59 protein-coding genes and 1 pseudogene (1 of these 60 running past the window's edge) are annotated in these 57671 nt (G+C 38.3%); 19 read left to right on the forward strand and 41 right to left on the reverse strand.

Features of this window, described 5'->3' with window-relative positions; all coding sequences use genetic code 11:
* Window positions 1-279 precede the first annotated feature (279 nt).
* A complete protein-coding gene (locus ACIQZI_RS14120; protein ID WP_403074068.1) occupies window positions 280-1146 on the reverse strand; it encodes a nucleotidyltransferase-like protein in 867 nt (288 codons plus the stop codon).
* A gap of 179 nt (window positions 1147-1325) precedes the next feature.
* Here ACIQZI_RS14120 and ACIQZI_RS14125 point away from each other — a divergent pair, with 179 nt between their 5' ends.
* Window positions 1326-1685, forward strand: a complete 360-nt coding sequence (locus ACIQZI_RS14125; protein ID WP_062183417.1) for a YgzB family protein — start codon at window positions 1326-1328, stop codon at window positions 1683-1685.
* A gap of 146 nt (window positions 1686-1831) precedes the next feature.
* Here the strand turns inward: ACIQZI_RS14125 and perR are convergent, their stop codons facing one another.
* The 5 genes from perR to ACIQZI_RS14150 form a co-directional block, all read right to left on the reverse strand.
* Complete coding sequence (gene perR, locus ACIQZI_RS14130; protein WP_403074070.1) at window positions 1832-2269, reverse strand: peroxide-responsive transcriptional repressor PerR; 438 nt, start codon at window positions 2267-2269, stop codon at window positions 1832-1834.
* A 168-nt stretch (window positions 2270-2437) separates the two neighbouring features.
* A complete protein-coding gene (locus tag ACIQZI_RS14135; protein WP_403074072.1) occupies window positions 2438-3382 on the reverse strand; it encodes a D-2-hydroxyacid dehydrogenase in 945 nt (314 codons plus the stop codon).
* A 188-nt stretch (window positions 3383-3570) separates the two neighbouring features.
* Window positions 3571-4680 (reverse strand): aminopeptidase, encoded by a 1110-nt coding sequence (locus ACIQZI_RS14140; protein WP_403075146.1) that lies wholly within the window; start codon window positions 4678-4680, stop codon window positions 3571-3573.
* Between the two features lie 12 nt (window positions 4681-4692).
* Window positions 4693-5163 carry a thioredoxin-dependent thiol peroxidase gene (gene bcp / locus ACIQZI_RS14145; RefSeq protein WP_403074074.1) on the reverse strand — a complete coding sequence of 157 codons (471 nt, stop codon included), beginning with the start codon at window positions 5161-5163 and terminating at the stop codon, window positions 4693-4695.
* 73 nt (window positions 5164-5236) lie between these two features.
* Window positions 5237-5656: an ion channel gene (locus tag ACIQZI_RS14150; RefSeq protein ID WP_403074076.1), complete on the reverse strand. Its 420-nt coding sequence runs from the start codon at window positions 5654-5656 to the stop codon at window positions 5237-5239.
* Between the two features lie 861 nt (window positions 5657-6517).
* On the opposite strand from ACIQZI_RS14150, the gene ACIQZI_RS14155 reads away from it, so the two are divergent.
* Complete coding sequence (locus ACIQZI_RS14155) at window positions 6518-6670, forward strand: YfhD family protein (protein ID WP_157279614.1); 153 nt, start codon at window positions 6518-6520, stop codon at window positions 6668-6670.
* A gap of 185 nt (window positions 6671-6855) precedes the next feature.
* Here the strand turns inward: ACIQZI_RS14155 and ACIQZI_RS14160 are convergent, their stop codons facing one another.
* The 3 genes from ACIQZI_RS14160 to ACIQZI_RS14170 all read right to left on the reverse strand — a co-directional run bounded on the left by ACIQZI_RS14160 (window position 6856) and on the right by ACIQZI_RS14170 (window position 11000).
* Window positions 6856-8274, reverse strand: a complete 1419-nt coding sequence (locus ACIQZI_RS14160) for an MFS transporter (RefSeq protein WP_403075149.1) — start codon at window positions 8272-8274, stop codon at window positions 6856-6858.
* A gap of 241 nt (window positions 8275-8515) precedes the next feature.
* Window positions 8516-9505, reverse strand: a complete 990-nt coding sequence (gene speB, locus ACIQZI_RS14165) for an agmatinase (RefSeq protein ID WP_062183436.1) — start codon at window positions 9503-9505, stop codon at window positions 8516-8518.
* Window positions 9506-9650: 145 nt separating this feature from the next.
* A complete protein-coding gene (locus tag ACIQZI_RS14170; protein WP_403074079.1) occupies window positions 9651-11000 on the reverse strand; it encodes a sigma-54 interaction domain-containing protein in 1350 nt (449 codons plus the stop codon).
* Between the two features lie 298 nt (window positions 11001-11298).
* Here ACIQZI_RS14170 and ACIQZI_RS14175 point away from each other — a divergent pair.
* A pseudogene (locus ACIQZI_RS14175) lies at window positions 11299-11518 on the forward strand (IS4 family transposase); the annotation flags it as partial.
* Between the two features lie 94 nt (window positions 11519-11612).
* Here the strand turns inward: ACIQZI_RS14175 and ACIQZI_RS14180 are convergent.
* The 3 genes from ACIQZI_RS14180 to ACIQZI_RS14190 are packed head-to-tail and all read right to left on the reverse strand — an operon-like array spanning window position 11613 to window position 14250.
* Window positions 11613-12398: an ABC transporter permease gene (locus ACIQZI_RS14180; protein WP_403074081.1), complete on the reverse strand. Its 786-nt coding sequence runs from the start codon at window positions 12396-12398 to the stop codon at window positions 11613-11615.
* A gap of 4 nt (window positions 12399-12402) precedes the next feature.
* Window positions 12403-13194, reverse strand: a complete 792-nt coding sequence (locus ACIQZI_RS14185) for an ABC transporter permease (protein WP_062183444.1) — start codon at window positions 13192-13194, stop codon at window positions 12403-12405.
* Between the two features lie 48 nt (window positions 13195-13242).
* Complete coding sequence (locus ACIQZI_RS14190; RefSeq protein WP_403074084.1) at window positions 13243-14250, reverse strand: ABC transporter ATP-binding protein; 1008 nt, start codon at window positions 14248-14250, stop codon at window positions 13243-13245.
* A gap of 115 nt (window positions 14251-14365) precedes the next feature.
* On the opposite strand from ACIQZI_RS14190, the gene ACIQZI_RS14195 reads away from it, so the two are divergent.
* The 3 genes from ACIQZI_RS14195 to ACIQZI_RS14205 all read left to right on the forward strand — a co-directional run bounded on the left by ACIQZI_RS14195 (window position 14366) and on the right by ACIQZI_RS14205 (window position 17872).
* Complete coding sequence (locus ACIQZI_RS14195) at window positions 14366-14671, forward strand: hypothetical protein (RefSeq protein ID WP_403074086.1); 306 nt, start codon at window positions 14366-14368, stop codon at window positions 14669-14671.
* Between the two features lie 146 nt (window positions 14672-14817).
* Entirely contained in the window at window positions 14818-16116 is a 1299-nt protein-coding gene (locus ACIQZI_RS14200) for a glutamate-1-semialdehyde 2,1-aminomutase (RefSeq protein WP_062183453.1), read from the forward strand.
* 679 nt (window positions 16117-16795) lie between these two features.
* Window positions 16796-17872 (forward strand): FUSC family protein, encoded by a 1077-nt coding sequence (locus ACIQZI_RS14205; protein ID WP_403074088.1) that lies wholly within the window; start codon window positions 16796-16798, stop codon window positions 17870-17872.
* 114 nt (window positions 17873-17986) lie between these two features.
* On the opposite strand, the gene ACIQZI_RS14210 is transcribed toward ACIQZI_RS14205, so the two are convergent.
* From ACIQZI_RS14210 to fabL, 5 genes are all read right to left on the reverse strand, one after another.
* Entirely contained in the window at window positions 17987-19750 is a 1764-nt protein-coding gene (locus tag ACIQZI_RS14210; RefSeq protein ID WP_403074090.1) for an ABC transporter ATP-binding protein, read from the reverse strand.
* Window positions 19751-19972: 222 nt separating this feature from the next.
* The gene (gene ntdP, locus ACIQZI_RS14215; RefSeq protein ID WP_403074092.1) at window positions 19973-20500 is read right to left on the reverse strand and encodes a nucleoside tri-diphosphate phosphatase; all 528 of its coding nucleotides are present in this window, start codon (window positions 20498-20500) and stop codon (window positions 19973-19975) included.
* 250 nt (window positions 20501-20750) lie between these two features.
* Window positions 20751-21005, reverse strand: a complete 255-nt coding sequence (locus ACIQZI_RS14220; protein ID WP_062183465.1) for a YgaB family protein — start codon at window positions 21003-21005, stop codon at window positions 20751-20753.
* Between the two features lie 445 nt (window positions 21006-21450).
* Entirely contained in the window at window positions 21451-21726 is a 276-nt protein-coding gene (locus ACIQZI_RS14225; RefSeq protein ID WP_403074095.1) for a gamma-type small acid-soluble spore protein, read from the reverse strand.
* Between the two features lie 87 nt (window positions 21727-21813).
* On the reverse strand, window positions 21814-22563 hold the full coding sequence (gene fabL, locus ACIQZI_RS14230; RefSeq protein WP_062183471.1) for an enoyl-[acyl-carrier-protein] reductase FabL: 750 nt from the start codon (window positions 22561-22563) through the stop codon (window positions 21814-21816).
* Window positions 22564-22648: 85 nt separating this feature from the next.
* Between fabL and ACIQZI_RS14235 the strand changes: the two genes are divergently transcribed.
* Window positions 22649-22861, forward strand: a complete 213-nt coding sequence (locus tag ACIQZI_RS14235) for a hypothetical protein (protein ID WP_062183474.1) — start codon at window positions 22649-22651, stop codon at window positions 22859-22861.
* Window positions 22862-23075: 214 nt separating this feature from the next.
* Here the strand turns inward: ACIQZI_RS14235 and mutY are convergent, their stop codons facing one another.
* Window positions 23076-24182, reverse strand: a complete 1107-nt coding sequence (mutY, locus tag ACIQZI_RS14240; protein ID WP_403074097.1) for an A/G-specific adenine glycosylase — start codon at window positions 24180-24182, stop codon at window positions 23076-23078.
* Between the two features lie 538 nt (window positions 24183-24720).
* On the opposite strand from mutY, the gene ACIQZI_RS14245 reads away from it, so the two are divergent.
* Window positions 24721-25701 (forward strand): metal-dependent hydrolase, encoded by a 981-nt coding sequence (locus ACIQZI_RS14245; protein ID WP_403074100.1) that lies wholly within the window; start codon window positions 24721-24723, stop codon window positions 25699-25701.
* Window positions 25702-25833: 132 nt separating this feature from the next.
* Here ACIQZI_RS14245 and ACIQZI_RS14250 read toward each other — a convergent pair whose 3' ends face one another.
* Window positions 25834-26097: a YfhJ family protein gene (locus ACIQZI_RS14250; RefSeq protein WP_403074102.1), complete on the reverse strand. Its 264-nt coding sequence runs from the start codon at window positions 26095-26097 to the stop codon at window positions 25834-25836.
* 125 nt (window positions 26098-26222) lie between these two features.
* On the opposite strand from ACIQZI_RS14250, the gene ACIQZI_RS14255 reads away from it, so the two are divergent.
* Window positions 26223-26387, forward strand: a complete 165-nt coding sequence (locus ACIQZI_RS14255) for a small, acid-soluble spore protein K (RefSeq protein ID WP_062183486.1) — start codon at window positions 26223-26225, stop codon at window positions 26385-26387.
* 54 nt (window positions 26388-26441) lie between these two features.
* On the opposite strand, the gene ACIQZI_RS14260 is transcribed toward ACIQZI_RS14255, so the two are convergent.
* A complete protein-coding gene (locus ACIQZI_RS14260; protein ID WP_062183489.1) occupies window positions 26442-26762 on the reverse strand; it encodes a YfhH family protein in 321 nt (106 codons plus the stop codon).
* A 115-nt stretch (window positions 26763-26877) separates the two neighbouring features.
* Window positions 26878-27702, reverse strand: a complete 825-nt coding sequence (gene recX / locus ACIQZI_RS14265) for a recombination regulator RecX (RefSeq protein WP_403075151.1) — start codon at window positions 27700-27702, stop codon at window positions 26878-26880.
* A 145-nt stretch (window positions 27703-27847) separates the two neighbouring features.
* On the opposite strand from recX, the gene ACIQZI_RS14270 reads away from it, so the two are divergent.
* The gene (locus ACIQZI_RS14270; protein WP_403075154.1) at window positions 27848-28753 is read left to right on the forward strand and encodes a TIGR01777 family oxidoreductase; all 906 of its coding nucleotides are present in this window, start codon (window positions 27848-27850) and stop codon (window positions 28751-28753) included.
* 65 nt (window positions 28754-28818) lie between these two features.
* Here ACIQZI_RS14270 and ACIQZI_RS14275 read toward each other — a convergent pair whose 3' ends face one another.
* Window positions 28819-29253, reverse strand: coding sequence for a DMT family transporter (locus ACIQZI_RS14275; RefSeq protein ID WP_049680179.1), 435 nt, complete (start codon window positions 29251-29253; stop codon window positions 28819-28821).
* 615 nt (window positions 29254-29868) lie between these two features.
* Here ACIQZI_RS14275 and ACIQZI_RS14280 point away from each other — a divergent pair.
* Together ACIQZI_RS14280 and ACIQZI_RS14285 are read left to right on the forward strand one after the other, a co-directional pair.
* Window positions 29869-29997, forward strand: a complete 129-nt coding sequence (locus ACIQZI_RS14280; protein ID WP_082190940.1) for a YfhE family protein — start codon at window positions 29869-29871, stop codon at window positions 29995-29997.
* Between the two features lie 195 nt (window positions 29998-30192).
* On the forward strand, window positions 30193-30360 hold the full coding sequence (locus ACIQZI_RS14285) for a YfhD family protein (RefSeq protein ID WP_082190939.1): 168 nt from the start codon (window positions 30193-30195) through the stop codon (window positions 30358-30360).
* A 37-nt stretch (window positions 30361-30397) separates the two neighbouring features.
* Here ACIQZI_RS14285 and ACIQZI_RS14290 read toward each other — a convergent pair whose 3' ends face one another.
* From ACIQZI_RS14290 to ACIQZI_RS14310, 5 genes are all read right to left on the reverse strand, one after another.
* A complete protein-coding gene (locus tag ACIQZI_RS14290) occupies window positions 30398-30919 on the reverse strand; it encodes a DoxX family protein (RefSeq protein WP_049680178.1) in 522 nt (173 codons plus the stop codon).
* A gap of 596 nt (window positions 30920-31515) precedes the next feature.
* The gene (locus tag ACIQZI_RS14295) at window positions 31516-32616 is read right to left on the reverse strand and encodes a GerAB/ArcD/ProY family transporter (RefSeq protein WP_403074106.1); all 1101 of its coding nucleotides are present in this window, start codon (window positions 32614-32616) and stop codon (window positions 31516-31518) included.
* A gap of 56 nt (window positions 32617-32672) precedes the next feature.
* Window positions 32673-32894 carry a hypothetical protein gene (locus ACIQZI_RS14300; RefSeq protein WP_049680176.1) on the reverse strand — a complete coding sequence of 74 codons (222 nt, stop codon included), beginning with the start codon at window positions 32892-32894 and terminating at the stop codon, window positions 32673-32675.
* Window positions 32891-34078 (reverse strand): Ger(x)C family spore germination protein, encoded by a 1188-nt coding sequence (locus ACIQZI_RS14305; protein ID WP_403074109.1) that lies wholly within the window; start codon window positions 34076-34078, stop codon window positions 32891-32893. The genes ACIQZI_RS14300 and ACIQZI_RS14305 overlap by 4 nt, the downstream gene beginning before the upstream one ends.
* Window positions 34079-34128: 50 nt before the next feature.
* Entirely contained in the window at window positions 34129-35706 is a 1578-nt protein-coding gene (locus ACIQZI_RS14310; RefSeq protein WP_403074111.1) for a spore germination protein, read from the reverse strand.
* Between the two features lie 397 nt (window positions 35707-36103).
* On the opposite strand from ACIQZI_RS14310, the gene ACIQZI_RS14315 reads away from it, so the two are divergent.
* From ACIQZI_RS14315 to cdaS, 3 genes are all read left to right on the forward strand, one after another.
* On the forward strand, window positions 36104-37516 hold the full coding sequence (locus tag ACIQZI_RS14315) for an FMN-binding glutamate synthase family protein (RefSeq protein WP_403074113.1): 1413 nt from the start codon (window positions 36104-36106) through the stop codon (window positions 37514-37516).
* A 339-nt stretch (window positions 37517-37855) separates the two neighbouring features.
* On the forward strand, window positions 37856-38362 hold the full coding sequence (locus ACIQZI_RS14320) for a DUF3189 family protein (protein ID WP_062183510.1): 507 nt from the start codon (window positions 37856-37858) through the stop codon (window positions 38360-38362).
* A 364-nt stretch (window positions 38363-38726) separates the two neighbouring features.
* Window positions 38727-39338 (forward strand): sporulation-specific diadenylate cyclase CdaS, encoded by a 612-nt coding sequence (gene cdaS / locus ACIQZI_RS14325; protein ID WP_403074115.1) that lies wholly within the window; start codon window positions 38727-38729, stop codon window positions 39336-39338.
* Window positions 39339-39560: 222 nt separating this feature from the next.
* On the opposite strand, the gene ACIQZI_RS14330 is transcribed toward cdaS, so the two are convergent.
* The 5 genes from ACIQZI_RS14330 to ACIQZI_RS24300 all read right to left on the reverse strand — a co-directional run bounded on the left by ACIQZI_RS14330 (window position 39561) and on the right by ACIQZI_RS24300 (window position 42453).
* Complete coding sequence (locus tag ACIQZI_RS14330) at window positions 39561-40607, reverse strand: AI-2E family transporter (RefSeq protein ID WP_403074117.1); 1047 nt, start codon at window positions 40605-40607, stop codon at window positions 39561-39563.
* 88 nt (window positions 40608-40695) lie between these two features.
* A complete protein-coding gene (locus tag ACIQZI_RS14335; protein ID WP_062183535.1) occupies window positions 40696-41319 on the reverse strand; it encodes an exonuclease domain-containing protein in 624 nt (207 codons plus the stop codon).
* 18 nt (window positions 41320-41337) lie between these two features.
* The gene (locus ACIQZI_RS14340; protein ID WP_062183538.1) at window positions 41338-41568 is read right to left on the reverse strand and encodes an excisionase family DNA-binding protein; all 231 of its coding nucleotides are present in this window, start codon (window positions 41566-41568) and stop codon (window positions 41338-41340) included.
* 309 nt (window positions 41569-41877) lie between these two features.
* The gene (locus ACIQZI_RS14345; RefSeq protein WP_172796870.1) at window positions 41878-42114 is read right to left on the reverse strand and encodes a hypothetical protein; all 237 of its coding nucleotides are present in this window, start codon (window positions 42112-42114) and stop codon (window positions 41878-41880) included.
* A gap of 99 nt (window positions 42115-42213) precedes the next feature.
* On the reverse strand, window positions 42214-42453 hold the full coding sequence (locus ACIQZI_RS24300) for a YczF family membrane protein (RefSeq protein WP_483878420.1): 240 nt from the start codon (window positions 42451-42453) through the stop codon (window positions 42214-42216).
* A gap of 173 nt (window positions 42454-42626) precedes the next feature.
* On the opposite strand from ACIQZI_RS24300, the gene ACIQZI_RS14350 reads away from it, so the two are divergent.
* The 4 genes from ACIQZI_RS14350 to ACIQZI_RS14365 all read left to right on the forward strand — a co-directional run bounded on the left by ACIQZI_RS14350 (window position 42627) and on the right by ACIQZI_RS14365 (window position 47764).
* Window positions 42627-44264 carry a spore germination protein gene (locus ACIQZI_RS14350; RefSeq protein WP_403074120.1) on the forward strand — a complete coding sequence of 546 codons (1638 nt, stop codon included), beginning with the start codon at window positions 42627-42629 and terminating at the stop codon, window positions 44262-44264.
* On the forward strand, window positions 44254-45480 hold the full coding sequence (locus ACIQZI_RS14355; protein ID WP_403074122.1) for a Ger(x)C family spore germination protein: 1227 nt from the start codon (window positions 44254-44256) through the stop codon (window positions 45478-45480). Before ACIQZI_RS14350 ends, ACIQZI_RS14355 begins: the two co-directional genes overlap by 11 nt.
* 21 nt (window positions 45481-45501) lie before the next feature.
* Complete coding sequence (locus ACIQZI_RS14360; protein ID WP_403074124.1) at window positions 45502-46602, forward strand: GerAB/ArcD/ProY family transporter; 1101 nt, start codon at window positions 45502-45504, stop codon at window positions 46600-46602.
* A gap of 64 nt (window positions 46603-46666) precedes the next feature.
* Entirely contained in the window at window positions 46667-47764 is a 1098-nt protein-coding gene (locus ACIQZI_RS14365) for a GerAB/ArcD/ProY family transporter (RefSeq protein WP_403074126.1), read from the forward strand.
* 237 nt (window positions 47765-48001) lie between these two features.
* Here the strand turns inward: ACIQZI_RS14365 and ACIQZI_RS14370 are convergent, their stop codons facing one another.
* The 9 genes from ACIQZI_RS14370 to ACIQZI_RS14410 all read right to left on the reverse strand — a co-directional run.
* Complete coding sequence (locus ACIQZI_RS14370) at window positions 48002-50041, reverse strand: class I SAM-dependent methyltransferase (protein WP_403074128.1); 2040 nt, start codon at window positions 50039-50041, stop codon at window positions 48002-48004.
* 31 nt (window positions 50042-50072) lie between these two features.
* A complete protein-coding gene (locus tag ACIQZI_RS14375) occupies window positions 50073-50780 on the reverse strand; it encodes a pseudouridine synthase (RefSeq protein ID WP_403074130.1) in 708 nt (235 codons plus the stop codon).
* Window positions 50781-50870: 90 nt separating this feature from the next.
* A complete protein-coding gene (locus ACIQZI_RS14380; protein WP_403074132.1) occupies window positions 50871-51275 on the reverse strand; it encodes a hypothetical protein in 405 nt (134 codons plus the stop codon).
* A 303-nt stretch (window positions 51276-51578) separates the two neighbouring features.
* Window positions 51579-52622 (reverse strand): Gfo/Idh/MocA family protein, encoded by a 1044-nt coding sequence (locus ACIQZI_RS14385; protein ID WP_403074134.1) that lies wholly within the window; start codon window positions 52620-52622, stop codon window positions 51579-51581.
* Between the two features lie 66 nt (window positions 52623-52688).
* Window positions 52689-53507, reverse strand: coding sequence for a carbohydrate ABC transporter permease (locus ACIQZI_RS14390; protein ID WP_062183563.1), 819 nt, complete (start codon window positions 53505-53507; stop codon window positions 52689-52691).
* Window positions 53507-54451, reverse strand: a complete 945-nt coding sequence (locus tag ACIQZI_RS14395; RefSeq protein ID WP_403074137.1) for a carbohydrate ABC transporter permease — start codon at window positions 54449-54451, stop codon at window positions 53507-53509. The genes ACIQZI_RS14390 and ACIQZI_RS14395 overlap by 1 nt, the downstream gene beginning before the upstream one ends.
* A gap of 137 nt (window positions 54452-54588) precedes the next feature.
* Window positions 54589-55872, reverse strand: a complete 1284-nt coding sequence (locus tag ACIQZI_RS14400; protein ID WP_062183569.1) for an ABC transporter substrate-binding protein — start codon at window positions 55870-55872, stop codon at window positions 54589-54591.
* 34 nt (window positions 55873-55906) lie between these two features.
* The gene (locus ACIQZI_RS14405) at window positions 55907-56677 is read right to left on the reverse strand and encodes a sugar phosphate isomerase/epimerase family protein (protein ID WP_403074139.1); all 771 of its coding nucleotides are present in this window, start codon (window positions 56675-56677) and stop codon (window positions 55907-55909) included.
* A gap of 79 nt (window positions 56678-56756) precedes the next feature.
* On the reverse strand, window positions 56757-57671 hold the 3' portion of the coding sequence (locus ACIQZI_RS14410) for a LacI family DNA-binding transcriptional regulator (protein ID WP_062183576.1). It continues 93 nt past the right edge of the window; 915 of the gene's 1008 nt are visible here — the last part of the coding sequence; its start codon lies off the right edge, out of view; its stop codon occupies window positions 56757-56759.

The raw sequence follows: 57671 nt of genomic DNA on the forward strand, positions 1-57671 counted from the left end.
CTCCAAAAAGTGTTTGACTTGCTCATTGTTTTTATAGTGTGTACTCACTTCAATTAAAACGTTGGCGCTTTGTTTTGTTCAGTTTTCAAAGAGCAATTTGTTATCGTTTATCTCGTAAGCGACTTTATCAATTTAACACGTTAACTTATGTACTGTCAACATATTTTTCAAAAAAGTATTTCGAGATGTTTCTCCGCCGCTGTGAAAGCTTGTGCCCCTCAGCGACGTATATAAATATAACATCATACAAACATAAGGTCAACATCTTTTTTAAAATAATTATCGAACTTGATAATTACGATGATAAATTTCATGCCCCTTGGTCTCAATTTCAACGACTTCAACTATCGTCTTATGTATTAAGTATTCTAACAACACACTTAAATCAACTGCATAATGGGCGATTTCAGGATGTTCCATTAATTCTGATATGCTCCAGTAACCTTGTCTTTCTTTCATTATTTCTAATAAATGCTGTGAACCTGTATTAGTTCTGGAATAGATAAGAAATTCACTAGCGAGAAACAAAAGTTCAAGCCTCTTCTCGATAGTTTCCTCACTGTTGACAAGCTCCTCATACAGTTTAAAAATTTCTGGTTCTATATATTTCACTTGATTCCAGACCGTTACTTCTGGATAAAATCCTTGTTCAATCACTTCTAATCTAGCGAGATGGTGCAAAGAATGGACCACGTGATTATAAGCGTCTAGATAGTGTCCATCTTCAAAAAATGCTTTTCCATCCATATACCTTCTTATTAATTTCGCAAATTCGATACCGATCTTAATTTTACGTCCATAGAAAGGGAACTCACGAAGCTCCGTTTTAAGATTGTAGAGATATTCATTACGATCATATAAAACCTTTCCATTTTGAAGCCAATCGACTACTTTTCGATTCGTGCCAAGCAATAACCATTCTTTTAATTGATTTTCGTGGACAATGTGCAGAGCTGCTTTTTGATCTTTATATGTATAATGTTTTAAGAAAACTGGTTCTTCCGCTTCATTTACTATTACAAATAAAATATAATCGAAAGTGTCTGTATTAGAGCTTGTGTTTTTTCTTTTTTCTATTAATAATATACCTAGCGTTGACTTTAAGCTTGCTCGCTCTTGATAAATCGGACGAAGAATATCTTCCATTTCTTAATTCCCCCAAAAAATTGTGGTATGTTTACTTGTTCGACATTCCACCTGTAATCCCTGCATTAGAACAATCTTTTATAGATACTTTCCCGTTTCTTGATTTGCTATATTTTTACTGCATGTTGTTCTTCTTTTCCAATAAAATATGATATAGTAAAATTTCAGGAGGGACAACTATGGCGAAATATTCTAGTAAGATAAATAAAATCAGGACATTTGCTCTCAGTCTGATCTTCATCGGTTTTATTGTGATGTACGGAGGGATCTTTTTCAAATCCCATCCAATTGTTATGACGATTTTTATGTTACTCGGTCTTCTATTCATCGTAGCTAGCACGGTCGTCTATTTCTGGATTGGTATGCTCTCGACAAAAACGGTGCAGGTGATTTGCCCAAACTGCAGTAAGCCTACAAAAATATTAGGCAGAGTAGATATTTGCATGCACTGTGATGAATCTTTAACTCTTGATAAAAGTCTCGAAGGTAAAGAGTTTGATCAAAAATATAATCGTAAACAAACTCAACACGAACAATGAGAGGCAGCATCACTGTCTCTTTTCTTCCTACTAGTAATCTACTTCACCTTGTTCTACCCATAATTCCAACATGTAATGTCATTATGCAGATAGCTTACTGATTTCTAAACATAAAAAAGTTCCAGCCTTGGTAGGCGGAACCTTTTTTAGTGCAAGCTTTTCCCTTGGCAATCTGGACAGTCTCCGTAAACCTCTAAACGGTGGGTATTCACTTTGAATCCAGTGACCTGTGAAGCAAAGTGCTCGACTTCATCTAACGCTGGATAGTGGAAATCAACAATTGTGCCGCACTTTTCACAAATCACATGGTAATGGTTTGTTGTGACAAAATCGAATCGCGCAGAAGAATCCCCATAAGTTAATTCTTTAACCAGACCAACTTCACGAAATACTCGCAGATTATTATAAACTGTTGCCACACTCATATTTGGAAATTTACCTTCCAAAGCTTTATAAATATCGTCTGCCGTTGGGTGAGACATCGAGTTTATTAAATACTCAAGTATTGCATGACGTTGAGGGGTGATACGTACTCCGGTATCTTTCAATGAATCCAATGCTTCTTTTAATAGCTCTTGGGACACCGTAATGCACCTCTTTTTCTTATCAAGTAGATATTCTTACATTATAATATTTATAATTAGTGTACCTTTGATTGACTCACTTTGTCAATGCTTCTCCTATGAAGTCTTGACAATGCCTTGGAAATTCATTTAATTTTACCATATCGAGCACTTGTCTTTAAAACCAAATTAATATCCTTTTTCTGGATCAACCTTATTAACAAAATTAGATTTGCCATCGAGATAACTAGAAAGATTTTGTTCAAAAATCCGGAACGCCCGTGGTAGATATTCATAGGATCTGCTTGATAAATGAGAAGTTACGGTCACATTATCCATTTTCCAGAATGGATGACCCTTTGCTAATGGCTCAGGATCGAATACGTCGAGAATCGCGTGGGCAATCTCTTGGTTAGCAAGTGCCGAAAGCAAGATATTCTCGTCTACTACGTCTCCTCGTCCGATATTTACAAACACAGCCGAATTCTTCATCACCTTAAAGTGTTCTTCTTGAAGGAGCCCCTTTGTTTCATAAGTGGACGGTAAAATGGATATAAGATAATCCGCTTGTGGAAGCGCAGGAATGAGAGCATTCTTCTGAATGATTCTGTCGATATATTCAGTCGGGCTACCACTTCGATTCACGCCTACCGTCTTCATGTTAAATGCTTTAGCCATGCGGGCAATTTCGCCACCGATTGCACCTGTACCAAGGATTAGCATCGTCTTCCCATTTAGTTCCCCTACTTTAATGTCACGGTCCCATTTTTCATTCCTTTCATTTTCAAGCAGCAACCGCCCTTGTTTTTCGTGAAGTAGAACCATAGCGAATGTATATTCAGCCATTGGGGTTTTATGTATACCCCGGGCATTTGTTACGAGAATACCTCGTTCAATAATTGCGTCAAAGGGCATTTTTTCAAGACCTGCAGACATGACCATAATCCATTTAAGCTTGGAAGCTTTTCGAATATGCTGATTTTCTAAATCTTCACCGTATGTAATTATAACTTCAGCTTGGGATAATTCACCTACCGCAAGTTCCTCTTGATAGTGAAATTCAATATTTGGGAAGTTTGCTGCGATATCAGTTTGAATCTTTTTGGATGGTACAATCGTTGATAATACAAGCATATGAATTCCTCCAATAGGCAATTGTTTTCTCTTTATATTATTTACGCATAGTCGATTATTTTTTTCATAAAAAACCGCGAGCAATTGGCCCGCGTAAGTTATTCTGAGGAGGTATTCCCATACTTTAATATATTCAATGATAGAAAAGTTGAGTTGGACAATAGCCTTTCCCAAGAAAAATAGGCAGGCTATTTTAGTTGATCAGGGTTCAATCCTACTAGCTCTGGCAATGTAAATAGACCGTCCTTGCGGATACAAACATCATCAAAATAGATTTCTCCTCCACCATATTCAGGTCGTTGAATTAACACCATATCCCAATGAATACTTGAACGATTTCCGTTGTCCGCTTCTTCATAAGCCTCACCTGGCGTGAAGTGTAGACTACCGCAAATTTTTTCATCAAAAAGAATGTCACCCATTGGTTCTGTAATAAATGGGTTTACGCCAATAGCAAATTCACCAATATAACGGGCACCTGCATCTGTATCAAAAATTTCATTCATTTTTTCCGTTTGATCAGAATTCGCTTCAATCAGCTTACCTTCTTTAAAGGTTAATGAGACGTTTCGAAAAGTCATGCCTTGATATGGACATGGAGTATTAAAAGTAATCGTTCCATTGACACTATCCTTGATTGGAGCCGTAAATACTTCCCCATCCGGAATATTATTTTCACCTGCACAAACAATGGCTGGAATACCTTTTATTGAAAAGGATAAATCCGTTCCTGGTGATACGAGACGAACTCGATCAGTACGTTCCATTAATTGCTTCAGCGGCTGCATGGCACTGTCCATTTTTTCATAATCAGCTGTACTTACATCCAATAAAAAATCCTCAAAGCGGCTTAAGCTCATGCCAGCTTTTTGTGCTAAACCCATTGTTGGGTAGTTAAGTAGCACCCAACGACGATTATTGACATAAAAGAATGTCGGCTTCTTCATCGCTTCACCGCGAATTCGATGCTTCTCTGCTGGCACTTCTGAAAGCTCAGCATCATTTTCTTCCCCATAAGCAATGATGACTGCATCTGTATCTTCATATTTTTTCATCATCCAAGAAGCAAGTGTTTTAAGTTGTTCTTTTTCGTAGCCCATCGCTAAATGACGGTTCAATTCGTCATCCATAATATCGATGTATGGATAGGCTCCTAATTTATACGTTTCATCAATTAATTCTTTCATTAACGGTTTTGCATTGTAGTGCCCTCTTATTAATACACGCTCTCCCGCTTTTAGTTTTATCGAATGGGTTAGCAGGACATTCGCCAGTTTATTCAGTCGTTCGTCTCTCATCATATCCCTCGCTTATTCTGCTTTGTTTCGCAAGTATTCGAGTGCTTCTGCAACATGGCCTTCTACCTTAACTTTACGCCATTCTTTGACTAGTGTTCCTTTTTCGTCGATTAAAAAAGTCGAGCGCTCTATTCCCATATATTCTTTGCCGAAGTTTTTCTTCAACTTCCATACTTCATATGTTTCAGAAACTTCATGATGTTCATCCGCTAATAATGTAAACGGCAGACCGTGTTTGTCGATAAATTTCTTATGGCTTGCTATTGGATCTGGACTGATTCCAAAGATAACCGCATTAAGCTCATCAAACTGAGCGTGCTGATCCCTAAAATCACATGCTTCCGTTGTACATCCTGGTGTCATATCCTTCGGGTAGAAAAATAGTACGATATTTTTTCCTAGATAGTCAGATAATGAAACTTCCCCGCCTTCGCTTGCATGAAGTGTGAAATCTGGTGCTTTTTCTCCTACTTGTAATGTCAATTTGATACCCTCCAGTTTCTATTCTATAGGTTCTATAAATTAGGGTACCTAATTTTTTCAGCAAAGACAACTTTCATTTCTTATTTCGCTCATACTGGTCCAACTCGCTCACCGTTCGAATTACAAAGGCTACCGGCAGTGCATAGCCGATGAACGCTTGAATCGTCGCTACCATTCTTCCCACTCCAATTGGACTGATATCCCCGTAACCGACAGAAAACATCGTCATTGCACTGAAATAAAACGAGGTATGTAATTGTTGGAAGAAATCCCCTTCCACTCTCTTGCCATTATCAAGGATCACGGAATGATTTTGCAGTTCAAACAAGAGATATATTAAAGCAAAACCAATTAAGATTGTCGCATATAGATTAACCGCCCACCCAAGTGTTTCCAACGAAAATCGTTTCTTATCTCCAGTAGTCAAGAATAATGTACGGATACTCATGACCATACAAAAAATACTAGCAATGAACAATGCATAAAAAGTCATCCCCATTCCTCTTTTCACGATAAGGTGAAACTTCCTTCGGCTAAACTAGGATAAAACTCCCTCATACTATACCTACTCCTTGTCCAGCTCATATATGCGAAAATGAACGAAATTGAGGTCAGACCCCATCCCCATCAAGCTAACACTGAAGAATAGTTAGATAAGAGCTATTTTTATAAGACAATCGTCCATACTAATAAAGAAAAACACGCTAAATATTCCTGAAATAGGTCATTTTTCTGTGTTATGCTGTTTTTGTAAATCTAGATTTGAGCCACTTGATTTTCAAATTTACCACCCACCCTTATGATATAAAGTGACGAAACGATCTTCATAGGGAGTTGCAAATGTAGCTTACATAAAGTTTGATTAAAAACCCTCGTTCTACGGAAAAAAAGACCCCATTTTGAAAGATGTAGATCAAAATGGAGTCTTCTCTTCTTTGAACATAGGTGGACATTAGTCAAGTAGTCCCAGGGGATTTAACTCAAAGCAACTCAGCTAAAGCATCCTGCCCGTCTTTCTCCAACGCACGCCTCCATTTCGTTCCAGCCCGGTATTATCCGAAGCCCAGCCTTCTATTCGAGGGAGCAGATCTTGGAGGCTGATTCAGGGAGTTATGCTCAAGGAAGCATTCATGCGGGAAGATTCATTCTGCAGCCATGACCGCAGCTGATTCGGGGAAGGAAAGCTAATCATCGCTGCATGGAAGCAAAAGCAAAGAAGCGAACTCATAGAAGTCGATCACTCAGTAAACTCAAAGCAGCCGATCCGTCCTTCTCTATGAACAAATCTAATGATATAAAAATGTGATTCATAGCCATACTAATAAAGATTAAAATTTCATTAGGAGGCAATATTATGGGAAGATCAAACAATCAAAAATCATCTAGCAGTAAAAATTCATTACCTCAAACTCCAAAAAACTTAAAAATAGAACCGGATCGTGTGGATCAAGAGTTTTCTCGTGAGCTAGGTGAAAGTGGGAAAATAAGAGCTACAAGACCTAAATGAAACTTTTTTTTAAAAAGGAAGTATTTATGCGAGCAGATTCATTCTGCAGTCATGATCGAAGCCGATTCGGTGAAATACAGTTGCCCATCGCTGCCTTGAGAAAATAATGTGTATTTTATCAACATATAGAAAACAAAAAGAAGTTAATCATCTATATATAGTAGGTGATTAGCTTCTTTTTCTCATTATATGGACTTTTTCAGTGTCGTCGATGAAAGCTCGGGTACCTTTTTCCCCTCGTTGTCCGAAATTGTTAACATTATAAAGATTAATGATGGGATAGCAAAAGCTAGGTTTACCATGATCCCTGCAGATGCTGCCAATTCTGTGTTTCCAGTTGCTACGATTGCACCATAAACTGCTGTTGAAATCGCTATACCAAATGAAAAACCAAGTGAGCTGGACATTTTATAAATTCCTGAAGCAACACCAACTTTATCTTCTGGAATATTTACTACGGCAGTATCAGTAGATGGAGTTGCGTATAATCCAAGTCCAATACCCGAAAGCATGAAACCAATAAAGACGGTGATTACATATGCTAAGTCCGGTAAGAATGTTAGCGCTGTTAGACTAATCCCAAGAGGAGTTATTATTGAAGCTGCAATCATTGGTTTTCTTGCACCTACTTTTTGCAACATTTTCTCACCTACACGAATCATCACGAGCACAGCGACTAAGTTACCTATTGTTAATAAACCTGTTTGAAAGGCTGTAAACCCTCTCGCTACTTGCACATACGTATTCGCAACCACAACTGTTCCAGCAATTGCATTTTGTAAAAAATTAGAGGTTACTGCTCCCGTATATGCTTTAGTTTTAAATAAGGAAAATTCAATAAATTTATTTGATTTTTTTATTTCAACCATAAAGAATATAGCACTTCCAATGATAATTACACTCATTAAAGCAACAGTAAGCGGACTCATCCAGCCAAACTCGTGTCCACGTGTAACTACTAAATTTAATGCCAGCATAATGATAATAAAGATGAAGAGACCAGTAAAATTAAATTTAGATGTGTTTGATTGTTCAGCTTTACTTTCTGGTGTATCTTTCAATAAGTACATCGCAACTAAAGAAATAACAATGGACAAGACAAAAATCCATCTCCAGCCCATATACGTAGCAATCGCACCACCTATTAAAGCACAACAACCGGCTCCTCCCCATGAGCCAAATGACCAATAACTAAGAGCACGCTGTCTATTTTCTCCCTCGAAATTCGCTTTAACTAAAGCAATAGTTGACGGCATAATACATGCTGCAGAAATCCCCTGGATGATACGCCCAGTGATTAAAAGTGTAGCATTTTGTGCTAAAACAAGGCATAGGGATCCAATAATGCTTAAAATCAGTCCTAAATAAGTCAGTCTCTTACGGCCAGCTTTATCTGAAATTCCACCAGCTGCAACAATAAACATACCTGAAAATAAGGAAGTTAAACTGATGGCAATATTTAGAGTTCCTAAAGATATACCTAAATCTGCTTGAATTGCTGGAATAATATTTACCATTGACTGAGCAAACAGCCAAAATGTAAGTACAGCAAATACAATGCCGATAATCATTTTATTTGAACCGTGGGCGCTTGTTTCCATTATGTTCCCCCCTATAGTCTAGTCTAAAATCTTTATCTCATTTTTATCTGATACCCCGAAGTAAAGCGCTTTCATATTTGTTAACTAAAAAAAGATTATGAATTAAATATCTACTTAATATGTCTCACTTGTTCATAATAGAGATTTTTAATGGGGACTACCCAATAATGTAACATACTTATTAATGGACTTGATGAAATAGAGAAAGGAATTTATATCTTTCTCTATTTCATCAAACTTACTTTTATCTATTTACTTGTATAGTTGAAGCTAGTTGCAATTTATTTTCTTTTTCCTTTAATATAAAACTAATAAAGTCAAGAATAAGCCTTGCCCCTACCTGACTCGTAATACCGGTAGGGTCGTACGGAGGAGATACTTCTACTAAATCGAAGCCAATTACATTTCCTCTTTTCGATATTCCTTCCAACAGCTCATTCACTTCATCATAGTACAAACCACCAGGAGAAGGCGTGCCTGTTCCTGGTGCCAAAGAAGGGTCTAGTCCATCGATATCGATTGTTACATAATAATTTTCCCCTTCAGGGATTAGATCTAATACCGAATCGATTCCCATTTTTCTCATTTGTCTTGGTGACAAGATTTCGCTGCCATAATCTTTAGCGGCATCTACATCTTCCTTTTTACTACTACTAATACCACGAATGCCAAATTGGAACATTTTATCGACATGATCCATTTCTGCTAAACGACGAAGTGAGCTTCCATGCCCGAATCTTTGCCCCGAGCGGTGATCCGCCCAATCCAAGTGGGCATCTATTTGGATAACGTGGAACGGACCAATGGAATCTAACGCTCTTCCGACTGGAATGGTAATGGAATGATCTCCGCCCATTACGACAGGCATCACTCCTTTGGAAATGATTTTTCTAATCGATTCTTCAACATTGTCGAAGCTCTGCTCCAAATCACCATGTACCATATCTACATCTCCACAATCGACTACTTTGCAGTCAGGCCCTAAATACATAATATCTTTTTCAATATCATAGGCTCCATCTAAACCGAAACTATATAAAGTGGAACCTTCTCGTATTCCACGTGGTCCCATCCTTGTACCTGATTTCCACTGCGTACCCATATCATAGGGCACTCCAATAACAGCCACATCTGCATCTAGTTCATCAAGGCTTGTACAGATTGGATACTTGCCAAATGAGCAAATTCCCGTAAACGGAAGGTTAAGAACTTGTTTTTCATTTTGATTAGTCATTATAAATCCCCCTCATAATATAAAAGTTTTCATTTCAAGAAAAAAGGACTTTGTAAGCACTGTCTTTCTTGTTATCTTTATTTAATGCAAGTTCCATGCCAACAGCAGAGATAAGGATTTCACCAAAAAACCTAGTCAACTTTGACTAGGTTTTCTTAACATATTGATTGATTTTTCGATTGGCTGTGGATTGACTAATCCCTAACTTCTTTGCCAGCTTAATACTGCTTGGATATTTTTCATACATCCGAACAATATAATCTCCTTCAATTATCTCGATATATTGATCTAATGTCAGATCCCCTTCTTTTGAAGGAGAGATACCAACTTGGTCAACGTCAATAAAGTTTTCATTTGAAGTAATTAATATGCGCTCTATGAAATTTCTAAGTTCCCTTATGTTCCCCAGCCACTCCTGTCTGTTTAGCCAAGAAATCATATTTGCGGAGAATTCTTTATTCATATTGTGTTTATCGTTAAACTCATCTAACAGGTCAGAGACTAATAGATTTATTTCTTCCCTTCTTTCACGTAAAGGGGGAATTGCAATCTTTATGACATTAATTCTGTAATATAGATCTTCTCGAAATCTTTTTTCAGCAATTAATTTTTGTAAGTCTTGGTTTGTGGCGCATATTATTCTACAATTTAAATGAATGATTGAATGGCCACCCACTCGCTGAATCGTTCGATTTTGGAGAACGGACAATAGATTAACTTGGAGTTTGAGCGGCAGCTCAGAAATTTCGTCAAGAAAAATGGTTCCTTTTCCTGCAGCTTCAAAATATCCTTTCTTTCCACCTTTTCTTGCGCCAGTGAACGCTCCTTCCTCATATCCGAACAGCTCTGATTCAATTAATGATTCAGGAATGGCTCCACAGTTTACTTCGATAAAAGGCTCATTCTTCCGATTGGATTTTTGATGAATTTTCTGAGCAATGTAGTTTTTTCCAACTCCCGATTCCCCTTCCAATAATACTGTGACATCTAAGCTGGAGACTTTTTCAACAATACTAAATACTTGTCCCATTTTTCCTTTATTAATAGGGGAAGCGTACATTTGTTTATTTTTCATCTTTTCAATTTCTTTTTCATATAAAAGCATCGTTTTAGCCACTTGATCATTTGTTTTTTTGAGATAATCAAGTTCTGTAATATCCCTTGAAAAGCTAAGGGCCCCCCAAAGCTTTTGATTTTCATCAAAAATTGGATAGCCAGACACAACTAGTTTTCTCCCCATTGCAGTTTCTTGAATGATTGTTTCAATTTTTCTTGTTTGCAACACTTTTCCAGTAACCGAAGGAGACAGTATACCATTCTTCTCTAATGTAAATACATTTTGATTAATAATTTTCTCGGTATCGATTCCAAACAAATCCTTAAATTTTTCACTTAAAAATATAATGTTGCCGTATGCATCTGTTACAAAGATTTCGTCAAATGAATGTTTAATAATTTTTTCTAAAAGTAGATGATTTTGCTGTGATGAAAGCATTCATTATCCCCCTAGTCAGTTATGACTACATATTATTCTAAATTGACTATATATTCAATCATATACTGGCGACATTATAAAAAAATATTTATTTCAACCATCTTTTAATGCAATTAATTTCATTTGTGAAGTTTTTAGCTTATTAAATTAAAAAAATAGCGAGAGCAATGAAATAAATGTCATTGTTCTCGCTATAGGGGTGCCGTCACATAGCCATCAAGCTAACAAAACGAATTCCCCCCAAATGAAAAAAACGTTATTCTTTCAGAAAAATACTCGAAAAGGATGACGTTTTTTTATGAACCTCTCGCTTTCTGAAGAATTACAACGCTTTCTATCTCCAATAGTCCTACAAGATATCGCCAAACAAGTTGGCTTTGTACAGCGATCTAGTAAGTATCAAGCCAACGAACTCATTGCCCTTTGGTTATGGCTCAGTCAGGAAACGCTAGCCATCACTTACACAATTGTGCAGTCGGTTAGAAGCTTCTACTGTTAGCTTGATGGGTATGTGGGGTCAGACCCTATTTCCCAATTTCCTAAATACACAAAAACCCCTGTTATACCAAGGGTTTTGTGGTCTTATGTAGGGGTCAGACCCCATTTCCCAGGTTAATTCCCGGCACCTCGGTATTTACGAATTCCTCTGTTCCAGATGAAGATGGATAGTGTAAAGAAGATAATTCCGATTAGCGGTGTTGCGAAAGAAAAGGCGTACCATTCTTTTTTACCAAGGAAGTAGGCGGCTGGGTATACGCCGACAAAGGCAAATGGTAGAACCCATGTTAACAGAAAGCGAATGACTTTATTGTATATATCAACCGGATAGCGACCATAGTTACCGATATTGTACATCATCGGCATAATGGAGGTTTTGGCATCCGACCAAAAACCAATACTCGCAATGGCAATGAAAATCGCCGCATATGCTAGTGCCCCGCCAATCGCAAATAAGATAAATAAGAACGGATCATACCAATTAATGGCTAGGTCTAAAGAAGAACCAGCATAGATGACTATTACAAGTCCTGTCACAACACCAAAAAGCGATTCAAGCTCCATCCTCTCAAGAATAACTTGAAACAAACTATGTATCGGCCTTGTTAATATCCGGTCCATCTCCCCTTTCACAATATACCGTTCATTAAAGTCCCATATGTTAAAGAAAGAACTGAATAAAGCAAACGGAATAAGAAAAAAACCATAAATAAAGATAATTTCGTCACGGCTCCAACCGCTTAAAAATTGCGTATGTCCAAATACAACAAGAATAAAAACTAAGTTCACCGCCTGATTCAGAAAATCAGAAATCATTTCTACAATTAGATCGGCTCTGTATTCCAACCGAGTTTTCATATATTGGCTCATATATTGAAAAAACATCGTTACGTAAAACATCACTTCAACCTCCCTGTATGATTAGCTGTTTTTTCGCGGCTGTCCAAAGTAGTCGAATAGGTATCAACAAAATAAGTACCCAAACTGATTGTTGAAGTAATGCATAAACGATTTCACTACCACTAAAACCATTGGTGAAAATCATACTCGGGACATAACTAATTCCTTGAAACGGCAAATACTTCATAATATCTTGAGCCCAAAATGGATAAAAGCTAATCGGTAAAATCAAGCCCGAAAAAAGGTCAATGATTACCCTTTTGGCCCGAATTAATCCTGCGTTATTATAAAAGAAGAACGCTGTAATTCCTGTAAGTAGATTAATCTGTGTGTTAATAACAAAACTTAACAACAATGATATACCGAAATATCCCCAACTTACCGGGTTATAAGGGAGTTGAATCGGAAAAATGAGCGCAACCAAAATCATTCCTGGTATTGAAAAGAAAAAGAATCGGAAAATTCCTTCTCCCAACCCTTGCATCGTTTTCATCCCTAAGTAGTTATAAGGTCGAATCAGTTCAATCGCTACTTTCCCTTCTTTTATTTCAGCTGCGATTTCACGATCAATGTTGTTAAAATAAAATGCACGCGCCATCCATGCAATTGCTACATATGTTGTCATTTGGATGCTCGTTAATCCTTCAATAGAGGATTTTTCTCCGTAAATCGCATTCCATAAAAAATAGTAAGCACCAATATTAATACTATATATTAATATCCCCGTATAATAATCTGTACGATACGCCAGCATCATCAAAAAGCGCATTCGTATCATCTCTACATACTTATCCAAGATTCGAGCTCCTTTCTATTGAGCATTTGAACGAGAAATTCCATACAATCAATTCATGCCTTTTTCATAAATATTACGGACAATCTCCTCGATCGATGTTTCATGAATTTTCACGTCTTTAATTTTAAACTGAGAAACTACAACTGAAATCAGTTGAGAGATATTTTCATCTTCTTCTTTTAAATAAGCAATATAGGTTTGGTTTTTCTCGTCATATTCCCATTCGGCAGAAAACGTGAGTGGTAGAGACTTCAGCTCAGATAGGTTTACATGATTCATAAACTGAAAGTGGATTTCTTTTTGTTCAGCCCAGTTATTTTTCAAAGAATCCAGCTCACCATCATACACAATTTTCCCTTCATCAAGCATAACCACTCGGTTACATAGGGCTTCAATATCCCCAAGGTCGTGGGTTGTTAATAAAATGGTCGTATTGTACTTCTCATTAATTTCTTTAAGAAATTCACGGATTTTCAATTTAACGAGTACATCAAGTCCGATCGTCGGTTCGTCCAAAAACAATAGCGGTGGATTATGTATCAATGCTGCAGCTAATTCACAGCGCATGCGTTGACCAAGCGAGAGCTTCCGAACAGGTTTATCTAGTAAAGGACCGATGTCGAGCGTTTTGATGACATGACCCATATGCTCGTCATATTGCTGGTCCGATACTTTATACACTTTTTTCAGTAATCTGAATGACTCCTGAACGGCAATATCCCACCATAATTGAGAGCGTTGTCCAAATACAACGCCGATCGTCCGTGTAAACTTTTCTCGTTCACGATGTGGATTCATCCCATTCACGCGTAGTTTTCCTGAGGTGGGCTCTAGAATTCCAGTCAACATTTTAATCGTTGTCGATTTTCCTGCTCCATTTTCGCCAATATAAGCTACCATCTCGCCTTGTTTTACAGTAAAATTAATATCGTTTACTGCTGGGACAATTTTATAGTTCCGTGTCAACAAATCACGAAATGCACCTCTTAATCCTGTACGGCTGGAATACGATTTGAATTCCTTCCGCAGTTGAGTTACTTCAATTGCATTGTTCATGTACTATTCCTCCAATTGCCTTAGTTACCCAATGAATTAGTCTATCCAAAGCTAAGTTGTAAAACAATAAAAATGCCTAAAAGGGTTTAAAACCCGTGAAAGCGAGTTGAGTAGAATGAATAAAATCGGTTCTGTACAACAATTAATCTTATCACAAGTTGAAAAACTAGCTCAAAATAGCGGATACGATTTTCTTTTTGAATCAGATTATGGAGAACTGCTAGGACAAATTATTGAGAGAGATGATTCTGGTTCCATTACCGAAACACCTTTTAGCTTCAAATTATTTATTAATGAAGAAAAAGGTACTGGAAAAATTATACCCTACAATCCCAAAGGAGAACTACGCCATCAGGAATTTAACATCCAAAATCCCCAAACCATTATCGCACTTCTCACCTTCATTCAGACGCATCTTTAGGGGGCAGACCCTATTTCCCGAACTTTCTTCCCCCTCGTAAATACACTTGTAGCAAGGGGGTTGGAATGTAAAGGCAGGGGGCAGACCCCATTTCCCGGATTAATGGTATGATAGGGAATGACGTTATTTTAGGAGGTTGATTTTGAATGAATTTTACGAATTCGGAGCGTTTACATAAGGAAGCGTTAGAGCATATTGTTGGAGGTGTGAATAGTCCTTCTCGTTCATACAAAGCGGTTGGCGGTGGTTCTCCGGTTGTGATGGAGCGCGGTGAGGGTGCTTATTTCTGGGATGTAGACGGCAATAAGTATATTGATTATCTAGCTGCATATGGCCCAATCATTACAGGTCACGCACACCCTCATATTACAGAAGCGATTAAGAAAGCGGCTGAGACAGGAGTCCTCTACGGAACACCTACTCCTCATGAAGTGAAGTTCGCGAAATTGCTTAAAGAAGCGATGCCATTTATGGATAAAGTTCGTTTTGTCAATTCAGGTACTGAGGCAGTCATGACTACAATTCGCGTAGCACGTGCGTATACAGGCCGCGATAAAATCATTAAATTTGCCGGTTGCTACCATGGTCACTCTGATCTTGTTCTCGTTGCTGCTGGTTCCGGCCCAGCAACACTTGGAACACCGGATTCTGCTGGTGTAACGAAAGCAATCGCGAAAGAAGTAATCACTGTACCATTCAATGATATCGAGCCTTTTAAAGAAGCACTAAAAACATGGGGAAGTGAAGTCGCAGCTGTCCTTGTCGAACCAATTGTCGGCAACTTTGGCATCGTGGAACCGAATCCAGGATTCTTAGAAGAGGTCCTTGAATTAACACACGAAGCTGGCGGACTTGTTATATTTGATGAAGTCATCACAGCATTCCGTTTTTGTTACGGCGGCGCCCAAGACATGCTCGGAGTGCAGCCAGACTTAACCGCGCTTGGAAAAATTATCGGTGGTGGTTTACCAATCGGAGCATATGGTGGTAAAAAAGAAATCATGGAAACCGTTGCACCACTCGGACCAGCCTATCAAGCTGGAACAATGGCTGGTAACCCAGCTTCCATGTTATCAGGTATTGCCTGCCTAGAAGTCCTTAAACAAGAAGGCATTTATGATGAACTCGATCGACTAGGTGCAATTCTAGAAGATGGTATCCTAAAAGCTGCCCAAAAACACGATACAGAAATTACGATTAACCGTTTAAAAGGTGCTTTAACGATTTTCTTCACAAACGAAAAAGTTGAAAACTACGAGCAAGCTGAAAATACAAATGGAGAAGTATTCGCGAAGTTCTTCAAACTTATGCTTCACCAAGGCATTAACCTTGCTCCTTCAAAATACGAAGCCTGGTTCTTAACAATCGCACATACAGAGGAAGATATCCACAATACATTAATTGCAGTTGATCATGCATTTAAAATGCTTAAAGAACAAAAATAATGGTATAACTATACTCTTTCGTTCAAATCTAGAAGTCAATGACTTCTAGATTTTTCTTATTAAGAAAAAACAAAATGAATCGTCGACCAATTCCTCAAATTCATCAATACTCACTTACCATTAACTGCACCGAACCAGCTATGCCAAGTGTCATCTAAAGAACAAATGCAATCTACCCATTTTTTCAATTGAAGCATAAATTTTAGATTCATGGCATATATTTCAATTTCGATGCAAATAATCTGTTTCCGTCCATTTCCTACTATCTTAAGCCGCCTTTATTGCATATGAAGTGGTTCATCCAAGTGAATCTGTCAAAATCCTTGCCCACCTTGCATAGATCAGCCGTTTTTTCATATATCAGCCGAGAGTTGAATTCCAATCACTAAGTATAAGAAAAGCAGAAAACCCGAATTCCAACTCCTCACTTTTGAAATGATGTAATTGGCTTAATTTAAGCTTTACTATCCTTCTTTCTATCTATCTTTCCACATTTACCCGTTCATTTGTAATTATCACTTGAAAGTATGCTAATAACCATGTATATTACATTATTGTTTACTTGTAATCTTTTACGTGTAAAGTAGTACGTACATAGATGAATCCTTACTTTTATAATTAAATAATTATCGCATACATGTATAGTAAAATATTGAAGAAGAAGAAAGGAATTTAACTCATGAAGTTTGGTGCCCGCATTATTAAGACGGGAATCGCAATTGTTTTGGCATTATATTTAGCTCAACTTCTTAGCCTGCCAGCTCCAGTTTTTGCTGGAATTTCTGCTATTTTTGCTATTCAGCCGACGATTTATCGATCATTTAAGACAGTTATGGAGCAAATACAAGGAAATATTATTGGGGCAGTCGTCGCGGTTTTATTCGTATTGCTTTTTGGAAATAATTTTTTTCTCGTCGGATTGGCCGTAGTGGTTGTCATAACGATAAATTTAAAGTTAAAAATGGAAAATACGATTGTTCTGACCGTTGTTACCGTGATCGCGATTATGGAGAACCAGCAAGGTAATTTTCTGGAATTCGCATCTTTCCGGTTTCTGTCCATTTTATTAGGAATTCTCTCTTCATTCCTTGTGAACTTGGTATTCATTCCGCCAAAGTATGAAGCGAAGGTTTACTCACAAATTAGTAGCACCACCGAAGATATCTTAAAGTGGATTCGAATTAGTACACGCCATGCCTCTGAGCATACGCTACTAAAAAAAGATATCAGCCGTATCAAAGATGACTTAATAAACATGGAGCAGCTTTTTTCCATGTTTAAGGAAGAACGCAAGTACAAGAAGGAAAACATCTCTACATCCAGAAAGCTTGTCGTATATCGGCAGCATATCATTACAACAAAAAAAGCCTATGAAACTTTAAGGCGGATTCATAAATTTGAAAATGAAATTAATATGATGCCTGATGATTTTGAGTTGAAGATCATTCAACATATCGATTGCCTCATTTACAAGCATGAAGAAATGCTACTGAAGCATATTAGGAAAATTCGAGTAGGGAGTTACGCAGAAGACTGGATGGAAAATTGTTTAACTAGGGAAGAACTGCTGGATTTATTTTTCAAACAGCATAATGAAATGGATCATGAACTAGCTGAGCTTTCCACTAGATTAGTTCCACTCATTGCATACATTAATGAGTATGACGAACAGCTCGAACATCTTGAAAAGTTAATTAACAGTTTCCAATCGTATCATAAAGATGAAAACCAGGTATCAGTTAATCTAAACGATTGAGAGAACTTAGATTCACGAATAACGAGCAAGAGGCTGACATATGTCGACCTCTTGCTCGTTATTCATTTTCTTTTTTAACTACTATTTGACATCAAAATCACGATATTCTCCGTGTCAATCAGCAGTTTGTTCTGTTAAGTTGAGTTGTTGAACTTGGAATAATTGGTAATAGCGACCTTGCAATTTCATTAATTCATCATGTGTACCGATTTCAGCAATCTCTCCTTGATCAATTAAGACAATTCGATTCGCATGAGTGATAGTCGATAGTCGGTGGGCTACAATAAACGTAGTTCTTTCTTTGGCCAATTTTTCGAGGGCTTCTTGAATAAGATGCTCACTTTCTAAATCTAACGCAGATGTTGCTTCATCCAAAATAAGTAACGGCGGATTTTTCAGAAAAACTCGAGCAATAGCCACCCGCTGTTTCTGGCCACCCGAAAGCTTGACTCCACGTTCACCAACCTTTGTATCATAGCCCTCCGTAAGATTCATAATAAATTCATGTGCATTCGCAGCTTTAGCTGCCTCTATCACTTCTTCGTCTGTGGCATCTGGTTTACCCATGAGGATATTCGCTTTCACAGATTCACTAAATAAAATATTATCTTGTAGCACCATCCCAATTTTGTCTCTTAGACTACGAACTTTGAAGTCACGAATGTCTTTTCCATCAATCAAAATGCTCCCTTTACTAACATCATAAAAGCGCGGAATCAAACTAATTAGTGAGGACTTCCCACCACCACTCATTCCAACTAATGCTATTGTTTCTCCTGCATTGACATCAAGGTAAATATTTTTCAACACATCTTGCTCATTTTCTGCATAGGCAAATGAGACATTGTCAAAAGTAATTCCACCTGCAACTTGCTTTAATTCAACGGCCTCTTGTTTATCATCAATGTCATATTTTTCATCTACCAATTCAAACACTCGATCCATTGAAGCCAATGTTTGGGTCATAGTCGTTGAGGAGTTGACGAGACGACGCAGTGGGTTGTAAAGGCGATCAATAAAACCAATGAAAGCCACCATCGTTCCCAAGGTCAAATTCCCGTTAATCACCTCATAACCTGCGTAGCCGATTACCAAAAGCGGCGCAATATCGGTAATCGTGTTCACAACAGCAAATGATTTCGCATTCCAGCCCGTATGCTGAAGAGCTTTATCAAGGAAATTCTTATTTTGTTTACTAAACCGCTCTTGTTCATAATCCTCGATAGCAAAACTCTTTATAACCGGCATTCCTTGAACTCTTTCGTGTAAATGACTCTGTAGGTCGGCAAGAGCTTGAGAACGAATTCTCGTATATCCACGTAATCTGCCAAAGAAATACTTGATTGAGAATACATAGAATGGCAACATAATTAAGCTGACAATGGTTAACTTAGCATCCATCGTATACATAATCGCCACAGAAAAGAATATCGTTGCAATATCTAGCCATAAGTTCATTAAGCCCGTTATGACAAAATTCTTCGTTTGTTCTACATCATTAATCACCCGGGAAATCACTTCCCCAGATCTTGTGTTGCTATAGTACTTAAAACTGAGCTTTTGAATATGGGTAAATAAGCTATTGCGAATGTCGTAGAGAATCTTTGTACCGGCCCATTGGGCAAAATATTGCCGATAATATTCAATCGGCGGACGTAGCACAACAAAAACAAACAGCATAATCCCAATGACCCAAAACAGCTGATTTGTTTTTTCATCCACAGACTTAGAACTTGCAATAATATCATCCACAACATATTTGGATAAAAGCGGGATTAATAACGGAATGGCAAATTTCAGCAAGCCAATTAATATCGTACCTGTAATCTGCCATTTATAAGGTTTTACAAATTGCAAATATCTTTTTATGCTGTCCACAGAAATCCTCCATTTTTTCTAAAGGTGATACTAAAATAAAATCACGCAATTTCACCAATCTACTGTTTTTCACTTACAACGTTGTTGATTCGAAAGTAAAAGGATGTCCCCAAAGGGTCTGACCTCACATTCTATACACCGTTTATTGTGTCATGTTCACATCTTAAACAATATATAGGAGATGTGGGGTCTGACCCCTTTCGCTATGGGACATCCTTTGATTCAACGATAAGTCAAAAATCTTTCATACCACGAATCGATAAATTCTGCAGAGAAAGGTCCTTTTCGTTGCCGAATCATATAAATCAAATAATCAACGTTCGTTCTCAATATTTGATCGATCTCTTCCGGGTAATTCATTTCTTTCCGATGCCTTTCATATTCATCCTCATCAAGCAGATTAAAGGTCATATCCGGAAACACCTTAATATCCAAGTCATAATCAATGTACTTAAGCGCTTGTGAATCATAAATAAACGGAGAACTGATATTGCAATAATAATAAACACCGTCTTCTCTCAGCATTCCTATCACATTGAACCAATACTTTGAGTGGAAGTAGCAGATAGCCGGCTCTCTCGTTATCCACGTTCTTCCATCAGACTCCGTTACCATTGTGCGATCATTAGCAGCGATGACAAGATTCTGTGTTCCCTTCAAAACGGTGGTTTCTTCCCAGATTCGGTGGATGTGACCGTTATGCTTGTAACTCTGAATTTGGATCCTTCCTCCTTCGGTGGGAATCTCCATATTAATTTCCCCTACTTTCTTTTACCAACTTCTGTTTTACATTCATGTAAGTCCATTTGTATATACGCCTGTCAAGTTCCTATATCTCTTTATTATAGCGATTTATCGCTGATTTTAAAACAAAAGAGATTAATCATTTAGTAAAAATGTGTAAAAAAACGGAGAAAGCAGTAAAAAACAGTGATTTTCCATGTTTCTACTGACTTTATACGCTTATACTCATCTTGACCAATAATTAATCTCTACATCATTATTTCGCAGTTGCTAGTTCTTTTTGATAATATTGGATCACTTCTTCGGTTTGTTTCTCAAACTGATTTTGAATATCATTTAGTTCTTGTTTCATCTGCTTAATTTCGTCATGTAGAGTACCCACCTGCGATTTTCGCTCTAAGTCATACAATTCTTTCTCAATCGCTTGGCAACGTTCCAGTTCTGTTTGTAGAAATAATAATTTATCCATCGTTTTTAATTGCTCATTAATCAGTCTATCAAATTCTCGCATTCAGGACCCCACCTCACCGAAAGAATATTTATCCCGCATTAACAGGCAGTAACCCCACACCCCAAAGCTTAGAGAAATCGAAGAAGCGTAGGTGGAGATAACTACCCGTAAAAGCCCGATTGGTAAGATACGGTGAAACTTACCTTTGTGGTTTTCAAAGGTATAGTTGAACCAATCAGGTTTGTAGTATCGCTAATACCTACGCTACGCGGAGGTATTAGCGATACTAGAACGGGACTAACAATCAGTGGGCACCACCCACTGATTGTTAGTTTCACTTTATCTATATGTATTCTTGCTTCATAGTAAATTTCCTTTAAAAGATTATGTAGGGATCAGAGAAGTTTTGTCGATATACATCGAACCTATTATTAAGACAACCTTCATCAAAAGGAAAAGACATCCTCATATAAGGATGCCTTTTCACTAGTGGATATGATTAGCCTTAAGATTGGCCGTTTCTGTTTTTTTTGGCTTCAGCTTGTTGGTTTTGCTTCTGAACTTCTTGTACATTCGTTTCACTTGCAAATTCAGTACCATATTGCCCTTGCGCTTGAGCGCTTGCTTGACCATAGCTTTTACCCGCTTGTGCTTGTTGATTTTGTTGCTTTACTTCTTGGACATTCGTTTCACTCGCAAATTCAGTGCCGTATTGTCCTTGAGCATTATTTTGCTTTTGCACTTGTTGAATATCTGTGCCTGCTTTTGATTTCTTTGCCATTCGTAATCACCTCCACGAATAATAAGTTAACCAAGAAAGCAGTTAGATATCCAAATTTTAATAACTAAATTTATCCAATTTTTCCGTTTATACTAAAAGAGATATACCGCCATCTACAATAATTGTCTGACCTCGGATCATGCTTGCATCTTCAGATATCAAGAACATGATGGTTTTGACCATATCTTCCATTGAAACAATTCGGCCAGCTGGAGTTTCTGCGGCCGCTTCCGCCAATAATTCTTCGCGGTTCGGAAAATGCTTGAGTGCATCTGTATCAATAACACCGCCTGAAACCGCATTAACGCAAATGTTCTTCGGTGCCAGTTCAACAGCAAGGTAGCGGGTTAGTGCTTCCAATGCAGCTTTGGAAACTCCAACAGCAGTATAGTTTTTCAGGTATCGAATCGAACCAAGTGAACTGATACTGACCATCTTTCCGCCACCGTTTCTCTCCATGAGCTTCGCTGCTTGTTGTGCACAGAAAAGGAAAGCTTTACTGTTAATATCCATTGTCCAATTCCAGTGAGACTCCTCAAGTTCCATCACAGGTCTCTGAACGCCTGATGCCGCGTTATTGATAAACACATCTAATCGGCCAAACACTTCTTCGATTTCTTGGAACATTGCTTTAATTTTTTCTACGTCTCCAACATTTGCTTTCACGACTAATGTTTTTCTGCCCATCGCTTCAATCTCAGCCGCTACTTCCAATGCTTTTGATTTACTACGTGCATAATTAATCACTACATCATAACCAGCCTCTGCAAGCGTCAATGCGGTGCTTCGTCCAAGTCCTTTACTACTTCCTGTTACAAGTGCTACTTTTTGTGTCATAGGTTGATCCATCCTTTCAGAACTAAGAATAAAATTTGCTTTTTAAATGAAAAATAGAATGATTATGCAAAAGGGAGTGAACAATATGTATGTTGGTCGTGATATGACAGAATTGTCGATGCTACAAAAGTCAGAATGGGATAAAGGTGAGCTTGCTTTTTTTCATCACTCTCTTCAACAAATGGTACCTTATTTAAACCAAGAAGGACAAGTGATTCATCGAGAAATTGTTGAAGAAATCGTAAATCGTGGTGGCTTAAATAATCTGGAAACAGATTATTCGAATACACATAAGTAAATACACGGAACCCAAATGATGCTAAGTCTAGCCTATTTAGGTTCTGTGTAATTTATTACTTTGCCTGAACAACCACACAAACTAGCAACTTTTCCAAAGAGTCTGACCCCGCACTAACTCACAGTTTCTAGCGATACCATTCACTTAATTTAAAATATAATGAGTGATTGCGCGGTCTGACTCTTCCTTATGGGGAAATCTTCCTCTATTTCACTCATTTTTTTTCTTTAAAAGCCGCCATCATTTTCTGGTGTGGGACAGGGAATGCATACTGTTCAAGATCCATCTCACTTACCCATTTGAATTGATGCTTTTCCATGATATTTTGGTCGATTTCTGCTGGAATAACACCAGAAAATGTATCAACATTCCAAACCAGATGTGAGAAGACATGCTTGATCTTTACCAAAAGCTTATCCAATTCTGATGTTACACCTAGTAACTCCTTCAATTCCTGATTGAAAAAATCTCGCTTTGCCAAAAGGCCAGTATGAATTTCAAAGTTAGGGAACTCCCAGAGATTAGCTAATAAACCTTCACTTGGTCGTTTATGAATTAAAAATTCACCTTTATGATTAATAAGTACCGCCGCCACAAGTGGTACCGTACGGGTTTTTTTCTTTTGGATTTTGATTGGCAGCTCTGATTGAACACCTTCCTTAAATGCTTCGCAATGCTCCCGCACCGGACATAATAAGCATGCTGGTTTCCCAGGTGTACAGATTAAAGCACCGAGTTCCATAAGGGCTTGATTGAAAAACGAAGTATTATCGTGGTCAATCAAAACCCTGACTGCTGCTTCAAAAGTCTTCCTCGTTTTCGGCTTAGCAATATCTTCTCGAATCAGCAAGATCCGTGAAAGTACGCGCATCACGTTTCCATCTACAGCGGGTTCCGGTTTTCCATATGCAATGCTTAAAATCGCACCTGCTGTATAAGGTCCTACTCCTTTTAATTGTGCAATTTCTTCAGGTGTATCTGGAACAACACCGCCATACGTAGCCTTCACTTCTTTTACAGCACTATGCAGATTTCTAACACGAGAATAGTAGCCTAAACCTTCCCATGCCTTCAAAACGCGCTCTTCATCTGCTTCTGCGAATTCATCAAGAGTAGGAAACCACTCCATAAACCTATTAAAATAAGGAATAACTGTATCGACTCGAGTTTGCTGTAACATGATTTCTGAAACCCAAACCCGGTATGGATCTTTATTCTCTCGCCATGGCAAATCCCGATGCTCACTTGCAAACCAAGAAATTAAGTCATGTTGAAATTGTTTACGATCTATTGTTTTTAATGCATTTACTTCTTCTTTCACATTTCTTCCTCCAAGATGTTAACCTCATTTAAAGAAGGGAATATAAATAAGGGTGAACGTACATTTTTATTTCTTAACGTTTCAAAGTATATCATGTGATTAAATGATGTATAGTAGGAATAAAGTAAAACTTCCATCAGTGGTTTTTTATCCCTCACTTAGGCTTCTTTGATTCCACTAAGCCTTGAGGTGGGGTATTACAGCCTGTTAAATTGGGGTAAAATAACGGTATATTAACATTTATAATTTAAATCCAGATACCATAAAAAAACGGTTCATGACATGTAAGTTATTAGTGCGTGTTCAAAAAAGGGATAAAAAGAGCCAAGAAGTTCGAGGAGCGACCGTCTATACCTGCACATATGCAGTAATACGTAAGGACCAGACTTGCACAGGTTGTGCTGACTGCTGTGTTGCTCGTCATGACGTCCGCGGTTTTAACAGGTGGCCATTCATGAGCTTTGATGCAATTCGCAAGCTTTTTTACCGGACTTTTTGAACATCCTCTATTACTATCAAATACAAAGGGGTTGGCTTTTTGGATACAGGTACTCACTTTGTCATGGGAATCGCTCTTTCAGGGCTGGCCACTTTAGATCCTATCGTGGCAGACCATACACTCACTGCCCAAGCAGTTATGTTTGGTACAATTATTGGTTCCCAGGCTCCAGACATCGATACCATACTTAAATTGCGGAACAATGCTGTCTATATTCGAAATCATCGGGGAATTACCCATTCCATTCCAGCTGTTTTGCTTTGGCCCATTTTGATTACTGGCGTTCTTTACAGTATATTTTCTTCTTCTAATCTTCTACATCTATGGCTTTGGACTTTTTTTGCCGTATTTCTCCATGTGTTTGTTGACATTTTTAATGCCTATGGCACACAAGCCATTCGACCGATTTCTTCAAAGTGGGTAGCATTTGGCATTATCAATACATTTGATCCATTTATATTCGGGATCCATATTGCCGGACTCATTCTTTGGGGCTTCGGATTTCCGCCTGGCTATACGTTTATTACGATTTACTTCATTCTGATTATCTACTATATCGCTCGCTTCCGAGAACAGCGATTCATAAAAGCTGCTGTCAAAAAGGCAATTCCATCTGCATCAAAGATTATTTTATCACCAACGATGCGCTACCATCGCTGGAAAGTGGCGGTTATCGCTGAGAAACATTATTATGTCGCTCGTGCAGAAAATGGAAAAGTAACGATTCTCGATACATTTGACCGGATTCCACTTCCCGATAGTGAGATTCTCCATACAGCGAAACACGATAAAAATTTAGCCGCTTTCTTGTCTTTTTCACCAGTATATCGATTTGAAATTGCTGAATTCGACGAATTTTTCGAGGTTCGGTTCATCGACCTCAGATACCGTAGCAACGGATTTTATCCTTTTGTTGCCGTTGTTCATCTAGACCATGATCTTCAAATTAAAAATTCCTATACAGGCTGGATATTTAGCGAAGACAAATTGCGCAAGAAATTGAAGCTAATTCCACTTTAAAAAAGATCATTCAACATGCAAAGGGTCAGACCCCGCGACTACTACACACAGATTAATGAAGGATAAATAATCTTTAAACTGTGTGTTGATTGCGAGGTCAGACCCTTTCTTAGATCACCTATTTCATGTACATCAAATCCCATTTTTCCCTTGAAGCAAATGACGATATTTCGGATTTTTCGCTATAAAGTCATGTAGCCGTTCGCCATAATTGTCAATCCATTGTGTGACAACCTTCAAAGTCATTTCCGCCCCTGCGTATTCATGTCCTGCTTTTGCATAGGTAGCTTCAAAATCTTCCCATAGTAATTCTACCCAGGTTAATGCTTGCTCATAAGTGATTTGATCATTTTTTTGTAACAGTCGTTCAGTTAATTGTTCTTTATATTCTTCCATTTATGTACTCTCCTTTACCAATTTTTTCACCTATCATTTAATCATACTTCCCAGATGTTTGCCTCATACTAATCGTACGTGCCTAAGAAGCGCGACGATTCCCTATTGTTTGGAGGAGAAAAAACATGAGAAATAAAGCGAGTAATTTCCAAAATCAAAACAAAAATAGGTTCGAAGGTGGGCCTCGTGCAAAAGCTGAATTTTCGTCAAAGCGTGCAGATGGAACGATTAATGACCATCCTCAGGAACGCATGAGAGCCTCAAACGAAAGAACCTCAGATAATATTTAATAGGTTGGTATAGGTCAGACCTTGTACCCTAACGGTTCGAGTCTGACCTTGCTTTTATTTTAAAGGTGTTAACATTGAGATTGGCAGGGCCTCATCCTGCTTCGTGCCGCTTAACCGATAGCCCCAGGCAAAGACTCCATTTAGGTAATCAATCTTGAAATATGTTCCTGGATCTCCTTCAATGCTGTACATTTCACCAGGCTTGAAATCTTTTGGATCAAGCAGATATGCTTTTGCCATCATCGCTTTCCGTTCAAGGACAGCAAATTCATTTACGATGCCAAGCTGTTCCGCTTTGCGCGCTTTCTCATGCAAACCTGCTATTTCTTGTTGAAGTTCATATGCTGACATTTGGCTATATCTTGCTTCACTCATTATTAGCACCTCTCTAAAAATACCGTCACCGGTCCTTTAGCTTTATTTTAATTAAAATGATCCACACTCACACTTAAGCTTACCGAAATGAATCGCCATCGGTCAACAGGTTTGATTAATCGTGTTCTTCATCTGATAAATATCGGTCAATCATTTCAATTGAAAAGCCCTTACGAAATAACGCCTGTTTCATTCGCTGCTCATATTCATATCCGGTATACCCCTGATATCGCCGTTTTATTTTTTCAGCCTGAAACATGAGTGACTGCCATTCTTCGTCATCATTTTTCTCAACCGTAATCTCTTCAAGCGCAATCGATATCACATCTCTAGGGAAGCCTTTTCGAGATAATATTTGGTCCAGCTTTTGTTGTAAGGCCCGCGCAGAAAGCTTCGTCTCTTTCTTAGTTGCTTTCTCAGCCATCATGATAGCATGTTCAATTTGCTGCTCACTCGGATATTCCACCATCGCTTGCTCAATAATCGAGAACTTGACTCCTTTTTCCCTTAACTCTTGCTGAATGATGATCGGCCCTTTATTTCCACCGTTCATATAGGTTCTTACAAAAGCACGAGCGAATTCGAGATCATCCAAGTACTTATATTTATATAGCTTCAAAACCGTTTCTTGTATAATCGGTTCATCTACTTCTCTTTTCTTTAAATACATACGAATTTCTTGCTCTGAACGCATACGGTGCGATAAATAATTCAATGCACTTGTAAAGCTTTTCTGAATTTCATCATACAGTTGAATATCGGCAAGATCATATTCATTGATTTCCATGCCTTTTTTTAGCTGAAATTTCAATAATACTTCTTCATCAACACTAAAGGCGTACTCCTCGCCTTTTCCCTTTCCATAATCCATGAATACATTATAGCGGTCTGTTCGTTTTTGTTGAGTTGTTATTTTCGTAATAACGGCCAAGAATACCACCTCTTTGTCTAATGTACCATATTTGAAAGAAGGTTTATGCGAAAAAGAATCGAAATAAGTAACGATGGGAAAAAGAGAAACTTCCATCAGTTGGGGTATTACAGCTTGTTAAACGGGGATAAGGCTTGAATCAAGGAGGCAAATGATGAAAATTGCCATAGCAGGCGGAAGCGGCTTTGTCGGTATGGCTCTTATTCAAGAGCTTAGAAAAGAAAACCATGAAATCTATATCCTTACAAGAAATCCAGAAAACAAAAAGCCTATTACCGGTGTAAAATATGTGAAATGGCTTGATCAATCTGCAAGTCCAGAGAATGAGTTGGCAGGTATTTACGCATTCATTAATCTTTCTGGGGAATCGTTGAACAGCGGGCGTTGGACAGATAAACGTAAACGTATAATAGTCGAGAGTCGGGTCGACACAACGAAAGAAATGACTCGAATCCTTTCGATGCTTACAGAAAAACCGGCAGTGGTCATTCATGCCAGCGCAATCGGATATTATGGAACATCAGAAAAAGAGGTTTTCACTGAAAAGAGCGGAACAATTGATGAAGATTTTCTATCACGCACAGTACAATTATGGGAAAAAGAAGCAGCAAAGGCAAAAGCATATTGTGGTCGGTTAGTATTTACACGTTTCGGCGTCATACTTGGCAAGAGTGCAGGGGCGCTTCCTATGATGGTCACTCCTTATCAATTATTTGCCGGCGGCACAATTGGAACAGGCCGGCAATGGCTATCTTGGATTCATGTGAAAGATGTTGCTAGAGCGATTTTGTTTTGTGTGAATCATGAAGCGATTAAAGGACCTGTTAATTTCAGTGCTCCATTCCCACAGCAAATGAAGGACTTCGGGAAAACGATAGGTACCGTTCTGCATCGCCCTCATTGGTTTCCTGTGCCACCGTTTTTGTTAAAAATCATGCTCGGCGAAATGAGTACCCTCGTATTAGAAGGACAAAAGGTGATTCCAGACGTTTTACAACATCATGAATTCACCTTTGCTTATCCCGATCTAAAAGCAGCTCTTCACGATTTATTAAAATAATTTTTAAACGTTAAGGACCATTTTGGGTCCTTTTTCTTTTCTAGTCTTTTTAGACAAATTTCTACCTACTTATGATTAAATAAGTAAATAGATCCCATCATAAGCACAATAGCTACCATTTTCTTTAAGTCAAGCGCGATTCTTTCCCCTCCAAACAGGCCAAAATGGTCAATGATCGCTCCCATTATAATCTGCCCTGCAATGACAGCAAAGAGAGCTGAAGAAACTCCGAGCTTCGGAACTGTCATTACCATGATGATTACATAAAAAGCGCCAAGTAATCCGCCAATTAATTGTCCTTTCGGAGCCTCAGAAATCGCAAGCAAATTCCCCTTTCCGAAAAAAAGCACAATGAAAAATAAAGCTGCTGTGCCGACAGAAAATGAAATCAACGAAGCTTCTAATGTCCCAACTTTTTTTCCAAGACCTCCGTTGGTCACTGCCTGGACTCCAACAGCAAGTCCACCAGCTAGTGCCATCAACAAGTATATCCATTTCACAAACTCCATCTCCCTTATGTACTCTACTTTATGTTCTTACAAAAATCCTACATATGGATTTGCGATAAACTCGAGAAACATCCCAAATTCCATTATCGAATATTTCCAACGATTCCAATTATGCAGGAATCTAAACAAATTGTGAAGGAGAACTTCTGAATAGGCAAATTTCAGCCCATTAAAAATATTATCATTGTTTATTTACTTATTGGGAGTCTTTTCAATTATTTTAGAAATTTAGGCAACAACGTAGATTTAGGATGGCAGTAAGATGAAGGAGAATTTCCGTTATTTCTCTACATAAAAAAAAGCAATATTCCTCAAGCTTTTTGCTTTTGAATATTGACCTCTATTGGTTTTATAATTTTATTACCACACTCTTTACAAATCTCAGTCTTCCTAGTCAACGTTAAACAATAATTACAATAGTATCGCTTCATACTCAACCTCCTTTTCATATATTTAGTTTAATCCAGCTTTATTTTATCTGTGTATGAATTTTGTTAAGAAATTCTAAACTTTGACACTTACTGGGATCCGCCTTAAAAGATTCATCGTATAAAATCAGTTTGATTGGAAAAAATATGAACAACTGCTAAATAGGAGCTGATGAAAATGGGAAGCAAAAGAAAAGAAAAACTGGTCAAGAACAAATTAACATCCACACAAGAATTTCTTTACTCAAGGGACTTTAAAAAAGCGGATCGTGCTGGTGGATACGCGTCATCCGGCAAACTATATTAAGCTGGAGGGAATTTCCGCTCATGATATTTTGATTTCTACAAAAGCTAAATGAGGGTATCTCAAAAGCAAAGGGTCAGACCCCGCAACAACTAAATACAGTACATAATTAGTATCTGAAACATTACATACTGATTTAGAGTGCGAGGTCAGACCCTTATGAGACATTCTCATTTTGCATGATAGGGGGAATTAAGAATGGCGAAAGAGCTTAACCAACAATCAGTTCAACGATTCAAAAATCAGAAAAGCGATGGACTTGATATTGAATTTTCCCAAGAACTTGCTGACCATGACGATTTAGAAGCACAACAACGCTCACAAGCAGCCGATAAGCGGGCAAAACAGAAACGTAATACACATTAAGAAGAGGATGACTCACTGAGTCATCCTCTTCTTAAGCTTAATGAGCAATTTCTCTTTTGCGAAAAACCTTTCCATTCCCCTTATCTTTACCTATCCATCCTTTAATGAATGGAATTGCAAAGCGGTCTACACCATAATTATATGCTCCTGCTCCTGCAAAAAGGAGAATGATGGCGATTGTATAGAAAACTGGATTCGTGCTTATCGTCCCTGCTAAAAGGAAGTTAAGATTCATGAAAGCTCCTGCAATTAACGCTGGAATTGTTGCCGCTCCAAGAATTAGTCCGACCCCTACTAATATTTCACCCCATTGAACGAAGAAGCTAAATAGTTCTGCGTTTGGTAAAGCCACTTGTTCAAGGAAGCTTGCGTACCAACCTTGTACTGCCGGGTGGTCTCCACCAGCTTTCGCTATCGCTCCTTGGATAAATCCACCTGCATTGAATTCACCACTAGTAAGTTTGCCCCAACCACCCATTACCCATTGAATGCCTAACCAAATTCTCAATACTGCCCAAACTCCACTAATAATCGGTCCGTTATTCCAATTCGTTTTCATTCTACATCTCTCCTTAAAAATAATTTAACGAAAGTTTGTGAAATTATTCACATGAGTACTTAAAAAAAATGCTTGCTGTTCCATGATTAGTTTGTCTAAAATATAGTTTGTGAATGTTTTCACTAACTTTCTGTACATTCATCATACTACCCTCCTTTCACATTTGCAATAGCGTTCACAAAGTAGTAACAAATATTTTTTATTCCTTTTTTCACTAAATAAAATTTTTAATATGCACTACAGGTTTATGTCTTCTACGCTGGGCATTCAATTCGAAAGTCCCATAGAGCTATACCGACAATATGATACATAATCTTTTACGCTTGCTATAATATTGAGCTCATTCAAATTCAAACATTGCCGCCGATTATTAAATAATCTATAAAGTGAAACTTCAATGAGTGGGAGGTCTTACTCCCCAACTCATTGTTAGTCCCGTTCTAAAGACGCTAATATCTTCGCTCAGCAAAGATATTAGCGTCTCTACGAACCGGGATAAACTTCCACCGATCCTGGACACAGACTTTTCACCTTTCTACAAAAGCTCCTTTTCAACGACCATACATCACCAGCGGCAAGCCATTAGCTGTATAACATTAGCTAGATTCAGTTTTTTTACGTTTTTTTTTCCGTAAAACAGCTATCAACAACAACAACAGCGGAATAATCGTTTGAACGATTAGTCCGAACAATGGGAAGGTTCCTTCATTAAAACGCTCTATTTCCAATGTATTAGGAATTGACCAAAAACCAAATACTACGATTAGAATCCCGATCGGCCATATTATAGGACGATAGTCCGAAAGTTTTAGCCATTGTGCAGTACTTAAAACAGCCACATAATAAAACCCTGATATTTTGATAAACGTACCTACAATCCAAATAGCCATGACGGCAGACTCGAAATTTTCAAAAAATTCAGCGATACTGATATAGCGTGCTACATTCATCAAAGGATAAACCTTTGAGCTTGTTGCTGACCCGAGTACAAAAAGAACAACCAGATTCACCACAACCAACGTCACCATTACAGCAAATACCGTCAGCATTCCATATTTCATTCCCTTTTTTTTATCCGTTAAAAAAGGGAATAGAAAAATCACCATAAAAAATTCGGTGAACCATCCACTTGGCACAATCGCCCCCTTGATTGGCGGCCAGATTCCGTCCCCTAATATCGGGAAGATATTCTTAAATTCAAAATCAGGCACTACTAAGATAATTAAAATGAGAAGTGGAAAGATAAAAAGAGGGAAAAACAATTGAGCAGCCCTCCCTATTACTTCTAAACCTCCATATACAATAAAAGCACATAATAATACCATCGATGCCATGGTAACGCTAATTGGAGTACGAACTAGAAACGAATCGACAATAAATTCGGCATACTCTCTGAGAATTACTCCTGTAGTTTGGATATAAAAAAATAAAAATAATAAACCAAGAATTTTACCCAGTAACCTACCTAAAATATGTTCACTAAATTGAATAACCGTTTGTTTTGGGTAAAGTTCATGCAGTTTATACACGATATACACCGTCACATACCCGATGATGGATGCGAAAATGGGGGACAACCATAAGTCGTTTTTAGCATATTTGGCTGTTATGCTCGGCACCCCAAGAATAGCAGAAGCTACAATCATTGGATACATCATAATTGCCATCTGAAGCGCAGAAATTTTACCTTTCTCCATCATCTTGCTCCTTTCTACGATAGTAAGGAAATATGAGATGCCTTCCACTTATACAATTATTTTTCCATAAACTTGCCAAACGGCTTGAAAAGCGTGACAATCCATGAAGTCGGTCCTCCCATATGGGGAAGATCGAACATGGACAGCACCCAACCGATGAGGAGAAGTGTAAAAAAAGCCACTTTGTCTTTATTAGGGGTTTGTTTCATTTTCGGCCATTCATACAAAATGATCAGTACCACGATGATCGTTGTACTTACAAAAGCCCCCCATCTCATTGTTCTTTCACCTCTTTTTCAGGCATTCCACCTGGTTTGTTTATATAGCCCTGTCTACGAACATGAGCCTTTATTTCGATTTCTAATTCTATCTCAGGGAATATCTTATCCCAGCGACCTTCGTTTTCTTTCCATTGTTTAGGGTATTTACGAAAGAACTCTTCACCGAAACCTACAATATCGGCCTTCAACACTTGCTGTGTTTGTTGAAAAGCTAGTTTAATACGCTTTTCTATTTCTTTTGCAAACGCTTTTTCTACAGCCCTTATTAATTTTGTACTTGAAAGGTTCAAATTCGTTCCATTCTGGATGATAGATCCTTCTGTATCAATCTTCACGACCATTATCCATTTCTTATTTTGAATTACAGGAACCAACTTTATGGTAGCCTCAATGGGATTTATTGATATCTTCCCTTTTTCAGCACCTAGTTTAAAGGTAACTGTGGATGCCACTATTTCATTTCTTATCCACAATACTCCTCTTGTTTCATTTTCCGTCAGCTTTCCTATCATTTTATCTTTTTTAAACACTGCCGTCCCGACAATGTAAGGCTTCCCTTGTGATTTCTCTTGCCCCTTCTCTGGGGGTAGAATATCAACTCTTGGAAGTGCGGCTGCTTGAGCAATACCGATTAACTTTTCATCTAAATCCTGCAATGTTACCTGCATTCCGAGATGTAAATCAGAAATTTCCCGAAGTCTTTCCGCGGAATAGCGCTCTAAAGGTGCAAATAATTCGAGGATAGGCTTTGCTTTTCCTTCACTGACATACACATACGCCCTCTCTCTTGGCTGCGGATGACGGAGCAAAAAATCCATCTGTTCTTGGATTCCTGCCTTCGCTAACCTTTCGCCGAATATAAACACTTTACAATGTCCCCAAAAAACTCTGCGTGGGAACTCGCTTTGAAGCTTGGATAATGCATCTGAAATATTAGAACCTTTATGGGATGTCACTAACGTAACAGCTCCTCCTCCCCCCGTTCCCCCTCCTTGACCACCTCCGCTACTTAATGCTTTAGGGATAAATATTTGGAGGGATAGTTCGATTTGATTGTCATCTTTTTTATCGATTGCTGCTGCTGTAACAATGGCCAAATCATTAACTTCCACTCGATCCCAGCAACCGCTTACTAATAAGGTTACTCCGCTTACTAAGACCAAAAGAAAGATGTTCTTCATAAAGAGACGCCCCTTTCCTTTCTCCAATTTTTTATCCCGTCTCCAATCTTTTATTCCGTTCCACCTCCCCTTTTTGGATTTGGTGCCTGTTCTGGGGACTGACGGTATAAGTTAGATTCTCCAGTGAGGCGTGGTCGTGTATCCATCATCCACCAAGGAGCTCGCCATAGCACATCTTTCAACTCACCGCCTTTTAAAGGTGCTAGTGGCGATAAATAGGGAATGCCGAAAGAACGTAAACTGCATAAGTGAATGACTATAGCGATAATTCCCATCATAATGCCGAGCAATCCTAATGTACCTGCAAGTAGGATGATCGGAAAACGCAGCATCCTGATCGCAATTCCAGCAATATAACGAGGCATCATGAAAGAAGCAATTCCCGTAATCGCCACGACAATGACCATTGGTGCTGAAACCAATCCTGCTTGAACGGACGCTTGGCCAATCACAAGCGCTCCAACAATACTGACAGCGGAGCCTATTTGCTTCGGCAATCGAACCCCTGCCTCCCTCAGTGCTTCAAACGTAATCTCCATGATCAACGCCTCTACTATGGCAGGAAAAGGAACCGCTTCTCGAGACGCTGATATGCTAAGCAGTAGCGCTGTTGGTACCGCTTCCTGATGGAAAGTCAAAATAGCAACATAAAGGGAAGGTAGCAAAAGAGAAATTCCAAGAAATGCAAAACGCAACCATCTGATAAACGTGCCAACCATAAAGCGTTGATAATAATCCTCATGTGATTGAATTAAAGAAAAGAAGGATATGGGAGCAATTAAAGTAAAAGGAGTACCTTCTACAAGAATGACAGCCCTACCCTCCAGCAAATTAGAACAAGCGATATCCGGCCGTTCTGTTGACATAATCTGAGGGAATGGTGAATACGGATTGTCCTCAATCATTTCCTCAATGTACCCACTTTCTAAAATGCCGTCTATCTCGATTCGCTCCAATCGACTCGTTATCTCTTCAATTAGCGTTTGATCTACAAGGCCATCAATATACGCAACCGCAACAGTCGTCTTCGTATAATTCCCGATTTTCATCGATTGGATTTTAAGAGCAGGACTTTTAATAATACGTCGTAATTGAGACGTATTTATTTCTAAAGATTCATTAAATCCTTCTCGAGATCCCCTAATTCCTCCCTCTGCTATTGGTTCTTCAATCCCCCGCTTTTCCCATTTGGCCAACCCTAAGGAAAATCCCTCACTCTTCCCTTCATAGAGAAGGATCGGATTTCCAGAAGAGATGGATTCTATACAATCTGCCAACATATTCATTCTTGTTACTTGGGAAACGGGCAGTTTATGTTCAAGAAATTCATTGATTGATTGTGGCTCGTTGACTGGTTCCTGCATGAGTGGAGAAAAGACAAATTCTTCTATCTTCTCAATGTCAGAAAGACCCTCAATATAAATAACCATCGCTCTTATTTTTCCGAAAAGTAAGAATGGACGGAAAACGACATCTGAACAATTATTATAAACGGAACGAAATGTTTCGACATTTTGGTTGAAGTTTTTATAAAGGGTATCCTGCGGCTTAGAATCCTCGTAATTCTTTTGTATTTGCGGCTTCGTTTCTTTCGTTTTCCTTACTAATTTACTGATATTACGAATCAAGCTGATCCCCCTCTTTTTACTGGTGACCCTAACTCCTTTTTCTATAATTCTACATTTAGGGTATTCTATACAAGAAATCCTGAAATTGGCGTGAATATCTTTTCTGAACTTAGGAATTTCTTAAGAGATAAAATTCGCATTAAAAGGATTGGCTCTGTCAAAACGTCTTTAGCTACCCATAACATACTTTTCCTATATTTGGATATAATATTATATATAAAGTGAAACTTCGATCAGTGGGAATTTTCTTCATACCCACTGATTGTTAGTTGAACCAATCGGGCTTTTGCGGACAGTGATCCCCCATCTACGCTTCCTTGATTCCTCTATGCCTTGAGATGGGGGTTTTACTGCCCGTTAATGCGGGGAAATTTTAGTTGAGTATGGAGAAGTGTATATGTCGAACCTTTTATCTTATTTTACTTTTGCAATGATAGCCATCTTGTTTGTTTTATTTTTATTCATGCTCATTGGTTGGCGTTGGATGATAAAACGATTCGTAAAGCAGACTGGAAAAATCATTTTAACCGATAGTTATCAAGAAAATATTATGGAGTTGATGCCAGGGCTTCGCCATATGGGCATTCAAAATGTGCTTGAAAATAGCTTACGTGCAGAAACTGGCGATCTCCTTCATCGCCCACTTGGTTCTTCAAAAAAATGGCCGCATTTGGATCCGATTACCTTTATACCTGCCCAGACGACACCGTTTCCTACTGGTGGTGAAGAAGAAGTTGATATGAAGATAACGATTGGCCCAAAAGCAAAAAAACCGTTAAAAATAAAAATTCCGCTTATGATCAGCGGAATGGCCTATGGAATTGCACTAAGCGAACAAGTAAGACTGTCTTTAGCCGGTGCAGCTAAAAATGTAGGAACCGCGATTAATTCTGGAGAAGGTGGTATTTTACCCGAAGAATTAGACACAGCAGGAAAATATATTTTGCAGTTTTCCAAAACAGAGTGGTCCAAGGAAGAAGACCTTATTAAGCGTGCGGACATGATTGAAATTAAACTCGGACAAGGGGCATTACTCGGGATGGGTGGGAAAATATCTCCCGAAAATTTAACAGGTCGTGCTCGTGAAATTATGGGGCTTAAAGAAAATGAGGACGGAGTCATTTTTGAACATTTTTTTGAAGATCAGACATTAGAAGATATAAAAGAACTTGTTAAGGAACTTCGGAACATATCAGGTGGTGTTCCAATTGGTGTAAAAATGGGAGCAGGTGGAAAAATCGAAGAAGATATTGATCATTTAATTGAGATTGGTGTTGATTATATTGCAATTGATGGAGGACAAGCCGCCACACACGGCGCGCCCCCCATTTTATCAGACGACTTCGGCATACCGACATTGCATGCGGTTGTCCGGGCTGCCAATCATTTAGAAAAAAGAAAGATGAAAGGGCAAATTAGTTTAATTATCTCAGGAGGGCTTTTAGTGCCTGGACATTTTTTAAAAGTGCTTGCACTCGGTGCTGATGCTGTATATTTAGGCTCAACTATATTATTTGCTGTCGCACATAGTCAAACATTGAATGCCCTTCCATTTGAACCACCTACACAAAGTGTTTGGAATCAAGGAAAATTCAAAGACCAATTTAATGTAGAAGAAGGAGTAAAAGCCGCGGAAAAATTCTTAACAGCCAGTATCGAAGAAATGAAAATCGCACTTAGAGCAATGGGGAAACGCTCTTTAAAGGATTTGTCAAGAAAGGATCTAGTATCGTATGACGAGCTAACAGCTAAAATGATCGGCATCCCATTTTCCTTTGAACCATGGGAAGACAATCAAGAAATGAAGTAAGATAAGTTTAAAAATAGACAGCATCCAAAAGTTCTTTTGAAGATAAAGTGAAACTTCCATCAGTGGGGGGTTCATCCCCACTGATGGTTAGTTGAACCAAGCGGGGATTTACAGGCTGTTTATCCTCCACCTATTTATTTCTTGATTCTCTCACAAAAATTGAGGTGGGGGTTTTACAGCCTGTTAAACCGGGATAAATAAAGGGATCTTCTCTTTCGAATAACGGCAATGCTACTTTTCGAACGAACCACTTTTTTTCGATTTAGAATTCATTTTGGATAATACAAGTATATATGGAGATACTACCAAGATATCGATGTTTAAAAAAAGGGTGAAATCATGATTTATATATACAATGATTATGCCGGAACACATAGCACAGCAATGGCGGCAGCGTATCATTTAAACAAATTACCTACTGGTCGAACGCTGACCAAAGCAGAAATTTTAGATATTGATTATTTTAATAAGTTAACGAACCATGATATGGGCCGAATTATCTTTCATGGTGTAGATGAGGATGAAAACTCTGTCTATACACTGGGCCGGAAGAACGATAAACTTGTTGTTCCTGCTTTAAAAAATTTAAGTGAAATATTGCAAGATGTCTATCATGGAGAGGATAGAATTGTTTTTTCCAACACTTCTCCAACTGTACCATTTGCAATGACAATGGGGGGGCTATTTTCCAGACGGCTAAAATTCGACTTTATCGGTGTCCCCTTATTAGTCTTAGGTGCAAAGCAATGCTATCCTACTATTATTCAATTAGTTGAATACACGAAACAAGCAGGGCGTTCAGCAAAAACAAAGGTTGTTATTATTGAAAATAAGAGTTTTAACTAAGAGTGGCTTTATATTCCATCCCGACTGTCAAGCTCTGAGAAGTATGTCTGTCCAATTTCTACTGAGTAAAAAAGATGCACGTCTGCGATTTATAAGCAGGATAAGTTATCCACATCCTTGTGTATAGTGTGGATAAATAATCAGATTATTTAAATAATAGCGACAAGTTAAGGAGAATCACCCACCCCCTTTCCCTGTTACTTATGGATAAATTTGTGGATAAACTCAGGCCCTATAAATTATTAGATTAGATAAAAACAGTCCTCTCTTTAGAAGACAGATTATAACTATTTTAAGGATACGATGTACATAAATATCTAGAATTTATTCAAGCTAAAACGAAAGGAAAGGAGAATGAGGAACAATGAATACATGTGATTTTTCGCCGATGAAACAGAGGATTGAAGCTGATATTAAGGAAATTATCGAGCACCTTGAGAAATCATTGAACGTACTTCAAAAGGAAAGTAATTGTTTATTGGGGAGCTTTGAGGAAATTAAGAATCGCTTCATTCAAGTCCAATCAGCAGCAGCTAGCTTTTATATGAATTGTTACTTATCAGAATACACAGCAAAATATGAAGATATTTCAAGAAGTATTCAACAGCTTTCCTTAATTCGTCATGGGGCTATTATTGTAATTGAACGATCAATCGCTGTAGATAGCTTCATTCAAAAAGGAACGTTGATTCGTGCTGAACTTACCCCACAATTATTAGCTGCTATCTTTTATCCTGGAAATCCGCTACATGATGGGGCTGTCCTCATTCGCGGAAATGAAATTTTCTCTGCTGCTAATATCCTCCCTTTAACTAAGCAACAGGTCGAAGAAAAGAAATTAGGTACAAGACACCGTGCAGCATTAGGGTTGTCTGAGCAATGTGATGCAGTGATTCTTGTGGTATCTGAAGAAACAGGAAAAATTTCCTTCACTATCGATGGTAGTTTTTATCCGATAAGTACGAGCACCATTTAAAATGAGGAAGCCCAGATTCTAAAGCCCAAACGACATTGCTATTACTCTCTAAAAGACTAATAATCGTGGAATTATTCATCACTTTTTCAATATATGAGCCCTCTTTCATTAATCTAAGACCTTCCACAATTCAATTGTATATCCTTTCAAAAACAAAATAGAATACTTTCATTTAAAGGTTAGAACCAAGCGGATAAAAATCCACTTGATCCTATCCTTTTTTTATTTGACCTTATTTTTCTTAATGGGTATTTTTTCGGTTTCATTTGGTAATTCAAGCATATCAATGACGAAGATAAAGATTGGAATCCCGATGATCAATCCCCAAGTGCCAAGGAAATGCTCAGATACAAGCAATACGGCCAGAGTGAAAAATGTAGGTAAGTTCGTCTTGACCGACATGAACTTAGGATTGAGGACATAAGCCTCCAATGAATGAATAACAGCAACCATCACTAGAACCGCGATAACCTTTGTCAGGCCTCCAATACTATAGGCAATCATGCAAAGTGGAATTAAGGAAATGATTACACCTGCTACTGGGATTAAACCAAGAAAGAAAATCATAATTCCTAGCCCTAGTAACTGCGGAAAACCGAGAATCCATAAGAACAAAATAGATAGGACGGAATTCGTTGTCGCAATCAAAAATTGTACTTCAATAACCTTTCCAAACGAATTCGTAAATTTCTTCCCAAAGTGTTCAAGATTTAAGAAAAATTGACCGAACTTTCCATGCTTAAATTTGGACGTGAAGCGGATTATTTTATCCTTTTCAAGCAATATAAATAAGCTTAAAATGATCGAGATAAGTATCTGGATTGCGAGTGAACCTATTCCAGATATATAACCATATACAGCATTGAATTGTTTCGGTATATCGAAGGACGAGTCAGGACTATTAATAAAACCTTTTATATAATGAATCACCTGGTTATCCGGCGGATGCTGATAAAAGTGAAAAATTTGACTAATTAATTCAGAAATTTGCATCGTTATGACAGGGAGATATTTGTACAGCACATATGCTAACGCAAGTACAAATACTGTGTATAACACAGCTAATATCAGCTTAGGGTTAATTCTCACGTATCTATTTGCGTAGGCTGATAAAAGGTTTTGTAGCCTGCCCATAAGAAACGTAAAGATGAACGTAAATAAGACGAGATTAACCATACTGCCCATACTATAAAGCACGATAATCAATATTAATAATGTTAAGAACCTAGTAAAGCCTTTACTTTTCAAAAAATTCATTACTTCATTCACTTATCTATCTCCAATCTCGTACAGTGCTCCCTGATTTTTCCACTTCCGTACATTTTACGGATTTAGGACTGCATGTAGAACAATTCGTTTATAATTTAAAAGCTGATTTCCGCTTTACTTGTGTAACAGCAGGCTTGTATTTTCTCATCGGCCCACGTTTTAGTATCTCCTGCAAATATAAGTCACCATATGGATTTTGTTTTTTGATAAGTTCAAGTAAATATGTGATGTCATCCATCGCTCTATGAGATTGAACGTCCGATATATCGTGATTTTTTAATAATGTCAATAACTTACTGTTATACATCCCATAGTCTTTCCAGGCGACACCTCTCATTGTGCAATACCATTTCAGTTCATTAACATCTGGATACATCCGAACTAAAAAACTGCGATCAAACGATGCGTTATGGGCAAAAATAGCATCTGCACGGTTAAAATACGTCTTAATCAACACATCGGAAAAACTTTTTCCACGGACTAGCTCAAACGGAATTCCATGTACTTCATAGGCATGTTCGTAGCTCCGCCTTGCACTCACCGACATAGGCTCTCTGAGGAACGAATCTTCCTCAATTACTTCCAAGACTTCCCCTGTCGCCTCATTATATGAAAACAGCTTCATAGCAAGCTCAATCATTTCATCTTCATTTGGACTTAAACCCGTTGTTTCTACATCCAACACCAAACCCACTTTTTTTTGAATGCTCAAACTAGATCCCCCTCGTCTTTAATCTTCATCCTTAATATCTAAATCCTCAGGGATCGGTTCACTCAAAATATCTTCAAGGTGTTTTTTGTATGTCTCAACTTGCTCAAAATGAGTCTTGAACTGATCCTTGTATATTAAATATTGCTCTCCATCATGAACGGTTCGAATTCTATTCTGCAAAATCAAACTTTCAATATAAGATTCAGGCATCGATAAATACTCAGCTGTCTCTTTAATCGTCAAATACATGGCCTTCACCTCTTTTAAGTCTCTATTACTACTATACTAAAAATAATCGGTGAGCACTAAATATTTTGAACAAAAACTTTTAAGAGGTTGTTCATAAAGTCTGGTAAAAAAGCGTGCGAATTGTATCATCGCTCATTAATGACTTTCTGTTAAAACTGCGCACGTCATGACGAGCAACACAGAAGTCAGCACATCCTGTGCAAGTCCGGTCCTCACGTATTACTGTATACGCACAGGTCTTTCGAGATGCGCTTCTCGAACTTCTCGACTCTTTTTGAACACACACTTTAAGTAACTTGATTGTTAATTCTAGCTATTGGATGTTGAGCGGAAGATTTGAATCGATTTGTTTGATTGGGAGTCTTTAACTGTGTCCATAATATAGGACTCTGGCAGCAATGAAGAGATGCGCCCGAGTCTAGCGGTGAATCCTGGAGTTCCGTGGTAGTCATAAATTAGTAAGTAATTTGCGAAAGCGGTGAATAAATAAAGAATATCTACTTTTCTTTCTACAACCATACATTTTTTCATCATCAGCCGGTTCATTTACATACTGATCTCCCATTTCATTCAAACTACTTCTTCGAAACTCCACTTTATCTAAATAGAAAATGCACTTCTCCATGAATTACTGTGTTTTTAGCATTATGTTTTAGTCTTCTTTGTTTTTTCATTCTTTTTTTGAACAAAGGGAATTATCGCATCTACAAATAATAATAAAATGAGAAGAAATAGAACAACTAATTCGGGCGTTTCCATCACAACGAAGGGATTATAAACGTTCATTAACGAAGTTCTAAAATTAAAGCCTTGTAGAATATCCAAGTACAGCGTAAAACTAAGTAAAAGTGCCATCATTAGACAAGTCACACCAAGGATTTTCACCTTTTATTCACAACCTTTCACTAATATTGTTCACTTGTTTGCAAAAAGTAAACCTGTTTAAGTGACTACCGTCTAACTTAAAGATTGTGACTATAAAACCCCAGGTAAATCATGCATAGATAGAAAATTATTAGAAATAATAAAAGAAACAAAAAAGAAAGGGGTCTTCTGCGATGCCTCCATTTTTTAAATATAAAAAGCAAAAAGGACATACGGATCAAAGCAAAGATACCCGAGATTCGGAAAATCATCATGTACCAGAGCTTATTGATCCTTCCCTGTCAGTTAATCTTGATATCATTAAACAAAAGACTGGACACAGCTCAGATATTATCGTCCGAACGATCATTACAGGCAATACGCCTCTACATAAAGCGTCCGTGGTTTATGTTGATGGTTTAGTTGACACGCAAGCCATCAATGATTCTTTAATTGAACCATTGCAAACGAATCATGATCTACTTGAAATGCTATATCAGCAAGATGAAGTGGATAAATTCACAAAAGAATTCATTTCGCTTGGTAGTGTACATCCAGTTACGAACTGGGATGAGCTATTTTTAACCTTGATGTCAGGTGATACGATTATTCTCATCGACGGATCGAATAAGGCATGGAGCGCGAGCGCAAAAGGCGGAGAAAGACGTTCCATACAAGAACCGAGTGTACAAGTATCTGTCCGTGGTTCAAAGGAAAGTTATACTGAATCAATCGGGACAAATATAGCTATGGTGCGTCGAATCATTAGTAATCCCGATTTATGGATTGAATCGATGAAAATCGGCAAAGTGACTCGAACTGACGTTTCTATTATGTATATAAACGGCATTGCCAAAACTGAAGTAGTTGATGAAGTACGTAAACGATTAAAAAGGATTAATATCGATAGCATCCTTGAATCGGGTTATATTGAACAATTGATTGAGGATCAGACCATAACACCATTTCCGACCATTTTCACGACAGAAAGGCCAGATATCACCGCAGGAAATCTCCTTGAAGGCCGAGTAGCGATTTTTGTAAATGGCTCTCCGGATGCGCTTCTGGCCCCCGCTTTATTTATTGGTTTTTTTCAAGCTGTTGAAGATTATTATTCCCGCTACGATATCGCAACAGCCACGCGCTTTATACGAGTCTTAGCTTTCTTTATTTCCCTGATAGGACCAGCTGCTTATATTGCCATCACAACCTTTCACCAAGAAATGATTCCGACACAGCTGTTAATCATTGTTGCGGCACAGCGAGATTCAGTGCCTTTCCCTGCATTTGTCGAAGCCATCATCATGGAAATAGCATTTGAAATTTTACGAGAAGCAGGAATCCGAATGCCAAAGGTGATTGGCTCGACGATATCAATCGTTGGAGCATTGGTTATCGGTCAAGGTGCGATACAAGCTGGCATTGTTTCGCCAGCAATGGTTATTGTCGTATCCATCACGGCGATTGCCAATTTTGCTACGCCTTCTTATACGGTCGCCATTTCTGCCCGTTTAATTCGATTTCTCTTTATGATTGCGGCCGCGGTGTTTGGATTTTATGGAATTATCTTAGGTTTCATTATGCTTGTGGTTCATCTGGTCAGTCTGCGCTCATTCGGTGTTCCATATATGACACCGCTCGCACCATTCATTCCGAAAAACATCGGGGATACGCTTATCCGAACTCCGCTATGGGCAGAGAAAATAAGACCAAGATTAATTAGTAGCAAAGATAATATAGTTCGTGAAGGGGATCATCAGAAGCCCGCACCTCCCAAAGATCGTGCGATGAAGAAAAAAAATACTAGAAAAGGGGACCAAAATGAAACGTAAATGGTTTTTACTTTTCTTGATTTTGATAAGCACCTCATTGATCTCAGGTTGCTGGAATGCAAGAGAGATACCGGATCTTGCAATCGTCTCTGCTTTTGGGATTGATAAAAATGAAGCGGGGAAATATGTGGGGACCTTCCAAATTATCAATCCAGGTAACCTAGCAGGTGGATTACAAGGTGGCGGAGGTGGGCAAGGTCCTCCCATTACTGTCTATTCTTCTACTGGAGACAATATTTATGAAGTAACTCGACGGCTTTCAACCAAATCCTCACGAACACTATATTATGCCCATACCAATCTATTGATCATTAGTGAAGACTTGGCAAAGAAAGATGGGATTACCAACATTCTTGATGCCTTTGAACGTGACTTTGAATTCCGGACAACGGCGATGGTTGTGATCGCGCATCGCTCAAAAGCTGAGGACATTATAAAAACGTTGCCCCCCCTCGATAAAGTCTCTGCTGTAAATGTGATTAAAACCTTAAAAAACACGGAGAGATTATTGGGGGAAGAGCCGACCGTCAACCTTCAAGAAGTCATTCATTACCTCGTATCCCCTGGAAAAGAACCTTTAATTAGCGGTATTTCACTAAAAGGGGAGAAACAAGACGCAAAAAAAGTTGCAAATACTCAAGGATCCTCCACTCCAAAAGCTAAGCTTGAAGCCGACGGTATTGCCGTCATGAAAGATGGTAAATTGGTCGATTGGCTTCACGGAAAAACAGCCAGAGGAACAGGATGGGTTTTAAATCGAATCAAATCAACGATTGTGAATATTAACTGGGAAAAAGAAAAAGCAGCAATTGAATACACCGTAGTCCGTCAAAAAACAAAAGTTACGACACATACCAAAAAAGGCCAACCCAAAATATCGATTCATATCCGTGCTGAAGGAGATATCGGAGAGGTAAGGGTGCCAGTCAATCTAAATGATCCGCATGTGCTGAGAAAAATTGAAATAGAAGTAAACAAAAAAATCAAGAAAGATGTACATGATGCGATTCATCGTGCCCAGGAGAATAAAACGGATATTTTTGGGTTTGGCGAAGCGTTTCATCGTTCTGATCCGAAAGAATGGAATAAGCTGAAGGCCGATTGGAATGATGTAACATTTCCCAAGTTAGAAGTAGATGTGACGGTAGATGCATTTGTACGCCGCTCTGGCTTAAGAAACAAATCATACCTTTCTGAACTTAAAAATAATCGTTAACGAAAAGGAGGTGAGATATCTGTGGAAAAGGCGAAAATCAGCGCATACCAGCTATTCGTCCTCATTGTTTTATTCGAATTGGGCAGTGCCTTGTTGATCCCTCTTGCGTTAGATGCGAAACAGGATGCCTGGCTTACCATTCTGCTTGGGATGGTAGGCGGCTTTTTCTTATTTTTAGTCAATTATCGTCTTTTTCACTATTATCCCGATATCCTCCCAACGGAATATATGCAAAAAATAGTCGGGAAATCTTTCGGAAAATTACTTGCGTTTCTCTACATCCTCTACTTTATGTATATGACAGCAAGGGTAGTGCGAGACTTTGGAGAGATGTTGGTAACAACTGCTTATCCGGGAACACCTTTGTTTATTGTAAATGCCTTATTCCTCCTTGTTATCATCTATACAATCCGAAAAGGAATCGAGGTAGTAGCAAGAACTGGGGAATTACTTTTTGTGATATTATTTTTTCTTGGCTTTAGTGGAAATATCCTTATAGTCATTGCTGGTATAGTTGATCTCAATAACTTACAGCCCGTTCTAGAAGAAGGGATTATGCCAGTTTTGAAAACAACATTCACTCAAACTTTGTACATTCCATTTGGAGAGGCCGTTGTTTTTGCAATGATTTTACCGTATTTAAATCAATCAAAAAAGGGAAAACGCACTGGTCTATACGCCCTAGGGTTTAGCGGCCTCGCGCTAACACTAGTAGTGGCTATTAACATTAGCGTTCTCGGTGTAAACCTCACTACACGCTCGCAATTTCCCCTTCTTTCAACCATACAGTCCATTCAGATAGCTAATTTTTTGGAACGTCTTGATGTCTATTTTATGCTTACTTTGATTCTTGGAGGTTTTTTTAAAATAGGTTTGTATTTCTATGTAGCTGTAACAGGAATCGCAAACTTGTTTAACTTCAAAGAACCATCAAAGCTTGCCTATCCGATGGGGATTGTCATTTTGATTTTGTCCATCACCATTGCCAGCAATTACGCAGAACATATTAGTGAAGGGACGAAGTTTATCTCGCTTCCCATATTTCTCCCTTTTCAAGTGATTATCCCTGTTTTGCTTCTTATTATTGCTTTTTTTAAACATCCGAAAAAGCGCGGGAAATAGATGATCCTAAGGGTTATAAAGAATAATTCTTATAGTGCGTGTTCGAAAAGGAGGTAAGATATCCATGGAAAAGGCGAAAATCAGCGTATACCAGCTATTCGGGCTCATTGTTCTATTCGAATTAGGCAGTGCTTTGCTAGTTCCTATTGCTATAGAAGCGAAACAAGACGCTTGGCTTGCTATTCTGCTTGGGACGGCAGGCGGCTTTTTTTTATATTTAGTCTATTACGGGCTTTTTCACTATTATCCCGATATCCTCCCAACGGAATATATGCAAAAAATAGTGGGGAAACCTTTCGGAAAACTACTTGCCTTTCTTTACACCCTCTACTTTATGTATTTAGCGGCAAGGATACTGCGAGTTTTTGGTGAGATGTTGATAACATTTGCCTATCCGCGAACACCTTTGTTTATTTTAAATGCCTTACTCCTCGTTGTTATCATCTATACAATCCGAAAAGGAATCGAGGTAGTAGTAAGAACAGGTGAATTGTTTTTTGTGATATTGTTTTTGCTTGCCATTAGTGGTTTTATGCTTATAGTCATCTCTGGTTTAATCGATCTCCATAACTTACAACCCGTCCTTGAAGAAGGCATATTGCCGGCTGTTAAAACAGTATTAACTCGAACTTTGTATTTTCCATTTGGGGAAGTAATCATTTTCACAATGATTTTACCGTATTTGAATCAATCAAAAAAGGCAAAACTCACTGGTGTATACGCCATAGGGTTAAGCGGCCTCACATTAGCACTAATAGCGGTTCTTAACATCAGCGTTCTTGGTATAAACCTCACTACACGCTCGCAGTTTCCCCTTCTTTCAACCATACAGACCATTCAGATAGGTGGATTCTTGGAACGTCTTGATGTCTATTTTATGCTTTTTTTGATTCTTGGAGGTTTCTTTAAAATAAGTTTGTTTTTCTATGGGGCTGTAGCAGGTACCGCAAATTTGTTTAACTTCAAAGAACCGTCAAAGCTCGCTTATCCGATTGGGATTGCCATTTTACTTGTGTCGATGACCATTTCCAGTAATTACGCGGAACATATTAATGAAGGGACACGGCTGATCATGCTTCCCATACATCTCCCTTTTCAAGTGATTATTCCTGTTTTGCTACTTATTATTGCTTTTTTTAAACATAGGAAAAAGCGTGGGTAATAGACTTACCGAAGAAAGTTGGTTTGGTTCACGGTAAATGAAAGAAAAATACGAGGATGTATAATGAAAAATCCCCGTTTTTATTCTCATTTCGGATCAACAAACTCTTAGGAAATTATGTAATTATCAGGTTGCGGATCGTAAATGGGGCCATTAAATCACATTCTGAGCACGTCTGTTATATTTATAAATATATACCTATACCTTTACATGCTTTTAGCAGATAAATTGCTATCATCACACCTTTTCAATAACCATCAAACAGGTGCTATCTGGAAGAGTGACACTATTGCCATCCTCATCTTCATAGTCAATTTTCGAATGCAAGTTGCTAGGGTATCCTCCTTGTAAATAATGCTTAAATTGAATGATCTTTACTTTATTACCGAAAAGCCCATGTACAAAATTTTTATATTCCTCGGGTGTGAAATAACCGAACTGTTCTTGTACTTCGTGGGCGTATGAATCTTCACCCCATGTATACGTGTACAAGAACTCCATACTATCGTTGATCTTCATTTTAACGGTGTCTTTAGCTAGCACTTGATAGTTCATTTCCCTGCCTTGAAAATCTTTTGCATACTGCTGCAAAAACTTCATTCCGTTACCATCCTTAAATCGAATAATGCGGCTTAGGTTTTTACTTTCTGTCATAATTCCATCTCGAATTATGATCCTGCCACCAGGCTTTAAAACAGTGAAAGCACTGTTTAACGCTTGTTTTATAACATCATAATTAAACTTCTTTCCTTCATATTCAACATAGGAGAAAAGTTCATGAAGAATCGACGAATAAATAATCGTATCAAGCGTATTTGGCTTAAAGATATCGATTAGTTTTAAGGCATCCCCCTTTATGACGTCCCATGAATGAGCTTTTTCTTTTTTCTTTTTCTTAAGAGATTCGATGACATTTTCAGATAGATCAATCCCAATGATTTCTTTATTAACCGTTTCTTTTTCTAGCATATCTAACAGGACACCGCCGCCAGGTCCCACATCTAAAATCGTGTCTCCCTTTATGTAATCAAGAATGATTCGTTTGTCATCTGCTGCGCTGTTCATATGTGCTAGATAGGTAGATTCGTTGTGAAATCGATCATACGCATCTCTTCTTAAACCGAAGAAATCAAATAGAAGCACGGTTGCTCGACTATGCATCATATCTACCTTTTCAGCTTCCACACAGAATTGAATAAGCGACTCGCCCACAGCTGAAAATTCTAACGAGACAAAAGCGATTTGAAGGCTCTCGTTTATTTCTATGTTGAAATTCACGTGGGTCGTGTCTGGCCTACGATTTATCCTGAATTCGTTTAAGTACTTCTCAATGATCCGCTTGCGATATATATTATTATGTTTTGCTCCTTGATAATCATAATGGAGCTGTTGCATAAGTTTTTCAAAATTAATATGTCTAACAGAAAACTTCTTAAGATCTTCTGAAGCCATCACCAGAATCGTCCAGAAATCTACAAATGAGAAATCATGCATGGAAGGCTCTACATACCATAAATCTTTATCCGCTAAGAACATTTTCACTTTGTCCGAGCCCTGCCCATCAATCAGTTCCATCTTTTCTTGATAGGTCTCTTGAAAACTTGACGTTAATTTGTCTACTCTCGACTCGAATTCGTCTTGATTATCTTGCTTATGAAACATTCTATCAATTGAAGCTTCTATGTCTCCTTGGAGCTTTAGCCAAAGTTCATTAGAAACTCCCCCAATCACGCAATGGTTAAGATGCAGAAGCATTTTTTTTGCTTCCATAGTAGAGTAATAGTTTTTAAAAACCTTCACTAATCCCCGATGGGTAATCAGCCTAGATTCACCCCGAAGACATTGTCCCAACAATCCATGTGTTTTAATCAATTCATATAACAACGGCTTGTCGTAGCCCGTATAGTCATGTAAGAAGATATCGGCAGAACCTTCATTATGAACAAAGATGTTATAGCCTTTTTCTACCCATTTATTTCTTTGTTCCGCTGTTCCGCCTTTAGCAACTTCACAATAGGACAAGACAGTGGCTAGCTGCCAATACATTTCCTCACTCAAAAAAGGACTTTTTAGTTCCTCTAGAATTTGTAAGGTTCTTTGAACATATTTGATAACACTATGTGTAGACAACTCTTTAATAGAAGTAATATTCTCATAGTTTTGATGTATTTCTTCAGCATCGATTAAATAGTTCAACCATGGGGGAGTATCTTCATTCTTATGACCCTGAAGTAGATAATCGTTGATATATTCAATATTCTTTTTCAACATAAGCATTGGCGCTCACCTCTGTTTTATTTTTTCTTCATTACGAATGCTTCTCCCCTTCATGTAAGCTAGACAGCAACCGGTTCAGCTCTTCATTTGTAAGCTCCCGAAAGGTCCCTCGCTCTAGGCCAGATAATGTAAGATTCATAATTCGGATCCGTTCAAGCTTTGTCACTTTATATCCAAGTGCCTTTGACATTCTCCGTATTTGCCGGTTGAGTCCTTGTGTCAAAATGATTTTAAACTCATAATCATTCATTCGTGTTACTTCACATGGCCTTGTCATGACGCCCAAAATTTCGACACCACTGGCCATTTTTGCGATAAAATCATTGGTAATCGGTTGATCGACCTTGACTAAGTATTCCTTCTCATGAGCATTCTCCGAGCGCATCATCTTATTCACGATATCGCCATCATTCGTTAAGAGAATCAATCCTTCCGACGCCTTATCCAGTCTTCCCACTGCAAAAATCCTTATCGGATAGTTGACATATTCAATAATATTACCTGCAACATGAGGAGCAGCTGTACAAGTAATTCCGACTGGTTTATTCAGCAGGAGATAGACAGAATCTGCTTTTTTCGGTATCATCTTGCCATCAATCAGCACCACATCCCCTGGTGCTACCGTATCTCCCGGTTCACAAACTACGCCGTTAATGGTCATTCTCTTTGCTTCAATCAATCGATCCGTTTCCCGTCTTGAACAGAAACCCGTTTCGCTTATATATTTATTAATTCTCATCAGTCTCTCACTTTCAAGGTTGCTAGATTCATTTTAGAGGAAATTTCCACCTAATCAAAGGAGCTTTTTGTGCATATATCAGCCCATTTTTCATTTTATCAGTCGTATTACACAAATATCAGCGGTTTTCACTATTATATCAGCCATTATCATTCTTCCCCTCAAAAAAATGATAAACCCTTCCTTTATTTGATCCTGAAAAGGTACATTCATAGAAATCAGTAGTTTGCATGCAATTGAATCAAAAGATACATGCAGAAAATCACGACATTCACGGTTCGTGATTGAGGAATCGATGAGGAGATAGTAAACTTGGAGTGCCTGCAAATGTGCGTCTTTCTCTTTAGTTAAGCATAATGAATAATACCAACTGCCCTTTTTCCGTTCCATCATTGAATGCAAGCATGTAGGACAGAAAACACCTGTAAGAACGTCTGAAATCGGTATCGAGTATTTGCCCAACACATCCGTTACGAGTGGCGTATCTTTTTTCATAAAAAGTCGAGTTAATTTTACTTTCAAAAAAAATTAGCTTAAGGATTCATTTATGCACCAAATTATTGTCGGTTTATGGGTGACAAATCAAACAAGGACATATGCACCGAAAAAAAATAAAAACAGAAAGTGACAATCACTTTCTGCAAAAAAGTATGTATCCTAATCCCTTTAAATGCTTTCTCTAAAAAGTCCAACATGCAGTTCCAGCCCAAGGTTCACATAATAAATTTCTGCAAGCTTGCAAGTCTCTAACAGAGCGTAATAATCTTTTCCTTCACACCCTTGTCCGGACACAAGGTTTTAAATGACTTCCGCTCCTTGCTTTAATGAGATAATTTGTTTCGTTTCATTGGATTTGAGCGCAGCCAAAACAATTTGCAGCGATTTCATTCCTTCTTCTCCAGTAATAAGCGGTTCTTTATCGTTTATGATGCATTCAATAAAGTGATCAATCACATGCGTCGTCGTGTTCCCCCCTTCTTCATTCGTTTGAATTTTATCTAGTTTATGATGGACCGTTTCGCCAGTCCGATATTCTTCAATCAATGAATATACAGGATCGGCTTCGAGACGAAGTGCACCTTCTTCTCCATAAATAACAGTAGAGTTATCACCGCCTGTTACATACGACCAGCTTGCTGCTAGCGTACCGATAATACCTGATGATGTCCGTAAAATATAAACCGCATTGTCATCCACTTCAGTATTTTCTTTTGCATTTGTCTCAATAAATGCTCCTACTTCGGTAAATTCACCAAGTAAATAGCGCATTAAATCTGCTTTGTGTACGCCGAGATCCCCCATGGCACCGATAAATGCCTGTTCTTTATTAAAAAACCAGCTTTCTGCACCGTCGATACTCCATGCTTCCGGACCCGGATGACCAAATGTTGTTTTAAAACTGTAAATTTTCCCGAGCTTCCCACTGTCAATGAGTTCCTTCGCTTTTTGGTGAGAAGAAACAAAGCGTTGATTATGAGCAATCATCAGCTTTTTGCCACTCATTTCTGCCGCTTCTATCATGGCTTTCGCTTCTTCCTCTGATGTAGCCATTGGCTTTTCACATAGAACATGTTTTCCAGCCGTAAACGCATCAATGGAAACCGGTGCGTGCAAATAGTTTGGCAGACAGATACTGACCGCATCAATTTCTCCTAAACGTAACAGATCCTTATAGTCTGTAAATGCCTTTGCAGCATACTTTTTGGCACTTTCTGCGGCCCGCTCTGCTTTAATATCACAAACAGCAATAATTTCCACTTGTGCATTTGTTTCATATTCAATTAAATGCCGGCGTCTCGCAATACTGCCACAGCCAATCACACCTACTTTTATTTTTTTCATACTATTCCCTCCTCAGATATTCAACTAATCGAACTTAGTTTATCAATTTGCTTAGCATGAAACCTTTTACCCTTTTACAGACCCACCCGCCAGACCTTTGACTACTTTTTCCTGAGAGAAGAAGTACACAACGAGAATTGGCAGACTGAATAATGTTAATGCAGACATTAACCCCGGAATATTTACTGAAAATTCTCCATAAAAATCCTGAAGACCAAGGGGAATCGTCCGATTTTCAGGACTTGAAAGTAAGACTAAAGCGAAGATAAACTCATTCCATAAATGAATAAAATTATAGATAAATACGGTCATCAACGCAGGTGTCAACATCGGCAAAATGACCCTCCAGAAAATACCGAAAGGCGTACAGCCATCCATCTCCGCTGCTTCCTCAAGAGACTTTGGAATTTCCTGCATAAACTGTGTCAAAATAAAAATGGAAATCGGTAAACTAAAAGCAATATATGGTCCTAATAGTGCCCATAATGTATCGTAGATCCCCATACTTTGAGTCAGTTTAAAAATAGGGATCAGTGTCGCATGAATGGGAAGCATCATTCCAGAAATAAACAACAGGAAGAGTGGACGATTAAACTTGAATTTCATCCTACTTAATGGATAACTTGCCAATGCCGCAATAAACATAACAATCACGACAGCAGCCACTGATACGATTAGACTATTTAAAAAGTAGTGGCTAATCCCCATCTCAAAAACAGAAGTATAGTTACTGAAATTAAAAGAACTAAAAAGGGAGAAAGGTTTTTCAAAGAAATCTCCCTGTGTTTTTAACGACGTGGAAATCATATAGAGAAATGGATAACCGGTAAAAACAAGCAATAATAAAGCTATGATATAAAGTGGGAATTTTTTCATAACTGCCATTACTCGTATCCTCCTTTTCGCTTACGTACGGATTCTAGGACTTGAATGATAATCGTGACGATTAGCGCAATAAAAAACATCAAGAAGGCGATAGCACTGGCATAACCCATGTTGAAGTTATTAAATGCTTGTTTAAACATGTAAGTACCCATTAATTCAGTTGCGCCGTTCGGACCGCCACCAGTCATAATATAGAAAATATCAAATGCTTTAAGTGATCCAACAATTGCTAAGATTGATGAACTGACAATCGTCGGCAATAAAAGGGGGATCGTAATATTTTTAAATTTTTGCCATGTATTTGCCCCATCAATCTGGGCAGCTTCATATAATTCTTCTGAAATCCCAACAAGTGCTGCTTTAAACAAAATCATATAAAACGGAGAGAACTGCCAGACGACGACTAATAAAACCGCTATCATCGCTGTATTTTCATTGCTAAGCCAGGCAATGTTTTCAAATCCAAGGAAATTAACAAACAAATTAATGACACCATTGATCGGGTCAAACATGAGTACCCAGAGCATACCAATTGCAACCGTAGACATTAAAAATGGGAGAAAATAAATACTGTTAAATAAACGAAGCCCTTTGATAGGAGCAAATAGCATAAGCGCCATAATCAAACCTAGCGGAATCTGGACAAAAACAGATGCAAGAACAACCCAGGTATTATTTTTCAAAGCCGTCCAGAATATTGCATCTTTGAAAAGCTCTACATAGTTCCCAAGACCTACAAATGTTTTTTCAGTTGTCCCGTCCCAATTGTAAAAGCTGTAATTTAACGTTGCAAAAATTGGATATACAACGTATAGGAGGTATACGAGCAATGCTGGGGCAACGAATAAGCAGATTGTCATTACATTTTTGTTACGTGAAATTTTCTTCGACTTTGTCCTTCCAATCTTCTGTATTAGATCTATTTTTTCTGTCTGTGCATTCACAAAGATCCCTCCTTTGTTTGTCCCAAAAGGGTCTGACCTCACACTCTATACACCCGTTTATTGTGTCTTTTACGCTATAAACGATTTATAGAGCATGTGGGATCTGACCCTTTCTTCATAGGACGGCCTCTACTTTTTTACTTATCAAGCATTTCTTTCGCTTTCGCTTCCATCTTCTTTCCTGCTTCTTTCGGTGTCATTGTTAGCCCGAAAAGTGCCTGAGTTGTGTCTTTATGAAGTTCAGCGAGTTCCGGCGGCAATGTTTGATCGTACGGCATTTGCATGAACGTTGCATTTTGAATCAACTCATAAAGTGGCTTCATCGTTTCATCAGTTGGAATAGCCCCTTTTATCGCTGTTAAAGAGCCCGTCTTATCTGTATAGATTTGCGCATTTTCCTTTGTTGTCAATTCATTAATAAGCTGTGCAGCAAGATCGGGCTCTTTTGCGCTTTTCGATACAGAAAAAACAGGACCTGTTGCTGCGCCGATTTCCGTTTGAATCCCTTTACCATCCGGTACTGTCGGGAATGGGAAGAAACCTAGTTTCTTTTCAAATTCCGGATTTTCTGCCCGTATGTTATTAATGAAAGAAGTAGTCATATCCATCATGGCTGCTTCTCCCGTGTATAGAAGTTGACGACCGCGCCCTTCATCAACAGGGATGCCATTGGCTCCTGGATTAAATGCATCCATTTTCACTAAATCTTGAATATACTCACCAGCCTTAATAAACGCTGGGTCATCAAAACCGCTTCCTGTTCGTTTAAACGCACTCTCAAATAATTCAGGGCCTGCAATGCGACTTACAAAGTTCATGAAGAAGTAAGCGCCTGGCCATTTGGTTTTATTTGTTAATGCTATTGGAATGATTTTATTTTCTTTTAGTGTCTCAATCACTTGAACAAATTCTTCATATGTTTTCGGTTCTTTCAAATTGTACTTAGCAAAGATTTCTTTATTATAGAACATAACATCTGTTGAAATACCCAGAGGGACGCCGTATACTTTTTCATCAAATTTCGTGTTAGCAATGGCATTTTCAAGGTACAAATCCTGGTCGACCTGGTCTGTAATATCAAGCACTTTACCTTGATCAACAAAGTTTTTCAGCCAGCCACCGCCCCAGCTTTGAAAAATATCTGGGGGATTACCGCCCGACATAGCGACGGAAAGTTTTTGCTTGTAAGCATCATTCGGAATACGATTGAGTTTTACTTTTGTACCTGGGTGATCTTGCTCAAACTGAGCTATTACATTTTCAAAATATTTTTCCCGCTCTCCCGGTTCGATGTGCCACACTTCAATCACTTTTTCACCCGATCCACTTTTCCCTGTCGCTTTTGAGCCGGTTCCCTCTCCTCCACAAGCTGCAAGCATGATCATTGAAGCAGCCGTTAACGTTGCTAGAAATTTTCTCATAGTCTTCCCTCCTGTTTTTTATGAAAATAGTGGTTTACACGTTCGCTAAATGAGGCAATCGCTTCTTCAAATACTTCATACTAATTTCAATGCTTTCAAGTGGTGAACGCCTGCTTCTGTCTTGTTCCACAACCCACCATTCCACATTAGCTTCTTCACCTTTTTCAAGTACTGATTCAATGTCAACGCCTCCAGTACCTAGTTCTGCAAAAAAACGTTCTTCGTCAGTCGTCATATCTTTCAAGTGAATAAGTGGAGTTCTGTTAGGATATTGCTTGATCCAAGCTAACGGATTTTGACCGGCTCTAGTCAGCCAATAGATATCAAATTCCGCTTTTACCCATTCTGGATTCGTTTCCTCAAAAATCGTTTCAAGCGCTGTACGCCCGTCCGAAAGTTTTTCTAATTCAAAATCATGGTTGTGATAGCATAGTGTAATGCCTTCTTTGCTGCATGTGTCTCCAAAACGATTTAATAGCGTAATGAGTTCACGGTAATCTTCTTCTGTTCTTCTTTCTGGAGGAAGATAGGGACAAACAAGCTTATTGCTCCCAATTCTATGCTGATCATCAATTATTTTTGTTAAATCTGCCTCCATCTCTATAAGAGGTATATGGCTGGCTGCTGCACGAAGACCTAAATCATCCATAACGACTTTTAATTCTGTCGTTGTTAAATCGCCATACCCGGCAAATTCAATCCCTTCGTAGCCGAGCTCTGCTACTTTTTTCAATGTGCCAGTAAAATCTTTGCTGCTTTCCTCTCTTAATGTAAACATTTGAAGTGCAACTGGAATAGCTGTCATAAAAATTCCCCTTTTCAATTTATTGGAATGTAATCGATTGCATCATTTGTAATCGATTACATTTTCCTTCTACTGAAAATTACTGTCCTTTTATGTTGGCGCCACATGATTCACGAACGATAAACTGACTTTCAATGACATATTTTTCATGTTCAAGTGAATCACCACTCATAATCTTCAAAAGCAGTTCCATAGATTTTCTTCCCATCTCATGAAACGGTTGAGCAATCGTTGTCAGCGCTGGATCAAAAACAGCTGAAAATTTAATATCATCAAATCCAATCACCGCTAAATCTTCCGGTACTCTAATCCCCATTTCTTTTGCTGCTTTGATACCACCCATTGCCAGTTCATCGTTTCCAAAGAAAATAGCAGTTGGCTTATTGTCCTGCTTCATTAATTTTCTTACTGAAGAATAGCCACATCCGATTGAATATTCTCCTTCAATCATAAACAATTCATCAACAGGTATATTATAATGAAGTAATGCTTTACGATAGCCTTGCGCACGCTCACGACCGATTGCCACATCGAGAGGCCCTGAAACATGAGCAATTTTTCGATGACCTAATTTTATTAAATGCTCCGTTATTTGATAACCACAATTTAAATTATCAATACAAACTGCCGGAATATCCAGTTTTTCAACAAAATCAGAGGCAAGTACAATCGGATAGTCGTGAGCAATCTCCTCCCATAGCTCCTGAGCTAATTTAACTGTTAATAAAATAACGCCATCTACTTGTTTCTGTTTTAAATGATTAATATAACTTTGTGCTTTTTCCATCCTGTTATTTATATTACCTAACAAAACTTGATAACCTTTTTCAGTGGCTACTGTGTCAATTCCAGAAATAATTTCCGAGAAAACTAAGTTTGTTAAACTAGGCACAACAACTAGAATGGTCTTTGTTTGATTCGTTCGAAAATGGCGGGCCAGAATGTTTGGCTGATAATCTAGCTGTTTAATAGCTTCAAAAACTTTTTGCTGAGT

This window comes from Peribacillus sp. NPDC096379, from assembly GCF_044762875.1.
Lineage (GTDB): Bacteria > Bacillota > Bacilli > Bacillales > DSM-1321 > Peribacillus.

Bases quoted from the DNA above. Each gene is read 5' to 3' on its own strand.
- ACIQZI_RS14120 (WP_403074068.1), bottom strand. From the start codon at position 1,146: ATGGAAGATATTCTTCGTCCGATTTATCAAGAGCGAGCAAGCTTAAAG.
- ACIQZI_RS14125 (WP_062183417.1), top strand. From the start codon at position 1,326: ATGGCGAAATATTCTAGTAAGATAAATAAAATCAGGACATTTGCTCTC.
- ACIQZI_RS14135 (WP_403074072.1), bottom strand. From the start codon at position 3,382: ATGCTTGTATTATCAACGATTGTACCATCCAAAAAGATTCAAACTGAT.
- ACIQZI_RS14140 (WP_403075146.1), bottom strand. From the start codon at position 4,680: ATGAGAGACGAACGACTGAATAAACTGGCGAATGTCCTGCTAACCCAT.
- ACIQZI_RS14150 (WP_403074076.1), bottom strand. From the start codon at position 5,656: ATGACTTTTTATGCATTGTTCATTGCTAGTATTTTTTGTATGGTCATG.
- ACIQZI_RS14155 (WP_157279614.1), top strand. From the start codon at position 6,518: ATGGGAAGATCAAACAATCAAAAATCATCTAGCAGTAAAAATTCATTA.
- speB (WP_062183436.1), bottom strand. From the start codon at position 9,505: ATGACTAATCAAAATGAAAAACAAGTTCTTAACCTTCCGTTTACGGGA.
- ACIQZI_RS14170 (WP_403074079.1), bottom strand. From the start codon at position 11,000: ATGCTTTCATCACAGCAAAATCATCTACTTTTAGAAAAAATTATTAAA.
- ACIQZI_RS14180 (WP_403074081.1), bottom strand. From the start codon at position 12,398: ATGTTTTACGTAACGATGTTTTTTCAATATATGAGCCAATATATGAAA.
- ACIQZI_RS14190 (WP_403074084.1), bottom strand. From the start codon at position 14,250: ATGAACAATGCAATTGAAGTAACTCAACTGCGGAAGGAATTCAAATCG.
- ACIQZI_RS14195 (WP_403074086.1), top strand. From the start codon at position 14,366: ATGAATAAAATCGGTTCTGTACAACAATTAATCTTATCACAAGTTGAA.
- ACIQZI_RS14200 (WP_062183453.1), top strand. From the start codon at position 14,818: ATGAATTTTACGAATTCGGAGCGTTTACATAAGGAAGCGTTAGAGCAT.
- ACIQZI_RS14205 (WP_403074088.1), top strand. From the start codon at position 16,796: ATGAAGTTTGGTGCCCGCATTATTAAGACGGGAATCGCAATTGTTTTG.
- ntdP (WP_403074092.1), bottom strand. From the start codon at position 20,500: ATGGAGATTCCCACCGAAGGAGGAAGGATCCAAATTCAGAGTTACAAG.
- ACIQZI_RS14220 (WP_062183465.1), bottom strand. From the start codon at position 21,005: ATGCGAGAATTTGATAGACTGATTAATGAGCAATTAAAAACGATGGAT.
- ACIQZI_RS14225 (WP_403074095.1), bottom strand. From the start codon at position 21,726: ATGGCAAAGAAATCAAAAGCAGGCACAGATATTCAACAAGTGCAAAAG.
- fabL (WP_062183471.1), bottom strand. From the start codon at position 22,563: ATGACACAAAAAGTAGCACTTGTAACAGGAAGTAGTAAAGGACTTGGA.
- ACIQZI_RS14235 (WP_062183474.1), top strand. From the start codon at position 22,649: ATGTATGTTGGTCGTGATATGACAGAATTGTCGATGCTACAAAAGTCA.
- ACIQZI_RS14250 (WP_403074102.1), bottom strand. From the start codon at position 26,097: ATGGAAGAATATAAAGAACAATTAACTGAACGACTGTTACAAAAAAAT.
- ACIQZI_RS14255 (WP_062183486.1), top strand. From the start codon at position 26,223: ATGAGAAATAAAGCGAGTAATTTCCAAAATCAAAACAAAAATAGGTTC.
- ACIQZI_RS14260 (WP_062183489.1), bottom strand. From the start codon at position 26,762: ATGAGTGAAGCAAGATATAGCCAAATGTCAGCATATGAACTTCAACAA.
- ACIQZI_RS14270 (WP_403075154.1), top strand. From the start codon at position 27,848: ATGAAAATTGCCATAGCAGGCGGAAGCGGCTTTGTCGGTATGGCTCTT.
- ACIQZI_RS14280 (WP_082190940.1), top strand. From the start codon at position 29,869: ATGGGAAGCAAAAGAAAAGAAAAACTGGTCAAGAACAAATTAACATCC.
- ACIQZI_RS14285 (WP_082190939.1), top strand. From the start codon at position 30,193: ATGGCGAAAGAGCTTAACCAACAATCAGTTCAACGATTCAAAAATCAG.
- ACIQZI_RS14290 (WP_049680178.1), bottom strand. From the start codon at position 30,919: ATGAAAACGAATTGGAATAACGGACCGATTATTAGTGGAGTTTGGGCA.
- ACIQZI_RS14295 (WP_403074106.1), bottom strand. From the start codon at position 32,616: ATGGAGAAAGGTAAAATTTCTGCGCTTCAGATGGCAATTATGATGTAT.
- ACIQZI_RS14300 (WP_049680176.1), bottom strand. From the start codon at position 32,894: ATGAGATGGGGGGCTTTTGTAAGTACAACGATCATCGTGGTACTGATC.
- ACIQZI_RS14305 (WP_403074109.1), bottom strand. From the start codon at position 34,078: ATGAAGAACATCTTTCTTTTGGTCTTAGTAAGCGGAGTAACCTTATTA.
- ACIQZI_RS14315 (WP_403074113.1), top strand. From the start codon at position 36,104: ATGTCGAACCTTTTATCTTATTTTACTTTTGCAATGATAGCCATCTTG.
- ACIQZI_RS14320 (WP_062183510.1), top strand. From the start codon at position 37,856: ATGATTTATATATACAATGATTATGCCGGAACACATAGCACAGCAATG.
- cdaS (WP_403074115.1), top strand. From the start codon at position 38,727: ATGAATACATGTGATTTTTCGCCGATGAAACAGAGGATTGAAGCTGAT.
- ACIQZI_RS14340 (WP_062183538.1), bottom strand. From the start codon at position 41,568: ATGTATTTGACGATTAAAGAGACAGCTGAGTATTTATCGATGCCTGAA.
- ACIQZI_RS14345 (WP_172796870.1), bottom strand. From the start codon at position 42,114: ATGAACCGGCTGATGATGAAAAAATGTATGGTTGTAGAAAGAAAAGTA.
- ACIQZI_RS14350 (WP_403074120.1), top strand. From the start codon at position 42,627: ATGCCTCCATTTTTTAAATATAAAAAGCAAAAAGGACATACGGATCAA.
- ACIQZI_RS14355 (WP_403074122.1), top strand. From the start codon at position 44,254: ATGAAACGTAAATGGTTTTTACTTTTCTTGATTTTGATAAGCACCTCA.
- ACIQZI_RS14365 (WP_403074126.1), top strand. From the start codon at position 46,667: ATGGAAAAGGCGAAAATCAGCGTATACCAGCTATTCGGGCTCATTGTT.
- ACIQZI_RS14370 (WP_403074128.1), bottom strand. From the start codon at position 50,041: ATGCTTATGTTGAAAAAGAATATTGAATATATCAACGATTATCTACTT.
- ACIQZI_RS14375 (WP_403074130.1), bottom strand. From the start codon at position 50,780: ATGAGAATTAATAAATATATAAGCGAAACGGGTTTCTGTTCAAGACGG.
- ACIQZI_RS14380 (WP_403074132.1), bottom strand. From the start codon at position 51,275: ATGAAAAAAGATACGCCACTCGTAACGGATGTGTTGGGCAAATACTCG.
- ACIQZI_RS14385 (WP_403074134.1), bottom strand. From the start codon at position 52,622: ATGAAAAAAATAAAAGTAGGTGTGATTGGCTGTGGCAGTATTGCGAGA.
- ACIQZI_RS14390 (WP_062183563.1), bottom strand. From the start codon at position 53,507: ATGGCAGTTATGAAAAAATTCCCACTTTATATCATAGCTTTATTATTG.
- ACIQZI_RS14400 (WP_062183569.1), bottom strand. From the start codon at position 55,872: ATGAGAAAATTTCTAGCAACGTTAACGGCTGCTTCAATGATCATGCTT.
- ACIQZI_RS14405 (WP_403074139.1), bottom strand. From the start codon at position 56,677: ATGACAGCTATTCCAGTTGCACTTCAAATGTTTACATTAAGAGAGGAA.